This window comes from Nonomuraea sp. NPDC049655 (assembly GCF_044465465.1).
Taxonomy (GTDB): domain Bacteria; phylum Actinomycetota; class Actinomycetes; order Streptosporangiales; family Streptosporangiaceae; genus Nonomuraea.
In genome coordinates this window covers 28,847-83,055 of record NZ_JBITLS010000025.1, presented here as the reverse complement: position 1 = coordinate 83,055, position 54,209 = coordinate 28,847, and the positions used below count along the sequence as shown (strand labels likewise).

The window sequence follows — 54,209 nt, the reverse complement described above, 5'->3', positions numbered from 1 at the left end:
GCAGCGCCCGCAGCCGGACGTCCCTCAGTCGTTCCCCTTCGTCCGGCCCCAACTGCACAATGGCGATTTCCGTCATATGGGAATCATGTCAGGGACAGGTCAGGGTCCGTCCCCGATGCCTCATGGGGGCCCGCGGCGGCACCATGAGGACATGAACGAAATCAGTAGACGCGACGAGGTCTCACTGTCCGCGGCGGCCCTGCGGGGCGCCCCTTGGAAGACCGCCGCCATCGGCGGCGTCGTGGTGTCGGCCGCCAGCTTCGGGATGGGCCTGGTCACCGGCGGCGGTGACCTGGTCTGGGCCCTGGGCCTCGGCATCAGCCTGTTCGCGCTGATCGCCGCGATCGGCGCGGTCGCCAAGCCGCACGAGGGCGACCGCGTCACCCGTCAGGCCCGGCTCTGGTCGCTGCGGCACCCGTGGAAGTTCGCGCTCCTGCCCGCCGCGATCACGGCGGTGCTCGACTACCCGGTGCAGCTCGTGCTCGACGACGAGGGCGTGTTCGGCTCGGCCGTGCAGGCGATGTGGCACGGCGCGCTGGTCTACCTGATCGCCGCGATCCTGACCCTCACGATGAAGGGACGAGCACGATCTTCCCAGTGACCCGCCGCTCCAGCAGGTCGTCCATGGCCCGGCCCGCCTCCGCCAGCGGCCTGACCTCCGGCGCCGCCGGGACGATGCCCGGCATCGCCAGCAGACCTTCGAGCATGGCCCGGTTCTTCACGGCGTGGCCCATGGACCACGCGCCCCAGTCGACGCCCACCACGGCCCGGTTACGCAGCAGCACCTGGTTGGCCGGCAGCTTCGCGATTCCGCCCGAGGCGAATCCGACGACCAGGAGCCGCCCGCCCTCGCGCAACCCGCGAAGGGCCTGCTCGGACAGCTCGCCGCCGACCGGGTCGACGGCCACGTCCACGGCCCACGCCCTGGCCGCTTCCTTCAGCCCGTCGTAGCCGATCACGTCGTCGGCTCCCGCCCGCCGGGCGCGCTCCCTCTTCTCGCCGGTGGACGCCGCCGCCAGCACGACGGCGCCGAGCGCCTTGGCGACCTGGACCACGGCCAGCCCCACACCGCCGCCCGCCCCGAGCACGAGCACCCGCTCGCCGGGCAGCAGCCGGCCGCGCTCGCTGAGCGCGTACATGGCGGTGCAGTAGCTCTGCGGGAACGCCGCCGCCGCGAGCACGTCGAAACCTTCGGGCAGCGGTACGGCCTGCGCCCTGTGCACCAGCACCCGCGTGGCGAAGCCGCCCAGCCCGGTGATCGCCACGACCCTGCCGCCGTCGGGCAACCGCCCGGCCACCTCGTAGCCGGGGGTGAAGGGCAGCGGCGGCCTGATCTGGTAGCCGCCGCGCACCATCAGCCCGTCCACGAAGTTGACGCCGGCCGCCTCGACCTCGACGACCACCTGGTCGGGACCGGGGACGGGATCGGGCAGCTCGGCCAGCCGGACCGGCTTGCCGTATTCGGTGCAGACGACGGCCCTCACGCTCATGGGGCCAGCTTCACCGACAGAACATCATTCCGGCAAGGCCTTCTCCGCCTCGCTCCGGCACACGCAGAACTCGTTCCCCTCGGGGTCGAGCATGGTCACCCAGCCCGTGCCGTCGGGCCTGCGCTGGTCCTGGAAGACGGTCGCGCCGAGGCCGAGCAGCCGCTCGACCTCCTCGTCACGCGTACGGCCCTCGGTGCCGTTGACGTCGAAATGCACCCGGTTCTTGCCGGTCTTGCCCTCGGGCACGCGGATGAACAGCAGGAACGGGTCCTGCGGCGTGCGCAGCATCACCTCGTCGGCGCCCGGCTTGTCGCCCTCGGCCAGCGGCCACCCGGTGGCCTGGCTCCACCAGCTCGCGATCTCGTAGGGGTCGGTGGCGTCGACGGTGATGGCATGGATCTCAATCATCGCACTAGTGTCCACCAGCCAGATTGAGCCCCACGACGCCGGCCAGGATGAGCGCGATCGAGGTCAGGCGCAGCGGCGACACGTCGTCGCCCATGGCGACCATGCCGAGGATCGCGGTGCCGACGGCCCCGATGCCGGTCCACACGGCGTACGCGGTGCCGACCTCCAGGGTCTTGAGCGCGTAGGCGAGCAGGCCGAAGCTGAGGGCGGCCGTGGCCAGGAAGGACAGGGTCCACCACAGGTTGCCGAGGCCGTTGCTGAGCTTGAGCGACAGTGCCATGGCCACCTCGAACAGGCCGGCCAGCACGATGAGGATCCACGCCATGATCAGTACTCCTGAGGACGAGACGTACAGGTACGTGCGTCGTCTTGGCGTGTCCGGGTACGGCGCGTCTCGTCCGGGAGCGGTCAGCTCAATGCGTACAACGGCTGAGCGAAACGGATCATTCCCACCAGACGGTGACCCACCGGTCACGCGGCACCGGCCACATGCCCAGCTCGACGGCGGTCTCGGCCACCTCCTCCACCCTGGACGGGTCGAGGCACACCCGGCGGCAGGCGCTCTCGGCCAGCTCCTCGACGGTCGTGAAACGTTCCAGGGGCGCCTCCCGCTCCTCCACGCGCACGGGGAAGCCCAGCGCCGCGGCCAGGGCCACGCAGTCTTCGGCGATGGGCCGGACCGGACGGTCGACGCCGTGGAAGTGCTGCCAGAGCGGCGTCATCCAGCTCATGGGATGGCGGTGGGGCAGTTCGAGCACCACCCGGCCGCGGGTGCGGCGGTCGAGCGCCTGGAGGAACTCCGCCAGGTCGGGCACGTTGTAGACCACGTGCGCGGCGACGGACACGTCGGCCACCGGCACCTGGTCGGCCACGTCCGGCCAGCGCCCCTCGACGGTGGTGGCGGGCACGCCGAGGTCCATCGCGCGGACCTTCAGGCCCTCCAGCATGGGCGCGGACGTGTCGACCGCGTAGAGGTGGCCGATGCGCTCGCGCAGCGGCAGCGACGCGGCGCCGGGGCCCGAGCCGACGTCGAGCAGCGTGCCCTTGTCAGGCAGCGCCTCGGCCAGCCGGGTCATGGTCGGGCCGTCGTCGGGCTCGGCCAGCGCCCGGTCGGTCCGCGTGGCGAACCGGGCCGGCGAGTGGCTCCACGGATCGGCCGGAGCCTTGGCCAGGATCTCCTCGGGGATGGCCCAGGATTCCAGTCGCTCCCGCCATCTTGTGGCGAGTTCTTCGGCGTCCATGGAGTCGAGCATGCCACGCATGGGCGGGGTTACCCGCGGGTAGCATTGCAGGTAAGGTTACTGGCCAGTACATGAAGACCTCGGTTCAAGGAGATCTGCACCCATGGGCCACTACAAGAGCAACGTGCGTGACCTGGAATTCAACCTCTTCGAGGTGTTCGGTCGACGCGAGATCCTCGGCACCGGGCCCTTCGGCGAAGTGGACGAGGACGTCGCGCGGAGCATCCTGGACGAGGTCAACAGGCTGGCGACCGGCGTGCTCGCCGACTCCTTCGAGGAGGGCGACCGCACCCCGCCGGTGTTCGACCCCGCGACGAGCACGGTGACCGTCCCGGCCGGCGTCAAGAAGTCGTACAAGGCGCTGGTGGACGGCGGCTGGGCGCACCTCGACCTGCCCGCCGAGCTGGGCGGCCCCGGCATCCCGCGCAGCCTCGCCTGGGCGACGGCCGAGATGGTGCTCGGCTCCAACCCGGCCCTGTACATGTACGCCGCCGGCCCCAACTTCGCCTACACCCTGTGGAAGCTGGGCACGCCGGAGCAGAAGCGCTTCGCCGAGCTGGCCATCGAGAAGAACTGGGGCGCCACCATGGTGCTCACCGAGCCGGACGCGGGCTCGGACGTCGGCGCCGGCCGGGCCAGGGCGGTCCAGCAGCCCGACGGCACCTGGCACATCGAGGGCGTCAAGCGCTTCATCACCAGCGCCGAGCACGACATGGCCGACAACATCTTCCACCTGGTCCTGGCCCGTCCCGAGGGCCACGGTCCGGGTACCAAGGGCCTGTCGATGTTCCTGGTGCCCAAGTTCCACGTGGACCTGGAGACCGGCGAGCTGGGCGAGCGCAACGGCGCCTACGTCACCAACGTCGAGAAGAAGATGGGCCTGAAGGTCTCCACGACCTGCGAGCTCACCTTCGGCGACAAGCACCCGGCGATCGGCTGGCTGGTCGGCGACGTGCACGAGGGCATCAAGCAGATGTTCATGGTGATCGAGCACGCCCGCATGATGGTCGGCACCAAGGCCATCGCCACGCTCTCCACCGGCTACCTGAACGCCCTCGACTACGCCAAGTCCCGCTACCAGGGCGCCGACCTGACCAAGATGGCCGACAAGTCCGCCCCCCGGGTGACCATCACCCACCACCCGGACGTGCGCCGCGAGCTGATGCTGCAGAAGGCGTACGCCGAGGGCATGCGCGCCCTGGTCCTCTACACGGCCACCTTCCAGGACGCCCTGTTGATCGACCCGGCGGACCGGCACGCGGAGGCCATGAACGACCTGCTGCTGCCCCTGGTCAAGGGCGTCGGCTCCGAGCGCTCGTACGAGCTGCTGGCCCGCTCGCTGCAGACCCTGGGCGGCTCGGGCTACCTGCAGGACTACCCGATCGAGCAGTACATCCGCGACGCCAAGATCGACTCCCTGTACGAGGGCACCACCGCGATCCAGGGCCTCGACCTGTTCTTCCGGAAGATCCTGCGCAACCAGGGCGCCGCGGTCGGCGCGCTGCTCGCCGAGATCAACGAGTTCGCCGCCTCCGAGGCGGGCAACGGCCGGCTCAAGGAGGAGCGCAAGCTGCTCGCCGAGGCCGCCGCCGAGGTCAAGGTCATGGGCGACACCATGGCCGGCTGGGCGCTCGGCTCGCTGGAGAAGCCGGCGGAGGTCTACAAGGTCGGCCTGAACAGCACCCGGTTCCTGCTCTCGCTGGGCGACCTGGTGATCGGCTGGCTGCTGCTGCGCCAGGCCGAGGTGGCCCTGGCCCGGCTGGCGGAGTCGGAGGACCCGTTCTACCAGGGCAAGGTGGCCGCGGCGTCGTTCTTCGCCACGACCGTGCTGCCCAGGCTGACGGCCGAGCGGCGCGTCCTCGCCGCCACCGGCCAGGACCTCATGGAGCTTCCCGAAGAGGCCTTCTGAGCCACCGCTTGTGACGCCCGCCTCCCGTCCGGGGGGCGGGCGTCGCTGTTAGGTTCCGGGCATGAGCTCTTCACCTCATGACCACCCCCTGCCCCCGCCGCGCGTCGAAGAGGTCTCCGAGGGCGTCTACGCCTACGTCCAGCCCGACGGGAGCTGGTGGATCAACAACACCGGCTTCCTGGCCGGGCGGCGCGGCGTGATCTGCGTGGACGCCTGCTCGACCGAGCGCCGCACCCGCGACCTGCGGGCGGCCGTCGGCAAGGTCAGCGGCGGGCCGATCACCACGCTGGTCAACACCCACCACCACGGCGACCACACCTTCGGCAACTGGCTGTTCCCCGAGGCCACGATCGTCGGGCACGAGGGCGTACGCGCCCAGATCCTGGCCGACGGGGTCCCGGCGTACCGGGGGGCCTGGTCGCCGGAGGTGGTGTGGGGGGCGATGGAGGTCGCGCCGCCGTTCCTGACGTACTCAGAGGGGGTCACCCTCTGGTCCGACGACCTGCGCTGCGAGGTGCGGCACGTCGGGCCGGCCGCGCACACGACCAACGACTCGATCGTCTGGATCCCGGAGCGGCGGGTGCTGTTCTCCGGCGACCTGGTCTTCAACGGCGGCACGCCGTTCGTCCTGATGGGCTCGGTGGCCGGGACGATCGCCGCCCTGGACACGCTCAGGGCCCTGGGCGCGGAGACGATCGTCCCCGGGCACGGCGAGGTGTGCGGGCCCGAGGTCTACGACCGGGTCGAGGGCTACCTGCGGTTCGTCCAGGAGACCGCCCGGCGGGGCCACGCGGCGGGCCGGACGCCCCTGGAGGCGGCGCGGGAGACCGACCTCGGCGAGTGGGGCGCGCTGCTCGACCCCGAACGGATCGTGGGCAACCTCCACCGCGCCTACGCCGAGCTGGACGGCCGCCCGCCGGGCGCGCCGATCGACGTCGGCGCGGCCGTCCAGGACATGATCGCCTACAACGGCGGGCGGCCACTGTCCTGTCTCGCCTGACGCGGCGGGGGTGTGATCACCGATACCCGGGTATGACCGTGGGCACATCTCGCCTTTGCCTGGAGGTCGTCATGGGTGTCGGGGTCAGCATCTTCTTCCTCACGCTCGGCGCCATCCTGCGGTTCGCCATCGAACCCGACGTGTTCGGCCAGAGCGTGCACATGGACATCGTCGGCGTCATCTTCATGATCGTCGGAGGCGTGGGCGTCGTGCTCAGCATCGTGCTCGCGCCCCGGCGCGGGCGCACCTCCGAGGACCGGCTGATGCACCGCGAGAACCACCCGCCCGAGCTCTAGAGGCTGAGCTGCACGGCGGCGCGCGTCGCCAGGATCGGCTTGATGTACTCCGCGATCACGGCCTGGTGCCGGGGATGGTCGCGGTAGATCACGAAGTCGTCCACGCTGTCGAGGTCGGCGACCACGGCGAACTCGTGGTTGCCGGGGGTGATGCCGGCGTCGGGCCCCACCGTGTACGCCCGTAGCTGCGGGATCTCGCCCGGCAGCTTGCGCAGCTCGGTCGCGACCGCGGCCTTCTGCTCGTCGGTGGCGTCGTCGGCCCAGGTGAACAGCACAATGTGACGGATCATGCGCCAACCCTATCGACACACACCCATCAGCGGAGTTATTCTCAAGTCGAGATTGACTCGAACTGAGAAGGACTTGGGGATGGAAGAGTTCCTAGCCGGCTACAACCCCCGGCTCTACGCGCCGGTCGCGGTCACCGTCGACGTGGTGGCGCTGACCATCCGCGACCGGCGGCTGCACGTCCTGATCGTCGAGCGCGGCGTGGAGCCGTACGCGGGCCGCTGGGCCCTGCCCGGCGGTTTCATCAAGCCGGACGAGGACCTGGCCGAGGCGGCGGTGCGCGAGCTGGCCGAGGAGACCGGCGTGGCCACCCGCCCGGCGCACATCGAGCAGCTGGCCAGCTACGGCGGCCCCGGCCGCGACCCCCGCATGCGGGTGGTGTCGATCTCCTACCTCGCCTTCGCCCCCGACCTGCCCGACCCCAGGCCCGGCACGGACGCCGCCGCGGCCGTCTGGCACCCGGTCGACGACGTGCCGCCGCTCGCCTTCGACCACGCCCGCATCCTGGCCGACGGCGTCGAACGGGCCCGGTCGAAGCTGGAGTACACGCCGCTGGCCACGGCCTTCGCCGGCGCCGAGTTCACCGTCTCCGAGCTGCGGCTGATCTACGAGACCGTGTGGGGCACGCCGCTGCACGCGGGCAACTTCCACCGCAAGGTCCTGTCCGTCCCCGGGTTCGTCGAGAGCACCGGACAGACGACCGAGACCGGCGGCCCCAGAGGCGGCCCGCGGGCCAAGCTCTACCGCGCGGGCGACGCCCGGCTGCTCCACCCCGCGCTGCTGCGGCCCGCCCGGGAGGAGGAGGTGCGATGAACACCGAGCGGGCGGCGGCGATCGTCATGGGTGCGCGATCGGCCCAGGAGCTCTTCGCCGGCGGGTCCGCGGCCCGCGTCTACCGGCGGCTGGCCAGGGCGCTGCATCCCGACCTCGCGCCGGGCGGCGAGGAGGCGTTCAAGCGGCTGGTCGCGCTCTGGGAGACCTACCACCGGGGCCAGCGGGTCGGCGACTTCCTGGTCGGGCCGCCGCTGCACAAGGGCGGCACCGCCGTGCTCTACCCGGCCGGGCGCGGCGCAGAGCGCGACTCGCTGCTCAAGGTGGCCCGTAACCCGGCCGCCGACCGGCTGCTGGTCCGCGAGGCCGCCGCGCTGCGGAAGATCGCGGCCGACGGCGACCCACGCTTCCTGCCGTACGTCCCCCGCCTCGTCGCGAGCTTCCGCTACCGCGCCGGCGAGGTGGTCCGGCAGGCGAACGTGGTCAGCCGGGCGCCCGCCGGGTTCGTCACCCTCGAACGCGCCGGCACCGGCCTCGACCCGCGCGACGTGGCCTGGATCTGGCGGCGGCTGCTCGTGGCCGCCGGGCTCGCCCACCGGGCGGGCGTCGCGCACGGCGCCGTGCTCCCCCGCCACGTCCTCATCCATCCGCTCGACCACGGGCTCGTGCTGGTCGACTGGTGCCACGGCGACCGGCTCGACGAGCGCGCCGACATCGCCGCGCTGACCCGGTGCGTCGACCACCTGATGGGCGAGTGCCCGCGCCGGATGCGCGCCTTCGTCCGCGGCTGCCTGCTGCGCCCGCCGTCCGACGCGTGGGAGCTGCTGCGCGAGCTGGACGACCTGCTCGACGACCTCTACGGACCCCGTACGTACCGTCCGCTCCACCTTTGAGGGAGGCTGCCATGGGCAGCGGAATCTGGTCCACGAACGTCTACGACTCCGCCGCGCGCTACCGCGCGGCCACCGGCTCCAGCGCCTTCGCCTACAGCGACGGCGGAGCCCGGCGCGTCCACCCCGACCTCGACCCCTTCGGCGTGACGCGGGAGAGCCGCGACTCGGCCGAGCACCCCGACTCGCTGGCCATCGCCGTGCTCTTCGACGTGACCGGCTCGATGCGCGCGGTCCCCCGCACGCTGCAGACGCGCCTGCCCGACCTGCTCGGGCTGCTGCTGCGCAAGGGGTACGCCACCGACCCGCAGATCATGTTCGGCGCGATCGGCGACGCCACCTGCGACCGGGCGCCGCTGCAGGTCGGCCAGTTCGAGTCCGACAACCGCATGGACGACCAGCTCGGCCTGATCCTGCTGGAGGGCGGCGGCGGCGGGCAGAAGCGCGAGTCCTACGAGCTGGCCATGTACTTCATGGCCAGGCACACCTCCATCGACTGCCACGAGAAGCGCGGCAAGCGCGGCTACCTGTTCGTCATCGGCGACGAGATGCCCTACCAGCGGGTGTCCAGGAACCACGTCAAGGACCTCGTCGGCGACCGGCTGACCGCGCCCCTCGGGGTGGACGACGTCGTGGCCGAGCTGACCCGCAAGTACGACGTCTACTTCATCCTCCCGCAGGGGGCCAGCTACGCCGGCGACCCCGAGGTGCTGGACTCCTGGCGCCGTCTGCTCGGCCAGAACGTGCTGGAGCTGGACGACCTCGACGCCGTGTGCGAGACGATCGCGCTCACCGTCGGGCTCGGCGAGGACGCGATCGGCCTGGACGAGGGCCTTGAGGACCTGGCCGAGCTGGGCTCGACGGCCGGCGCGTCGGTGTCGCGGGCCCTGGCCAGGCTCGACCGCGGCACGGTGGTCACCGCCGAGCCGCTCGACGGGCTCGACAGCGGACTCGGGGGCGGGCTGGGCGGGCTCCTGCCGTGAACGAGCACCTGGTCGTCGTCGACCTCGGGTACGGCGACGCCGGCAAGGGCACGGTCGTGGACTGGGCGTGCGCCACGCTGCCCGTCCACGCCGTGGTCCGGTTCAACGGGGGCGCCCAGGCGGGGCACAACGTCGTCCTGGACGACGGGCGGCACCACACGTTCGCGCAGTTCGGCGCCGGGACGTTCCGGGGGGTTCGCACGCATCTCTCGCGGTTCGTGGTGGTCGATCCGCTGGCGTTGTCGGCCGAGGCGGAGCACCTGGCCCGGCTCGGCGTGCCCGACCCCTTCGGGCTGCTCACGGTGGACCGGGACTGCCTGCTGGCGACGCCGTACCACGTCGAGGCCGGGCGCAGGCGGGAGCTGGCGCGCGGGGAGGCGCGGCACGGGTCCTGCGGGATGGGCGTCGGGGAGACGATGGCGTACCACCTGGAGCACGGCGCGCTCGCGCCCCGGGCGGGCGACCCGCCGCGCGAGCTGACGCGCAAGCTGACCGTGCTGCGGGAGGCGCTGGGGGTCGAGGGCCCGCCGGTGGCCGACTGCGTGGCCGTCTACCGGGCGTTCGCCGAGCGGGTGCGGCTGGTGGACTCGTCGTACACCGCCGGGCTGGTCAGGCGGGGGCCGGTGGTGTTCGAGGGCGCGCAGGGCGTGCTGCTGGACGAGCGGCAGGGGTTCGACCCGTACACGACGTGGAGCACGACGACCTTCGCCAACGCGCTGGAACTGCTGGACGGGTCCGGGGCGGCGCGGCTCGGCGTGCTGCGGACCTACACCACCCGGCACGGCCCCGGCCCGCTGGTGACCGAGGACCCCGGCCTGGAGCTGCCCGAGCCGCACAACGTGACCGGGCCGTGGCAGGGGGCCTTCCGCCGCGGGCACTTCGACGCGGTCGCCCACCGGTACGCGGCCGAGGCGGCCGGCGGCGTGGACGGTCTCGCGCTCACCCATCTCGACGCGGACGTCACCCGCATGTGCGTGCGCTACGACCGGCCCGTCACGTTCGCCGAGCCGGACCGCACGGCCCGGCTGCTGCGGGCGACGCCGGTCTACGAGGAGGGTGTATCAGACTGGCCCGCGGCGGTCTCTCATGTCGTGGGCGCGCCCGTGTGGCTGGAGTCGTACGGCCCCCGCGCGCGGGACAAGAAGGCGCCCTGGCCGAGCCTGCGGTGACCGCCGGGGAGAGGGGTCCTCCCGGCGGTCGCCGCCCGGCGGTCGCCGCCCGGCTTCGGCCCAGCTTCGGCCCGGCTTCAGCCCCAGGCGAGCATGCGGAGCGGGTCCTCCAGCATCGCGCCGACGTCGCGCAGGAACATCGAGCCCAGCTCGCCGTCGACGATCCGGTGGTCGAAGCTGAGCGCGAGGGTGGTCACCTTGCGCACCGCCAGCTCGCCGTCCACCACCCACGGCATGTCCCTGACCTGGCCGAAGGCCAGGATGGCAGACTCGCCCGGGTTGAGGATGGGGGTGCCGGCGTCGACGCCGAACACGCCCACGTTGGTGATGGTGATCGTCCCGCCCGCCATCTCGGCCGGCTGGGTGCGGCCCGCCCTGGCCGTCTCCGCCAGCGCGCCCAGTTGCCTGGCCAGCTCGGGGAGCGGGAGGGCGTGGGCGTCCTTGATGTTGGGCACGACGAGGCCGCGCGGGGTGGCGGCGGCGATGCCCAGGTTCACGTAGTGCTTGACCACGATCTCCTGGGCCGCCTCGTCCCAGGACGAGTTGATCATCGGGTAGCGCCTGACCCCGGTGAGCAGGGCCCGGCAGACCAGCAGCAGCGGGGAGACCTTGACCTCGGCGAAGTCGGGCAGGGCCCGCAGCCGCCGGACCGCCTCCATGGTCTCCGTCACGTCCACCTGGAGGAACTCGGTGACGTGCGGGGCCGTGAAGGCGCTGGCCACCATCGCCTGGGCGGTCATCTTGCGCACGCCCTTGACGGGGACGCGCTCCTCCCGCCGCTGGGGCTCGGCCTGCCGGACGGGCTCGGGCGCCGCCTGAAGACCACCCTGGAGACCGCCCTGCGCGGCGGCGTGCACGTCGTCGCGGGTGATGGAGCCCTGGGGGCCGGTGCCGGTGAGCGTGGCGAGGTCGACGCCCAGGTCCTTGGCCAGCTTGCGGACCGGCGGCTTGGCCAGCACGGCCACGCGGCCGGAACCGGCGACCACTCCGGCGGCCGGCGCGGCAGCGGGGACGGGCTCGGCCGGACGGGCCGTCGGGGCCGGGCCGGACGCCTCCACGCGGGCCGGGTTGGCCACGGGCGCGGCCGGGATCGGCTCCGGCGGCTGCTTGCGGGGACGGCGCTTGGAGGCGCCGGTCTTGACCCCGTAACCCACCAGGACGGCCTGCCGCTCCTCCTTGGGCGCGGGGCTGCCGTGGGCGCCGGGCTCGACCGCGCCCTCCTCCGGCGGCTTGGGGACCATGTCGTCGGCCAGCGCCTTGAGGCCCTGGTCAACGGGGCCCTGGTCAGCGAGGCCCTGGTCGGCACGGTGCTGGCCGGCGGGGCCCTGGTCGGCGCCGCCCGCCTCGCCGCCGGTGTCCACGGCGACGATCGGCGTGCCGACGTCGACCGTGCGGCCCTCCTCGACCAGCACGCCCGCGACCACGCCGTCCCAGGGGATCGGCAGCTCGACGATGGACTTGGCGGTCTCGATCTCCACCACGATCTGGTTGACCTTGACCTCGTCGCCCGGCCGCACGTGCCAGCGGACGATCTCGGCCTCGGTCAGCCCCTCCCCGACGTCGGGAAGCTTGAACTCGCGTCGCATGGAAGCGCGTCCCCCTTTCAGAACCCGAAGGCGCGGTCGACGGCGTGCAGCACCCGGTCCAGGTCGGGCAGGTAGTGCTCTTCGAGCTTCGACGGCGGGTAGGGGGTGGAGAAGCCGCCGACCCGCAGGACGGGCGACTCCAGGTGGTAGAAGCACTGCTCGGTGATCCGGGCCGCCAGCTCGGCGCCGAAGCCGCTGTAGACGGGCGCCTCGTGGACCACGACCACCCGGCCGGTGCGGCGGACGGACTCCATGACCAGCGGCTCGTCCAGCGGATTGAGCGAGCGCAGGTCGATCACCTCCAGCGAGCGGCCGTCGTCCTCGGCGGCCGTGGCGGCCTCCAGGCAGGTCTTGACCATCGGGCCGTAGGCCAGCAGCGTGACGTCGGAGCCGGGCCGTACGACCGTGGCCTTGTCGAACGGCGTCCACCAGTCGGTCGAGACCGTGTCGATGTCGGCCTTCTCCCAGTAGCGGCGCTTGGGCTCGAAGAAGATGACCGGGTCGTCGCTCCGGATGGCCTGCTGGATCATGGTGTAGGCGTCGGCCGGGTTGGAGCAGGCGACCACGCGCAGGCCGGCCGTGTGCGCGAAGTACGCCTCGGGCGACTCGCTGTGGTGCTCGACCGCGCCGATGCCGCCGCCGCACGGGATGCGCACGACGACGGGCAGCTTGATCGCGCCGAGCGAGCGCATCGGCATCTTGGCGAGCTGCGTGATGATCTGGTCGGCCGCCGGGAAGACGAACCCGTCGAACTGGATCTCGCACACCGGCCGGTAGCCGCGCAGCGCCAGGCCGATCGCGGTGCCGATGATGCCGGACTCGGCGAGCGGCGTGTCGATGACCCGGTCTTCGCCGAAGTCCTTCTGCAGGCCGTCGGTGACGCGGAACACGCCGCCGAGCTTGCCGACGTCCTCGCCCATGATGAGGACCTTGGGGTCGTCCTCCATGGCGCGGCGCATGCCCTCGTTAAGCGCCTTGGACAGGCTCAACACCGTCATTTCTCGAAGCCCTCCAAGTAGGCGGCGAACTGAGCGCGCTCTCCGTCGATGAGCGCGTGGGGCTCGCGATAGACGTGGTCGAAGATATCGAGCGGCTCGGGGTCGGGCATCGCCAGGCACCGCCTGCGCAGGTCGGCGCCGAGCTGGTCGGCCTCGGCGGTCACGGCGTCGAAGAAGCCCTGGTCGGCCAGTTCGTTGCGGAACAGGTACGACTTGACCCGCTCGATCGGGTCCTTCAGCTTCCACGCCTCCAGCTCGCTGGCCACCCGGTAGCGGGTCGGGTCGTCGGTCGTGGTGTGGGCGCCCATCCGGTACGTGAACGCCTCGATCAGCGTCGGCCCCTGGCCCGTACGGGCGGCTTCGAGCGCCTTCCTGGTCACTGCGAGGCAGGCGAACACGTCGTTGCCGTCGACCCTGATGCCCGGGAAGCCGAAGCCCGAGGCCCGGCGGTAGAGGGGGATGCGGCTCTGCTTCTCCAGCGGCTCGGAGATGGCCCACTGGTTGTTCTGGCAGAAGAAGACGACGGGCGCGTTGAACACGCTGGCCCAGATGAACGACTCGTTGACGTCGCCCTGGCTGGTGGCGCCGTCGCCGAAGTAGACGATCGTGGCGGCGGAGGCGTCGTCGCGCTGGATGCCCATGGCATAGCCGACCGCGTGCAGGGTCTGGCTGCCGATCACGATCGTGTACAGGTGGAAGTTGTGCTCCTTGGGGTCCCAGCCCCCGTGGTTGACGCCCCTGAACAGGCCGAGCAGCTTCACCGGGTCGACGTCGCGGCACCAGGCGACGCCGTGCTCGCGGTAGGTGGGGAAGGCCATGTCGGAGTCGGTGAGCGCGCGGCCCGAGCCGATCTGGGCGGCCTCCTGGCCGAGCAGCGAGGCCCAGATGCCCAGCTCGCCCTGACGTTGCAGCGCCACGGCCTCCAGGTCGATGCGCCGGACGAGCACCAGGTCGCGGTAGAGCGACCTGACCTCTTCGGGCGTCAGGTCTATGTCGTAGTCGGGATGCTCGACCCTCACTCCCTCGGGGGTGAGCAACTGCACGAGCTCAGGGGGTGCTTCGGCACCACGAGAGGCGTCGACTGTCACGTGCCGCTCCTGTGCGATCGGGGCCGGTGTCGATGGGGTCGCCACCTGAGGCCAGCCGTGTGTGCGTGCGAACCATGTGGTGGTGGTTCATACGCGTTTGGGGACATCGTGGCAGACGTCACAGCCCTCCGCGCAAGCCCCATGTCCTCCCCGTTCCCGTTGTGTTGACGGCCATGCGCGCCGGTAGGCTTGCTTTCCCAAGCACCCACTCCACCCAGGAGGAACGTAGTGGCGCGCGTCATCGTCGACGTCATGCTCAAGCCCGAGATCCTCGACCCGCAGGGCCAGGCCATCGCCAGGGCGCTGCCCAGGCTCGGTTTCTCCGGCGTCTCGGCGGTCCGTCAGGGCAAGCGGTTCGAGGTCGAGCTGGAGGGCCCGGCCGACGAGGCGGCCCTCGACGAGGTACGGAAGATGGCCGAGACACTCCTGGCCAACACCGTGATCGAGGACTACAGCGTCCGGGTTGAGGGGTAGAAGGCACATTTGATGCCTGGTTTTACCCCTGGTGAGTTAAAGTCGCGTTCGGGCATGCCACAATGCCACGGGCGTGCCAACACTAAATAACAACAACGTGATTTTGCGGTTAGCCCCGATTTCACAGGGAAACCTACTCCAGGTGACATTCCGGAGCCCGGAGGAGTCCGGTGGATATTGAGTTCTCGTTGGCGCTGCCTCGGGATGCGATCGGCATACCGATGGTCAGGCGAGTGCTTGGCGACGCGATGCGGTCACTCAACGTGAGTGAGACCTGCATCGCCGACATGCTGCTCGCCGTCTCCGAGGCGTGCTCCAACGCGGTGCGACACGGCGGCCCCGCCAACCGTTACGAGGTCTCGGCGTCGATCGGCTACGGCCGCTGCGACGTGCGCGTCGCCGACAACGGCGACGGCCTCCCGTCGATGCCGCTGCACTTCCCTCCGCCCGACACCGAGAACGGCCGCGGCCTGCTCATCATGCGGTCCGTGGTGGACGAGATCTCCTTCGGCACCACGCCCGGCCGCGGCACGACGGTCCACCTGCGCAAGACGCTCGCCTGGGACGACGAGGCCGAGGGCGCCCGTCACCGCGAGCTGGCCGCCGTCTGACCGCCGTCCGACCCGCTGCCCGGAACACAGCCGCGCACCCGATAATCTGAGTACACCGCCGTAGACCGCCGTCCGCCCCCAAAGAGACGGTGGCACGCGCGTGCGCATTCCTCGGAGGGGACGACTGTCATGAGCGCTGCCCGTGTGGGCGTAGTCACGTTTCCAGGAACTCTCGACGACCAGGACGCCGCCAGAGCCGTGCGCCTCGTGGGCGCGCAGGCGGTCCCGCTGTGGCACGCCGACCACGACCTGAAGGGAGTCGACGCCGTCTTCCTGCCCGGCGGCTTCTCCTACGGCGACTACCTGCGGTGCGGCGCGATCTCCAAGTTCGCCCCGCTGATGGACGAGCTCGTCCCGGCCGCCAAGGCCGGTCTGCCGGTCATCGGCACCTGCAACGGCTTCCAGATCCTCTGCGAGGCCCACCTGCTGCCCGGCGCGCTCACCCGCAACGCCTCGCTCCACTACGTCTGCCGCGACCAGCGGCTCACGGTGGAGCAGACCGCCACCGCCTGGACCGGCTCCTTCGAGCGCGGCCAGGAGATCGTGCTGCCGGTCAAGCACGGCGAGGGCCGTTACGTCGCCTCCGCGGAGACGCTGGCCGAGCTGGAGTCCGGCGGCCACGTCGTCGTGCGTTACGCCGGGGGCAACCCCAACGGCTCGCTCAACGACATCGCCGGCATCCGCAACGAGGCGGGCAACGTGGTCGGCCTCATGCCGCACCCCGAGCACGCCGTGGAGGAGCTGGTCGGAGCGCCGAGCACCGACGGGCTCGGCTTCTTCACGTCCATCCTGAAGAATCTGGTGAACGCATGAGCACCGACAACGTCAAGCGGGCCGCCGAGACCCCCGACGAGCCGATGCCCTTCGCCGAGCTGGGGATGAAGCAGGACGAGTACGACCGGGTCAAGCAGATCCTGGGTCGCCGTCCCACCGGCTCCGAGCTGGCCATCTACAGCGTCATGTGGTCCGAGCACTGCTCGTACAAGTCGTCCAAGGTGCATCTGCGGCAGTTCGCCACCAAGGCGCCCAAGTCCGAGGCGCTGCTCGTGGGCATGGGCGAGAACGCGGGCGTCGTCGACATCGGCGACGGCTGGGCGGCCACGTTCAAGATCGAGTCGCACAACCACCCGTCCTACGTCGAGCCGCACCAGGGCGCGGCCACCGGCGTCGGCGGGATCGTGCGCGACATCATGTCGATGGGCGCCCGCCCGATCGCCGTCATGGACGCGCTGCGCTTCGGCGGCGCCGACGCCGTGGACACCCGGCGGGTGCTGCCCGGCGTGGTCGAGGGCATCAGCCACTACGGCAACTGCCTGGGCCTGCCCAACATCGGCGGCGAGGTCGTCTTCGACCCCTGCTACATCGGCAACCCGCTGGTCAACGCGCTGTGCGTCGGCCTGCTGCGCAAGGACCAGATCAAGCTGGCCACCGCGCCGGGGCCGGGCAACCAGGTCGTGCTGTTCGGCGCGTCCACGGGTCCCGACGGCATCGGCGGCGCGTCCGTGCTGGCCTCGGCGACGTTCGAGGACGAGTCGCAGGCCAAGCGGCCCGCCGTGCAGGTGGGCGACCCGTTCATGGAGAAGCTGCTCATCGAGTGCTGCCTGGAGCTCTACGCGGCCGACGTGGTCGTCGGCATCCAGGACCTCGGCGCGGCCGGCGTCTCCTGCGCCACGACCGAGCTGGCCGCCAAGGGCACCGGCGGCATGAAGGTCGACCTCAACCTGGTCCCGCTCCGCGACTCCTCGCTCAAGCCCGAGGAGATCCTGATGAGCGAGTCCCAGGAGCGGATGATGGCCGTGGTCCGGCCCGACGACATCCCCGCGTTCATGGCGATCTGCGCCAAGTGGGACGTCCCGGCCACCGTCATCGGCGAGGTCACCGACACCGGCCGCCTGGTCATGACCTGGGACGGCGAGGTCATCGTGGACATCCCGCCGGGCACCGCCGCCGACGAGGGCCCGGTCTACGAGCGTCCCTACCACGAGCCGGCCGGGCAGGCCGCGCTCAACGCCGACACCACCGACCGGCTGGCGCGCCCCGACGACCTGCGGGCCACCCTGCTGCAGCTCCTCGGCTCGCCCAACCTGGCCTCCAAGGAGTGGGTGACCTCCCAGTACGACCGCTACGTCCGCTCCAACACCGTGCTGGCCCAGCCCGCCGACGCCGGGATGCTGCGCATCTCCGAGGTCATCGCTGGAGCCGAGCCGACGACGCGGGGCATCGCGCTGTCCACCGACGGCAACGGCCGTTACGCCAAGCTCGACCCCTACGCGGGGGCGCAGCTGGCGCTGGCCGAGGCGTACCGGAACGTGGCCGTGACCGGCGCCAAGCCGCTGGCCGTCACCAACTGCCTCAACTTCGGCTCGCCGGAGGACCCCGAGGTGATGTGGCAGTTCGCCGAGGCCGTACGCGGGCTCGCCGACGCCTGCCGCACCCTCGGCGTGCCGGTGACCGGCGGGAACGTCTCCTTCTACAACCAGACGGGCTCGACGGCCATCAATCCCACCCCGGTCGTGGGCGTGCTCGGCGTCATCGACGACGTGGCCAAGCGGGTGCCGTCCGGGTTCACCGCCGAGGGGCTGCGGGTGGTGCTGCTCGGCGACACCGCCGAGGAGTTCGGCGGCTCGGAGTGGGCGCACGTGGCCCACCGCCACCTGGGCGGCCTGCCGCCGCACGCCGACCTGGAGGCCGAGCAGGCGCTGGCGACCGTGCTGGTCGAGGCCGCTGCCCGCGGGCTGCTGGAGGGTTCGCACGACCTGTCCGACGGCGGCCTGGCCGTGGCGCTGGCCGAGTCGTGCCTGGCCCGCGGCATCGGGGCCACGGTGGCGCTGAGCGGCGAGCCGTTCACCGACCTGTTCAGCGAGTCGGCGGCGCGGGCCCTGGTCGCGGTGCGGCCGGAGGCGTTCGAGGAGTTCGCGGCGCTGTGCGGGCGGCACGAGGTGCCGTGCTACGGGCTCGGCGTCACCGGCGGGGCGTCGCTGGTGGTCGAGGGCGTGTTCGAGGTGGGGGTCGAGGAGATCCGCGAGACCCACTCGGCGACGCTGCCGGCGCTGTTCGGCTGACGTTCAACGGAAAGGGCCGGTGCGGGGTGATCCCCCGCACCGGCCCATTCCGCTTTGTCAGACCTTCTTGATGCAGATGACGTACACCTTGCCGGAGACGCTGGTGCCGTTGTTGCCGCCACCGTGGGTCTGGGTGGTCTGCGTGTCGGCGGTGAGGTTGTTGCCGCCGCCGTTGTCGTCCTTGGCGACGGTGACCGTCCAGCCGCCGGCGCCGGGGTAGCTGCCCAGGACTTCGGCGTTCTTCAGGGTGCCGAAGGAGAAGCCGCCGCCGGTGGGGGTGCCGCCGTTGTTGCAGGTGGCGGTCTCCGAGCCGAGGCCGCTGATGGACACGCTGTTGGTGTAGGTGGTGTAGGCGGCGCCGGCGCCGTCCTTGCCGGGCTCACCCTTGGGGCCCTGCGGGCCTTGGGGACCCGCCGGGCCGCGCTCGCCGTCCTTGCCGTCCTTGCCCGGAAGGCCGTTCTTGCCGTCCTGGCCGTTCTTGCCGGGGAGGCCGTCCTTACCGGGGAGGCCGTCCTTGCCGTCCTGGCCGTTCTTGCCGGGGAGGCCCTGCTTGCCGTCGTCGCCCTTGGGGCCCTGGGGGCCCGCCGGGCCGCGCTCGCCGTCCTTGCCGTCCTGGCCGTTCTTGCCAGGCAGGCCGTCCTTGCCGTCCTTGCCGGGGAGGCCGGGCTTGCCCTGGGGGCCCACCGGACCCGTCTCGCCCTGCGGACCCTGCTTGCCCTGGGGGCCCTGGTCGCCCTTGGGGCCGGACGTGCCGCCGTTCAGCTGCGTCGTGCTGCCGCCGATCACGATCCGCTCTTCGGTCTTGCGGCACGGCGTGGTCGGGTTGACGATGCGGACGTACCGCGTCTTCTTGTGCACGCAGGCGTACACCTCGCTCGCCGCCGACGAGGCGGTGGCCACGCCACCGACGGCGAGGAGCGAGGCGGCGAGCGCTCCGACAGTGGCGAGGGTGAGCGTACGCCCACCGCGAACGTTGATAGCCACGGCTTTCCTTCCAGGAAACAAGTGATGCTCATGTGGTGCATGAGATTCACGTTTCGACCGTTCCAAAGGTTGGCAGTAACTACATAACGTATTTGTCACGAAACGGAGGGTTACTGACCGGATTGACCGACTGTCGCTGTCGTAGTGGGTAAAAGGACGCATTGGCGGCGGCGATCCCACGTGCATAATCGGGTCTGTGCCCAGCACCTACCTGCCGCCGGCCACGCAGCCCGTCCGAGGCGTGGTCTGGGTCATCCACCTCGCCCTTCCTCTGCTGGGGCTCTGGTTGCTGCTCGCCCAGCCCCACCTCAACGTCGTCTGGCAGCACAACGCGAGCCACTTCTGGATGATCGTCGCGGTGGCCGGGATCAACGTGGCGCTCGGCGGGCTGATCACCGAGGCCGCGCGCCGCCGTCAGGACGCCCGGCTGTTCCTGGTCTCCATGGTGTTCCTCAGCAGCGCGGGCTTCTTCCTCCTGCACGGCCTGGCCACCCCGGGGATCATCCTGCCGACCGGCTCGCTGGGCTTCGACCTCGGGCAGCAGGTGGGGCTCACGATCGCGTCGATGTTCGCGTTCGCCTCGGCCCTGCCGCTGGGCGAGCGGGCGGCCAGGAGCGTGCTCGCGGGGCAGCACTTCGTCCGGGCGGTGTTGTTCGGGTTCATGCTGCTGTGGGCGCTGGTCTCGCTGGTGCCCGAGCTGACCGAGCTCAGTCAGCCGCCGCCGGTCGCGCCGGTGAGCTGGCTGGGCGCGGCCTCGATCCCCGGCGTCCTGCTGTACGGCGCGGCCGGCGTGCTGATGTTCCTGCTCCACCGCCGCGGCCCCTCGGCCATGCTGGTCAGCCTGATCACCGCGTACGCGCTGCTGGCCGAGGCGATGGTCGCCGGGATGTCGCAGCTCAACTGGCACCTGACGTGGTGGGAGTGGCACGCGCTGCTCACCCTCGCCTTCGTGTTCGTGGCCTACAGCGCCTACCTGCAGTTCCGGCGCGAGGGGTCGAGCGCGGGGCTGTTCGACTCGGTGACGCTGGCGGCGACCGTCGCCCGCCTCCGGCAGGACTACGACCAGGCCCTGGAGGAGCTGGTCGAGCACGTACGCCGGGGCGAGCCGCTGGCCGCGGCCCGGCTGTCGGGCAAGTTCCGGCTGAACGAGAGCCAGGCCGCCGTGCTCGACCGGGCCGGGACGGCGCTGGCCCACGAGCGGGAGCTGTCGGAGCGGCTGGCCGCGCTGGTGGCGGTGAGCGCGCAGACCCGCGTGGGCCTGCCGGAGGGCGAGCTGCTGACCACCGCGCTCGACCGGGTCAGGCAGGCGTACGGAGACGTCAAGATCGCACTGGTGTCGGAGGGGAAGACCCAGATCGGCTCACGCGCGTACGAGTTCGAGGGCGACGGCCCGATCCGCCGCGACCACCGGCTGGCCTACCCGCTCACGGTCAGGGGCCACCTCGCCGGCGTGCTGGAGGTGCCGGTGGGCCGCGGCGGCCACGACGAGGCGCTGGCCGCCACGCTCGCCGGCCAGTTGTCCATCTCGCTGGAGAACGCCCGCCTCTACCAGGAGCTGGACACCCTCTTCCGCCAGTACATGTCGCCCGACGTGGCCAACGCCCTGCTCGCCGACCCGGCGCGCGCGGCGCTCGGCGGCGAGCTGCGGGAGCTGACCGCGCTCTTCGCCGACCTCAAGGGGTTCACCACCTTCTCCGAGCAGGTCGCGCCCGGCGAGATCGTCGAGATGCTCAACCGCTACCACACGGCCGCCGTCCCCTGCGTGCTGAACAACGGCGGCACGATCGTGCAGTTCGTCGGCGACGCGATGCTGGCCCTGTTCAACGCGCCCGCACCGCAGGCCGGTCACGCCAGGGCGGCCTGCCGGGCCGCGCTGGAGATGCAGCGGGCCGCCGCCGAGGTGGCCGAGGAGATGGCCTGGAAACGCGTCGGCGAGGTGGAGTGGCCGACCTTCCGGGTCGGCGTCAACACCGGCCCCGCGCTGGTCGGCAACATCGGCAGCCCCGAGTTACGCGGCTTCAACGCGATGGGCGACTGCGTCAACGTGGCCGCCAGGCTCCAGGCCCTGGCCGAGCCGGGGACCGTGGTGATCGGCGAGACGACACTCAGGCAGCTCGGCCGCGACGCCTCGGTCAACGCCCTCGGACGGCTCAGCCTGAAGGGCAAGGAAGAGCTCGTGGCCGCGTACGTTCTGACTGGAATGCCATAGAACGGCAATAGCCGTGCGTACATAATCGGCGCATGGATCCAGAGCCCGGCGAGTTCCTTTCCCTGCTCACCGCCGAGGAGGTCGAGGCGCTGCGAGCCGCCGGGCGCCCGCGTCGATGGGACCGCGGCACGACGGTGATCACCGAGGGCGACGCGGCCGACTGGGTGCTCGTGCTGACGCAGGGCCGGGTCAAGGTGTCCTCGCACACGAGCAGCGGCACCGAGGTGGTCCTCGCGGTACGCGGCCCAGGGGCGCTGCTGGGCGACATGTCAGCCGTGGACGGCTCGCCGCGCTCGGCCACCGTGACCGCGCTGGAGCCGATCCAGGGCATCGTGGTCCGCGACTTCAGCGGTTTCCTGGCCGCGCACGGCCGCATCGCCGTCCTGCTCCTGCAGCTCCTCGTCGGCCGGCTGCGCGACGCCGACCGCAAGCGGGTCGAGTACGGCGCGTTCGACACCACCGGCCGGGTGGCGACCCGGCTGCTCGAACTGGCCGACCGGTACGGCGAGCACACCAGCACCGGCGTGCGCGTGGCCCTGCCGCTCAGCCAGGACGAGCTGGCCGGCTGGACGGGCTCCTCGCGGGAGGCGGTCAGCAAGGCGCTGCGGACCCTGCGCGACCGCGGGCTCATCGAGACCGGCCGGCGACGGGTGGTCATCCACGACGTCGAGGGGTTACGCAGGCGAGCCAGGTGACCCCTGGTACAAAACGGACGTACGACGTACGTCATAGTGGGAGGCATGGTCGCGGTCACCCCCGAAGCCGGCACCCGCATGCGCTACGCCTGGCGCGTGTGCTCGGTCACCAGCCTGGGCCTCGTCCTCATCGGCATCGCCGGCAGCACGCTCAATGTCGCGCTGCCGGCCGTCGTGCGGCACTTCCACGCCGACGCGACGCAGTCGGGATGGATCCTGCTGGCGTTCCTGCTGGTCAACACCGCGAGCCTGGTGTTCTTCGGGCGGGTCGCCGACCTGCTCGGCCGGCGCGAGGTGTACCTGGCGGGCTTCGCCCTGTTCACGGTGGCCTCGCTGCTGGCCGGGCTGTCACCGGACGTCTGGTTCCTGGTCGGCATGCGCGTGCTCCAGGCGATCGGCTCGGCCATGATCCTGGCCAACGGCACGGTGATCATCACCGACGCGTTCCCGCCCGAGCGGCTCAGCCAGGGCATGGGCGTCTACATCGGCACGCTGTCGGTGGCCCAGCTCGCCGGCCCGACGCTCGGCGGCCTGATCGCCGAGACCGCCGGCTGGCAGTGGATCTTCTGGGTGAACGTGCCCGCCGGGCTGATCGCGCTCGGCTGGGGCGCGGTGATCTTACGCAAGATGCCGAAGAGGCCCAGACAGCCGGTGGACGCCCTCGGCAACGTGCTGGTGTTCGCCGCGCTGTCGGCCGTGCTGCTGGCCGTCAACGAGGCCGGGTCGGGCGGCCTGACAAGCCCGGTCGTCCTGACGGGGGCGGCGCTGTTCGTGCTGCTGGTGCCGCTGATCGTGCTGGCCGAGCGGCGCTCGGCCAACCCGGTGCTGGACCTGCGGCTGTTCGGCGGGCGGCTGCTGGCCTACGCGAACCTGGCCTCCTTCTGCAACGCGCTCGCGCGTTCCGCGCTGATCCTGGTGGTCGCGCTCTACTTCCAGGCGGCGCGCGGGCTCGACGCGTTCTCGGCCGGGCTGAGCGTGCTGCCGGTGCCGGTGGGCATCGGGCTGGCCTCGCCGATCGCGGGCCTGCTCGGGCCGCGGGTCTCGCCGTACGGGCTGTCGATCGGCGGCGCGGCGATGAGCGCGCTGGGGCTGGGCGCGCTCATGCTGACGGCCGACCCGGCGACGCCGTACTGGGTGACGGGGATCGCCCTGTTCGTGGCCGGCTGCGGCAGCGGGACGTTCCTGACCGGCAACACCACCCAGGTCATGGCCGCCCTGCCGAGCGGCAGCCTGGGCGTGGTCAACGGCTTCCGAGTCATGATCATGAACGTCGGCATCGTGATCAGCGTGGGCCTGTCGCTCAGCGTCGTGACCAGCTCCGTGGGCCCGGAGCTGCGCGCCCAGGTGTACGCGGGCACGCTGTCCACGCTCTCCCCGGTGGCCGTCGGGCAGCTCATGGACGGCTTCCAGCGGGCGTACGCGGTGCTGTTCGCCGTGGCGCTGGCCGGCGCGGTGCTGGCCGCGCTCGCCCGGTCTCAGAGGGCTCCGGCGAGCCTCGACTCCACGTCGCGGTAGCGCGAGACCGGGATGAGGTGCACGCCGTCGAACGCGCCCGAGTCGCGCAGCGCGAACACCTGCTCGCAGGCCGCCTCGACGCCCGCCATGCGGTCGGCGGCCACCCGCTCGACCAGCTCGCCGGGCAGGGCGATGTCGGGGATGGCGGCGGCCAGCGTACGGGCGTGGCGCTCGCTGGCCAGCACCATGACGCCCGCGTAGACCGGCACGTCGACCTGGTTGGCCTCGCGCCACCGGACCTGCGCCTCGACCGAGAAGCTGACCTGGGCGAACAGGAAGTCGGCCGCGCGCTTCCAGGCGGGCAGCGGGCGCAGCCCGGCCGCCGCGCCGACGCGGAAGGCCGGCGAGAAGCCCCTGGCCTCCTCGATCATCGAGCGGACCGTCAGGTCGCTGGTCCGGCTGCCGCTGGCGGGCTTGTCGCCGTGGACGAACAGGAACTGGTCGACGCCGTACGCCGCGGCCGTCAGCAGGTCGCGGTGGAAGCCGAGCAGGTTACGGTCGCGGGAGTTGAGACAGGCGATGCTGCGCCCGCCCATCGCCTCGACCTCGTGGGCCACCGCCACGCTGGACACGGTGGCCCGGCCGATGTGGTTGTCGGGGATCAGGAAGGAATGGGCGACCTGGCTGAGCGTGCCGATCTGGTGGCGTACCCGCTTCAGATCGGGCTTGGTGGGCGGTTCGATCTCGCAGACCAGCTCGAAAGGCATGATCCCGACCCTAACGCTCGGCGGCCAGCGCCTCGATGCCGCGCAGCACGAGATCGACGCCGAAGGAGTCGTAGAAGGCCGGGTCGGCGCCCGCGACCAGCGGCGAGGCCATCTCGACCAGGTACGGGTACCTCTCGGGCGGCAGCGACTGGAGGCCGGCCCGCTTGACCCTGACCATCTCGGCGATCTCCTCGCCGGTCCGGCCGGCCTTGAGGTGCACGGGCGCGTCGGCGATCGACAGGGCGCTCTGCAGCAGGTACTTGGTGATCAGGCAGCTCTCCTCCACGTCGAACCCGGCCGTACGGGCCAGGCCCAGCGCCTTGTCCCAGACGACCAGGAAGTTCGGGACGGAGATCGGGTCGATCTGCTCGATGACGTTCTTCGCGCAGGGATGGGTGCGCAGGGTCCTGATGAGCCCGTGGGTCAGGTCGCGGAGCTGCTCCTGCCAGGGCCGCTCGTCGGCCGGCTCCGGCACGAAGCCGCCGACCAGGTGGTCGGCCATGCCGACCAGGAGCTGGTCCTTGTTCTTGAAGTGCCAGTAGAGGGCCATCGGCGTCACGCCCAGGTCGGTCGCCAGGCGGCGGATCGTCACGGCGTCGAGCCCTTCGGTGTCGCCGATCTCCAGCGCCCGCTCGGCGATGGTCCGCGCGTCCAGTTTTCCCATCACGGTTGACAACTATACGCCGTACAAGTTGAACTGTACGACGTACAAGTACGGCGTATAGGAGGTTGGCGACATGCGATGGTGGGCGCTGGGTGCCGTGACATTGGGCACTTTCATGACCTATCTCGACAACAACGTGGGGAACGTCGCATTGCCGACGATCCAGCGGGAGCTCGGGCTGACGATCTCCGGGCTGGAGTGGATCGTGAGCTCGTACATCCTGGTCTTCGCCGGGCTCATGCTGGTCGGCGGCCGGCTCGCGGACCTGTTCGGGGCCCGCGTGGTGTTCCTGGCCGGGCTCTCCGTCTTCACCGCGGCCTCGCTGGGCGCGGGGCTGGCCACCTCGGGCGGCGCGCTGATCGCGGCGCGGGCCGTCCAGGGCGTGGGGGCGGCGCTGCTCACGCCCACGTCGCTCACCCTGATCAGCCAGATCTTCCCCGAGCCCGGCGAGCGCGGCAGGGCCGTGGGCATCTGGAGCGCGTCCGGGGCGCTGTCCATGGCGCTCGGCCCGGCGGCCGGCGGTTTCATCAGCGAGCACCTGCACTGGGGCTGGATCTACCTGATCAACGTGCCGATCGGGATCGCCACCCTCGGCCTGGCCCTGTGGGCGGTCCGGCCCGACTTCACCCGCCGCCGGCACCGGCTCGACCTGCCCGGCCTGGCCACCTCGGCGCTCGCGCTGGTCTCCCTGACCTACGCGCTCATCGAGGGCGACCGCGCCGGATGGACGTCGGCCGAGATCCTGGCCGCGTTCGGGCTCGCGGCGGCGGCCGCCGTGGCGTTCGCGCTGGTCGAGACGCGCTCCGAGCGCCCGATGATCGACCTGTCGCTCTTCCGCTCGCGGGTGTTCACCGGCGGCGCGCTGACCATGGGCATCTGGTCGTTCGGCGTGTTCGGCATCTACTTCTTCAGCGCCCTGTGGCTGCAGAACGTGCTCGGCTTCTCCCCCACGCAGGCCGGCCTGGCGTTCGTGCCGATGGCCCTGGTCATGGCGGTCGTCGCCATCACCTCGCAGCGGATCTCCGCGCGGCTCGGCACCGGCCGCACGGTGGCGCTCGGCATGGCGCTCATGGGCGCGGCGATCTACCTGATCTCCGGCGTCGGGGCCGACGGCGACTACGCCGACGTCGCCCCCTGGTTCCTGCTCTACGGCCTCGGCGGGGGCCTGCTGGTGCCGCTGACCTCGGCGATCCTCGGCGGCCTGCCCAAGGACAGGGCGGGCGTGGCCTCAGGCGTGCTGAACGTCTCGCGCGAGGTGTTCGGCCTGCTCGGCATCACCGTGCTGGGCGCGATCCTCAGCTCCCGCCAGAGCGGGAGCGACCGGCCCCCGCTGGCCGCCTTCCTCGACGCCTACCAGTTCACGCTGGTCATCGCGGCGGTGATCGTGCTGGCCGCCGTCCCGCTCGGCCTGTACGCGCTGCGCCCGTCCCGCCGCCCGCCGGTGACGGACGAGCCTCAGGCCACCGCCCCGGCGACCGTCGGCTCGTCGAACTGAGTGCGGTACAGCTCCTCGTAGCGGCCGCCCATGGCCAGCAGTTCGGCGTGCGTGCCCCGCTCGGCCACGCGGCCGTCCTCGATCACCAGGATCTGGTCGGCCGCCCGCACGGTCGACAGCCGGTGCGCGATCACCACGGCGGTCCGGCCCGCCAGCGCCTCCCCCAGGGCCTCCTGCACGGCCGCCTCGGAGGTGGAGTCGAGCGCGGCGGTGGCCTCGTCCAGGATCACCACGCGCGGCCTGGCCAGCAGGAGCCGGGCGATCGTCAGCCGCTGGCGCTCGCCGCCGGACAGCCGGTAGCCGCGCTCGCCGACCACGGTGTCCAGGCCGTCGGGCAGCGACTCGATCAGCGTCCGCAGCCGGGCCCTGGACAGGGCGTCCCAGATCTCCTCCTCGCTCGCCGCCGGCCTGGCCAGCAGCAGGTTCTCCCTGATCGTGTCGTGGAAGAGGTGGCCGTCCTGGGTGACCATGCCGAGGGTGTCGCGGATGGCGTCGAAGGTCAGGTCCCGTACGTCCACGCCGCCGAGGCGGACCGCGCCGGAGTCGACGTCGTACAGCCTGGGCAGCAGCTGGGCGATCGTGGACTTGCCGGCCCCCGACGAGCCCACCAGCGCCACCATCTGGCCCGGCAGGGCCGTGAACGAGATGCCGTGCAGCACCTCCTCGCCGCCCCGCGAGTCCAGCGTGGCGACCTCCTCCAGCGAGGCCAGCGACACCTTGTCGGCGGCGGGGTAGGCGAAGCGCACGTCGTCGAACTCGACCGCGACCGGGCCCTCGGGGACGTCGCGGGCGTCCGCGCGCTCCTGGATCAGCGGCTTGAGGTCGAGCACCTCGAAGACGCGCTCGAAGCTGACCAGGGCGCTCATCACGTCCACCCGGGCGCTGGCCAGGGCGGTCAGGGGCGCGTAGAGGCGGGTCAGCAGCAGGGCCAGTGACACCACGGCGCCGGGTTCGAGCTGGTCGCGCAGGGCGTAGAAGCCGCCGAGGCCGTAGACGAGGGCCAGCGCGAGCGCCGAGACCAGGGTCAGGGCCGTGACGAACACCGACTGGTTCATGGCCGAGCGCACGCCGATGTCGCGCACCCGCCGCGCCCGCGCGGCGAACTCGGCGGACTCGCGCGCCGGACGGCCGAACAGCTTCACCAGCGTCGCGCCCGGCGCGGAGAACCGCTCGGTCATCTGGGTGCCCATGGCGGCGTTGTGGTCGGCGGCCTCGCGCCGCAGCCGCGCGATCCTGACGCCCATCCGGCGCGCGGGCAGCACGAACACCGGCAGGAGCAGCAGCGCGAGCAGCGTGATCTGCCACGAGATGCCGATCATCACGGTGAGCGTCAGCACGAGCTGCACCAGGTTGCCCGCCACGCTGGACAAGGTGTCGGTGAAGGCCCGCTGCGCGCCGATCACGTCGTTGTTCAACCGGCTCACCAGCGCCCCGGTGCGCGTCCGCATGAAGAACGCGACCGGCATGCGCTGCACGTGGTCGAAGACCGCCGTGCGCAGGTCGAGGATCAGCCCTTCGCCGATGGTGGCCGACTGCCAGCGGTTCAGCAGGCCGAGCCCGGCCTCCGCGAGCGCCAGGCCCGCGATCAGCAGCGCGACCACGACCACCACGCCGAGCGGCTCACCGTTGAAGATCGCGTCGACCACCCGCCCCGCGAGCAGCGGCGACACCACGGCCAAACCCGCCAGCACCACGCTGAGCACCAGGAACAGCACGATCCTGCGGCGGTGGGGACGGGCGAACCCGCCGATACGCCGAAGCGTCGCCCTGTTCAGCGGGCGACGCTCCGGCCGGTTGTTCATCGAGTAAAGCTGATGCCAGGCGGTCACTTCCATGCTCATGCATGGGAGACTATTTCCTCAAGTTAACTTGAGGTCAACTGGTTTTACCGGGGATCAGCTGCCGATCTTCTTGCCCCCGCCGTGCCAGACCACCGCCACCGACGGGCGCGGCTGGTCGCCGTCGGGCCAGCGGCTGGCCGGGTTCTCCGGGGTCGCGCCGTCGATCTCGCCCGGGTGCTGCACGGCCACGAACACGCTCTTCTGGTCCGCGGTGACCAGCGGGCCGCAGGTCTCGGCGCCGAGCGGGACCGTGAGGAACTGGCGCAGGTGGCCGCGGTCGGAGCCGCGCACCGGCATGACGAACAGGCCGTCGTTGCTGCCGAGCTGGTTGCCGTCGGTGGAGATCCACAGGTTGCCGTCGGCGTCGAACGTCACGTTGTCCGGGCACGAGATCGGCGAGACCTTGGTCTTGTCGAAGCCGGCGAAGTAGGTCGCGGGGTCGTTCGGGTCGCCGCAGACGAGCGGGAGCGACCAGGCGAAGGTGGTCTCGCCCGCGTCGTTGCGCCGCTCGGCCACCTCCAGGATGTGACCGTGCTTGTTGGACGGGCGCGGGTTGGCCTCGTCCACCTGGGCGGCGGTGCGGTTGGAGTTGTTGGTCAGGGCCACGTAGACGCCGCCGGTGACCGGGTTGCGCTCCATGTCCTCCGGACGGTCCATCTTGGTCGCGCCGACCTTGTCGGCCGCGGTACGGGTGTAGACCAGCACCTCGGCGGCGGTCATGCCGTCCACGTACGACTTGTCGCCCGACACCAGCGGGATCCACCGGCCCGAGCCGTCGAACAGCCCGTCGGAGGGCAGCTTGCCGGAGCCGTCGATCTCGGCGGCCGGGCTGTCGCCGGTGAACTTGGCGACGTACAGGGTGCCCTCGTCCAGCAGGGTGCGGTTGTGACGGTCGAAGCCCGGGATGTACCGGTCCTTGGAGACGAACTTGTAGATGTACTCGAAGCGCGAGTCGTCACCCATGTAGACGACCAGACGACCGTCCGCGGCCAGGGTGGTGTTGGCGGCCTCGTGCTTGAACCTGCCGAGCGCGGTGCGCTTGATCGGCGTGGAGTCGGGGTCGAACGGGTCGATCTCCACGATCCACCCGAACCTGTTGGCCTCGTTCGGGTGCTTGGCCAGGTCGAAGCGCTCCTCGACCCGGTCGAAGCGGCGGCTGCTCGCCGGGGTGCCCGTCGTGATCGTGTAACGCGAGATGTACGGCCGCTGCGCCTCGGGGACCTTGTCGCCGTTGACGAAGTACTGGTCGAAGTTCTCCTCGGCGGTCAGGACCGTGCCCCACGGGGTGGAACCGCCCGAGCAGTTGTTCAGCATGCCGACCGGCGCCAGGCCCTTGGGGTCGGCGGCCGTCCTGAGCAGGGCGTGACCGGCGGCGGGGCCGGAGAAGCGCATCGGCGTCTGCGCGGTGACGCGCCGGTTGTAGCGGCGGCGGCCCTTGGTGGTGAGCCTCCACTCGCCGGTGCCGTGCGCCCGCTCGATCTCCACGACCGAGCCGCCGTGCGCGGCCAGCGCGATCTTGATCTGCTCCTCGGTCGCGGCCGCGCCGCCCGTGTACCCGCGGAACATCAGGTTCTCGTCGGTGTACTCGTGGTTCACCCACAGCAGGCCGCGGTTCTGGCCCATCGGGAAGAACGTCACGTAGTCGCAGTTGTAGCCGAACTGCTTGTTCTGGGCGTCGGCCGTCTGGTGGTCGAAGTCGAAGGCCGGCGCGTCGTGCAGCACCGGGTCGCCCCAGCGCACGACCACGGAGGAGGTGTAGCCGTCGGGGATGCGCAGCGCGTCGTCCTTGTTCGGCGGCACCGGGGTGAAGGCGATCTCACCCGGGCCGCGCCCGCCCACCCCGACCGGCGCGGCGGCGGTCTCGGCCGCCGGCTCGTCGGCGAGCGCCGGGACCGCGCCCGCCACGCCCACGCCCGCCACCAGCGCGCCGAGCGCGCCCGCGCGCAGCACGCCGCGGCGCGTCAGCGCCTCCTTCACCACGTCGCCGAAGTAGGCGTTGCCCGTCGTGTTGGCCACGTCGTGCGCGCACGCGTTCCCGCAACGGAACTGACAGGTCAGAGCGGATCGGCCACCTTTGTGCGGGGTGGAAAGCAGCGGCAGCAGCCGCCCCGCCTCAGGGTTCGCCACAGGTCCTCCAGATATGTGCGCGGTTGTACGGCGGGGACGTTACGGTCGTCAACGAAACCCGGGGTGAACGACGACCTCCGCCCCGATGAACGCTTGCCGCGAGACAATGGACCCGTGCCACCACGCAAGATGGACCCGGAGAAACTGCGCGCGGCCCTCGACGGCCAGCTCGTCGCCCTCGACGAACCGCCCTACGACGGCCCCGCCTCGGCCCTGCCCGACGCCCTGGTCGCCGCGGTGCTGACCGCCTACGACCGCGGGCTCGCCCCCGAGCGCGACGCGGCCAGGCAGGCGGTGCGCCACCTGCTGGAGAAGCTGGCCGCCGCGGCTCCCGGCCGCACGGTCGAGGTGCGCGTGCCGCCCTACGCGGCCGTCCAGGCCGTCCCCGGCCCCCGCCACACCCGCGGCACGCCGCCGAACGTGGTGGAGACCGACGCCCGCACCTGGCTGGAGCTCGCGCTCGGCCGGCTGACCTGGGACGAGGCCATGGCCAGGGGCTCGGTCGCGGCGAGCGGCTCCCGCGCCGACCTGTCAGCCCACCTGCCGCTCTAGCGGCCCTTGCCCATCCAGGGGAACCTGCTCTCGAAGCACTGGTCGGCGAGCTGGCCGGGAAGCTGGCCGCACTCCTGGACCACCTTCCAGAACCAGATCGCGACGATCGCGAACAACACCAGCGACAATGCGCTGATCACGATCCCGGCGATGGCCCGGCCCCTGCCCACGCGCTTGGCGAGCGCCACACAGCCGAAGACGATCGACAGGATCGCCGTGAGCACGCCGGTGAAGCAGACGAACACCAGGAACGGGCTCGCCACGCCCAGCACCAGCGAGGCGGTGGCCAGGCCGCTGCCCGGCGGCGCGGTCGGCTGGGCGCCGTAGGGGCCGTACTGGCCGTAGGCGGGGGCTCCCGGCGGCGGGCCGTAACCGGGCGGGCCGCCGTAGGGGCTGGAGGGGGTGGTACCGGGAACGGACGCGTCCCGGCCCCCGGCCTCGTACGCCCCCGGAGCCCCCTCATAGGACCCCCCGGCCGCCGGCCCCCCATAGGCCCCCTCGCCGCCACCAGACCCCGGCCCCCCATGGGGCCCTTCGCCACCGGATCCCGGCCCCCCATAAGCCCCCTCCCCGCCGCCGGGCGCTGAGGGGCCGCCGTAGGCTCCCTCGCCCCCGTACGGCGCCCCCGGCCCGCCGTAAGCTCCTTCGCCCCCGTAAGGGGCGCCAGGCCCTCCTGGGGGCACACCCGCGCCTCCGGGGGTCGGCGTCACGCCTCCCGCGCCGGCTGTGGCACCCGGGCCTACGGCACCGCCACGGCCTTCCGCACCTCCCGGGCCTACGGCGCCGCCACGGCCTTCAGCACCTCCTGGGCCTTCCGCACCTCCTGGGCCTACGGCGCCGCCAGGGCCTCCTGCACCTCCTGGCGCGGGGGTGCCGGCCTGGCCCGGTGCGCCCTCGCCCGGCGGGCTCCGGAAGTCCGGCGCGCCTGCGATGCCCCCGGCCCCTTCAGCCCCCTCAGCGCCCTCAGCGCCGCCCGGCTCCTCGGGGCCCCTGGCCGCGTGGGTGCCGGTGGGCGGGGGCTCGAAGGTGGGCACGTCGCCGTATTCGTACCGGGAGGGCGCGGGGCGGCTCGGCTCCTCGTCCGGTTGCGTGCCCCAGCCGGGATAGGCCGGGGTGCCGCCGGGCACCGGATAGACCTGCGTCTCCTCGGCGTCCCCGCCGGACCACCGCGTCCTGCCGGCGCCGCCCTCGGCCGGTCCCGGCGTCTCGGGCGAGGTGGGCAGGTCGGGATGGTCGGGACGGCCCCCGGGCCTGGGCTCGTGCGACGGCGGCACGTCAGGTGGCGGCGGTGGCACCACGGGCGGCACGGGCGCGATCGGCTCCTCGCCCTCCCGCTCCTCCTCGAACGGCCACTCATCCGCCCACCGCCCACCCCCGGGCTGCCCCCCAGCTCCTTCACCCTCGGACCGCCCACCCTCGTGCCGCCCGCCGCCCGACCGGCCTCCCTCTACGGGACCGGCGCCTTCGCCGGACGCCGCGCCCTGCGGAGTGTCCGCATGACCAGCGCCGTGCTCGTGACCAGAGGCGTGCTCGCGTCCAGGGGCGTGCTCGTGACCAGAGGCGTGCTCGTGAGCAGAGGCGTGCTCGTGAGCAGAGGCGTGCTCGTGAGCAGAGGCGTGCTCGTGTCCAGGAGCGTGTTCGCGTCCAGGGGCGTGCTCGTGTCCAGGGGCGTGTTCGTGGTCGGGGGCGGTCCAGCCCTCCGGGGTGCCCGCGCCGCCGGTCGGCCCGGCGCCGGGCGGGCCGCCGACGGCCCACTCGCTCGGACGCCACTCGTTGCTCGTCGGCCCGCCCTCGTACGGCCCGATCTCCGGCGGCTCCTCCTCAGGCGCAGGCCGATCCTCCTCAGGCGCCGGCCGATCCTCCTCGGCCGTCCCCTCCCGCCACCATTCGGGCGTGTGCTGCGGCGGCGCGGATTCGGGCCGGCCCTCGCGGGGGTGGCCTTCGGGGTGCTGCGGGTCCTGCCCCTCGCGGGGTTCGTTGGGGTCCCCAGGTGTGGTCACGTCTGCGTCTCCCGACGGGTCTGCATGCCGGATACTTCACCTTTTCGCGGAGGGCATCGGCTAAAGCGCACGACACGGTAAGACGGGCGCCATCCTTGGGTCACCATGCGCCAAAGCGGCAGGCGGCGGGCAAGATGAGTGCATGCTGGACGAGACCCTGACGTACGCCCTGATCATGGTCATGAAGACCCACCGCAACCGGATGGCCGCCGCCCTGGCGCCACTGGGCCTGCACACGGGCCAGGAGCTGCTGCTCAACCAGCTGTGGCGGCAGGACGGCCTCACCCAGGGCGAGCTGATCGCCCGGCTGGGCGTGGAGCCGCCGACCGTCACCAAGACCCTCCAGCGCCTGGAACGCGCGGGCTTCGTCCAGCGCTCCCCCGACCCCGACCGCCCGCGGGTGGGCCGCGTGCACCTGACGGAGGCGGGCAGGGCGCTGCGCGAGCCGGTCGAGGAGATCTGGGCCAGGACCGACGAAGAACTCCAGCACGGCCTGGACGACACCGAACGCGCCCTGCTGTCCCGCCTCGTCCGCGCCATCCCCCAGTAACCCTCTTCACCGAGAGCGAAACCCCCTTGCCTCCAGCGGCCAAAAGCGACTTAGCTGGCTAATTAGTCGGCTAATCAAGAGAGGCATCCCCATGCACGCGTTCATCACCGGCGGCTCCTCCGGCATCGGCGCCGCCACCGCGCTCGCCTACGCCAGGGCCGGCGCGCGGGTCACGATCACCTACAACACCGGCCCCGGCCGCGCCGCCGAGGTCGTCAAGCGCATCGAGGAGGCGGGCGGCCAGGCGGCGGCCGTCCACCTGGACCTGGAGGACCACGCCACCATCGCGCCCGCCGCCGCCCAGGCGGGCCCGGTGGACGCCCTCGTGCTCAACGCCGTCCGCTGGGGCACGATCATGCCCAACAGCATGAGCTTCGAGGACGTGCCCGCCGCCGAATGGACGGCCGCCCTGCACGCGAACGTCGTCGGCAACGCCCTGCTCGTCCAGGCCCTCCTGCCCGGGATGCGGCGGAACGGCTTCGGCCGGATCGTCTTCGTCTCCTCGGGCGCCGCCGAGGAGGGCCAGCCGGGCCCCGGCCCGTACGGCACCGCCAAGATGGCCCTGCACGGCATGGCCCGCGCCCTGGCCTGGGAGGCCGGCAGGGACGGCGTGCTGGTCAACGTGGCCGTGGCCGGGCTCACGATCACCGAGGCCGAGCGCCCGGTCACCCAGGAGGCCCTCGACCGCGTCGCGGCCCGCACGCCGAGCCGCCGGCTCTCGACCGCCGACGACATGGCGGCGCTGATCCATTTCCTCGGATCGGCGGCGAACCGCAACGTCACCGGAGAGTTCGTCCGCGACGGATCCAACGCCGGCAGATCGTCCCACGCCGGTTGATGGAGCACCCGGGTGTGCGAGCACGGAAGCCCGCAACCTAAACTGAGGCATGTGCTGAAGGGCGACGGCCGGCTCGGCCATGACCTGGACCCCCACGACCGCGCACCCAAAGACGCCTGTGGCGTCTTCGGCGTCTGGGCGCCAGGCGAGGAAGTTTCCAAACTCACCTACTACGGGCTGTACGCGTTGCAGCACCGCGGCCAGGAGTCCGCGGGCATCGCGGTCAGCGAGGGCAGCCGCATCCTCGTCTACAAGGACATGGGCCTGGTGGCCCAGGTCTTCGACGAGTCGGTGCTGGGCACCCTCCGCGGCCACCTGGCCATCGGCCACTGCCGTTACTCCACCACCGGTTCGAGCGTGTGGGAGAACGCGCAGCCGACCCTCAGCTCCACCGAGGTCGGCGGGCTCGCGCTCGCGCACAACGGCAACCTGATCAACACGCCGGAGCTGGCCGAGCGCCTGGCTCCCGGCTCCACCCGGGCGACCACCGACACCGAGGTCCTGGCCTCGCTGCTCGCCCAGGATCGCACGCGTTCCATCGAAGACTCGGCGGCCGAGCTGCTGCCGCAGGTCAAGGGCGCGTACTCGCTGGTGTTCATGGACGAGAAGACGCTCTACGCGGCCCGCGACCCGCAGGGCATCCGCCCGCTGGTCCTGGGCCGCCTGGAGCGCGGCTGGGTGGTGGCCTCCGAGACGGCGGCCCTCGACATCGTGGGCGCCACGTTCGTCCGCGAGGTCGAGCCCGGCGAGCTGCTCACCATCGACGAGGACGGCGTCCGGTCCCGCCGGTTCGCCCTGCCCGACCCCAAGGGCTGCCTGTTCGAGTACGTCTACCTCGCCCGTCCCGACACCACGATCGCGGGCCGCGGCGTGCAGGTCACCCGGGTCGAGGTCGGCCGCGTGCTGGCCCGCGAGCACCCGGTCGAGGCCGACCTGGTCATCCCCACGCCCGAGTCCGGCACCCCTGCCGCCGTCGGCTACGCCGAGGAGAGCGGCATCCCCTACGGCCAGGGCCTGGTGAAGAACTCCTACGTGGGCCGCACGTTCATCCAGCCCTCGCAGACCATCCGCCAGCTCGGCATCCGGCTCAAGCTCAACCCGTTGCGCGAGGTCGTCGCGGGCAAGCGCCTGGTGGTCGTCGACGACTCGATCGTGCGCGGCAACACCCAGCGCGCCATCGTGAAGATGCTGCGCGAGGCGGGGGCGCGCGAGGTGCACGTCCGCATCTCCTCGCCGCCCGTGGCCTGGCCGTGCTTCTACGGCATCGACTTCGCGACCCGCGCCGAGCTGATCGCCGGCTCGCTGTCGGTCGAGGAGATCCGGGCCTCGCTGGGCGCCGACTCGCTGGGGTACATCTCCCTGGAGGGCCTGACCAAGGCCACCACCATCCCCGCCGAGCGGCTCTGCCGGGCCTGCTTCGACGGCTCGTACCCGATCCCCATCGACCAGGACAACGTGGGCAAGTTCGTGTTGGAGAGCAAAGCGTGAGTACCTACGAGGCCGCCGGCGTCGACATCGAGGCGGGCGAGCGCGCCGTCACCCTGATGAAGGACAAGGTGGCGCGGGCCCGCCGGCCGGAGGTGGTCGACGACGCCAGCGGCTTCGCCGGGCTCTTCGACGCCTCGGCGCTGCTGCGCTACCGGCGTCCGCTGCTCGCCTCCTCCACCGACGGCGTGGGCACGAAGGTCATGATCGCCCAGCGCTACGGCAAGCACGACACGATCGGCATCGACCTGGTCGGCATGGTCCTCGACGACCTGGTGGTCTGCGGGGCCGAGCCGCTGTTCATGACCGACTACATCGCCGTCGGCAAGGTCGTGCCCGAGCGCGTCGCCGAGATCGTCGGCGGCGTGGCCGAGGGCTGCCGGCTGGCCGGCGCGGCGCTGGTCGGCGGCGAGACCGCCGAGCACCCGGGCGCCATGGGCCCCGACGAGTACGACCTGGCCGGAGCCGGCACCGGCGTGGTCGAGGCCGACGCCATGCTGGGCCCCGACCGGATCCGCGAGGGCGACGTGGTCCTCGGGCTGGCCTCCTCCGGCATCCACTCCAACGGCTACTCGCTGGTTCGGCACGTGCTGCGCGAGGCGTCGCTGTCGCTCGACGCGGTGCTGCCCGAGCTGGGCCGTCCGCTGGGCGAGGAGCTGCTGGAGCCGACCCGCGTCTACTCGCTCGACTGCCTCCACCTGGCCCGCACGACCGAGGTGCACGCCTACGCGCACATCACGGGCGGCGGCCTGGAGGCCAACCTGTCGCGGTCGCTGCCCGGCCACCTCGACGCGCTGCTCGACCGGTCGTCCTGGACCCCGCCGGCGATCTTCGGCGTCCTCGCCGGGCACGGGCGGATCGCTCAGAAGGACATGGACCGTACGTTCAACCTCGGCGTGGGCATGGCGGCCGTGGTGGCGCCCGGCTCGGCCGACGAGGCGATCCGGCTGCTCGCCGAGCGCGGTCTGCACGCGTGGGTGCTGGGCGAGATCGTCCAGGGGTCGGGCCAGGCCCGCTACCGCTGACCCGACGGGGGCCGGCTCGACCCGGCCCCCGTTCAGCCAGTCTTGTGCCGCTGGTAGTGGCGGGCGACGCGCACGCGGTTGCCGCACAGCTCCGGTGAGCACCAGCGCCGCCGCGGATGGGCGGGCAGGAAGATCATGCGGCACCGGGGCCCCTCGCAGGCCCGGATCCGGCTCGCCGCCGGATCGGTGAGCAGGTCGGCCGCGGCCTCGGCGAGCTGCGCGAGCAGGCGGGCGAGCCGGTCGCCGTCCCTGCGCGCGCCCTTGGTGAGCCCGCCGTCCGTGACGTCCAGCTGCCCGTACGCGGGCGCGGCGCGCATCGCGTCGTTGATCGCCCCGACCGCCTCGCCGGGCGGTCTCTCGCCCCGGCGCACGGCGTCGACCGCCGCCGCCACATGCGCCCGCAACTCCCGGACCACGCCCAGGTCGTCCGCCGTGTACGGCCCCCCGACGGAGGTCAGCCGGCCCGCCTGACGATCGAGCCAGTTCCCGAACACCTCGGGCGTGTCGAGGACGTCGAAGTCCTGGGCCCGGGTGTTCACCAGGTCCAGCGCGAGCGGCTCACCGATCAGGAACTCCATGGGTTCTAATGCTACATCCCCCACTTGACGCGTTAGAAGCCTGCTCGCTATAACTAACGCATCATTGCGCGAGAAAGGCATTAGGCATGGAGATCCCGGAGATCCGCCACGGTTTCGTGGACGTGGAAGGCGTGCAGGTGTTCTACCGGGAGGCGGGCCCGCGCGACGGCATCCCCGTGCTCCTGCTGCACGGCTTTCCCTCGGCCTCCCACCAGTACAGACGCCTGATGGACGCCCTGGGCGCGCGCCACCGCCTGATCGCGCCGGACTATCCCGGCTTCGGCCACACCGAGGCCCCCGGCGACTTCGTCTACTCCTTCGACCGCCTGGCCGACGTGGTCGAGGGTTTCGTGCAGAAGATCGGGCTCGACCGCTTCGTCTGGTACGCCTTCGACTTCGGCGGCCCCGTCGGCTTCCGCCTGGCCACCCGGCACCCCGAATGGATCGCCGGCCTGATCGTCCAGAACGCCAACGCCTACGACGAGGGCCTGTCGGACCTGGCGCGCACCACCATCCACGCGCCCGCGGAGAGCCTGGGCGACCTGTTCACCCTGCCCGTCACGCGCGGCCAGTACGAGGGCGGCGCGTCGGACGTCTCAGCGGTCGCACCCGACGGATGGACCCTCGACCAGCACTTCCTGGACCTGCCCGGACGCCGGGAAGCCCAGCTCGCGCTCGCGCTCGACTACCGCTCCAACCTCGCGCTCTACGCCGACTGGCAGGCATGGCTGCGCCGCCACCGGCCGCCCACGCTGATCGTGTGGGGCCGCAACGACGCCTTCTTCCCGGAGCCGGGCGCGCACGCCTACCTGCGGGACCTGCCGGACGCCGAGCTGCACGTGCTCGACACCGGGCACTTCGCGCTGGAGGACAGGCTCCCTGAGATCGCGCCGCTGGTCGCGGGCTTTCTCGACCGCACGCAAGCGTGACGAAAGCCCCACGGTTGCCCGTGGGGCCCGACGCTCATGAACGAGGATCCGGCACATGCCGGATCCTCGGCCACGTCACTCTGAAGAACGGCTATCGGCGACCGGGACGGCCGTCTTCGTCGTCCCCGGAGCCGTAGTCATCGGCGTAATCGGCATAGCGATCCGCCAGCTCATCGTTGAGGTCGTCGGCGTCGTCATTGCTGGAGTCTCCGACCCCGAGTTCGTCGCGCAGACGGTCAAGATCCGTGCCACCGCTGTTGTACTTCAGCTGGCGAGCAACCTTGACCTGCTTGGCCTTTGCTCGGCCGCGCCCCATTGGCTCGACCCCCTCGTGTGGGGTCGTCCCCGACCCCTCGTCGCTAACGCACCACACACTGACGCCGCCTGACTTTGGACGTCAGCCTATCGTTCGCCTATTACCGTACCTGTTTTGTGCCCAGCTCGGTACGTCGTATGGGCGTGGGGCGTCAGTGGCCCAGCCAAATGGCCCTAATACGCCCGACTTCCGACATTCTGCGCTCAGCTAGCCTATCCGCTGCCACAGCCGGCGGAACGCCCTCGTCCGCCGCGATCCCGAAGATCTTCAGAGTCGTGTCGTAGATCTGGGCCGCCTTCGCCCTGGCCCGGTCCATGCTGAAGCCCTCGATCTCGTCGGCGACCTGGATGACGCCGCCGGAGTTGACCACGTAGTCGGGCGCGTACAGGATCCCGCGGTCGGCCAGCTGCTTCTCGACGCCGGGATGCGCGAGCTGGTTGTTGGCCGCGCCGCAGACGATCTTCGCCCGCAGACCGGCCACCGTGGCGTCGTCGAGCGCGCCGCCCAGCGCACAGGGCGCGAAGACGTCGATGTCGGACGTGGTGAGCGCCTGGGCGTCGGCGACCACCTCGACCTCCGGATGCCGCTGGCGCACCCGCTCGACGGCCCGTGGGTCGACGTCGCAGATCACGACCTCGGCGCCGTCCTCGCGCAGGAGGTCGACCAGGCGGTGGCCCACCTTCCCGACCCCCTCGACACCGACCCGCCTGCCGTGCAGCGACGGCGTGCCGAAGACCCGTTCGGCCGAGGCGCGCATGCCCTGGAAGACGCCGAACGAGGTCAGCACCGAGGAGTCGCCGGCGCCGCCGTGGGCCAGGGTGCGGCCGGTGACGTGGCGGGACTCGCGGGCGACGACGTCCATGTCCTCGCTGAAGGTGCCGACGTCGCAGGCGGTGATGTAGCGCCCGCCGAGCGACTCGACGAACCTGCCGTAGGCGCGCAGCAGCGCCTCGCTCTTGACCTTGGCCGGGTCGCCGATGATGACGGCCTTGCCGCCGCCGAGGTCGAGGCCGGCCAGGGCGTTCTTGTAGGACATGCCCTTGGCCAGGTTGAGCACGTCGGCCAGGGCCGCCTGCTCGTTCTCGTACGGATAGAACCTGGTGCCGCCGAGCGCGGGCCCGAGGGCCGTGCTGTGGACGGCGATGATCGCACGCAGGCCGCTCTGCTCGTCGGCGCAGAAGACGACCTGCTCGTGGACGTCCTTGTGGGACGTGCCGAAGACGTCGGTCACGGTAGTGACTCCCTGTCCGGTCCACCGCTCCTTCGCGGCGGAGGTCACTCTCAGACTAGTGAGCCCGACGGTGCGCGCAGGTGCTCTTCGTGACACGATGCCTCCGTGCTGCCCTATGCCGCCTACCTCCGCGTCTATGAGCCACTGACCGCGTTCGCCGAGTCCGAGCGCAAGCTGTGGACCGACTACGCCGACTCACGCGACCGTCCGCGCCGGGCGAACGCGCTCAACGCGGAGCACAGCGAGTCGGTCATGCGCCTGCTCGGCATGCCCCCTCAGCCCGTTCCCGCCCAGGAGAGCCCCAATGCCTATCTGCGGCGCGTTGAGGACCGTTTGTACGTATGTCCCTGGCAGACCCGTCTGCGGTCGTGGCTGGCCTTCTCAAGGCTTCGTGGCGCCACTCCCGTGAAGCTGATGGACCGGCTCGTGCCCAAGGCCATCGCCGAGCAGACGGCCGACGACTTCGACCGGTTCAAGCGCCGGGCCGGTTCGTCCGCCTTGCGTACGCACATTCGCACCACGGCGTGGCATGTGCCGCCATCGTGGTTCGTGCCGTTTGATGGGAACGAGCGCTGGCTGGTGCTCGGCTCCTCCACCCCGGGACAGGACGTGACGACCACTACGGGCCGTAACCTCATCTACGTCACCTCCATGGCGCAGGCCAGGAGGCGAGCGGCCCGCGCCCTCAACGTGATGCGCCGGCACCTCGGCGACGCGTCGTCCAACTTCGACGTGGAGGACATCGCGCGCTGGCTGGAGGAGTTCCACCCGCACTCGCTGGTCGAGCTCGACTACGGCGGCCTGGTCCACCTGATGAACGACGACGCCCTCCAGGCCGACCAGTCGGTTGCTGAGCTTTCGGCCGCTTTGACCGGTCTGGACACGGGTCAAGAAGAACTTGCCTATGCCATGTACCAGCGCGTCATCCTTCGGTGGAAGTCAATGCAACAGCTGGAATCCGCCAACTGATTCCCAAAACAACCGTCTGACCTGCATGAGTAGGTCACGTCTCGCGGCTGCTCTCTTCTGCGAACTGAGTAGTTTGCCGTTTTCACTGCGATACCACGAACCGTGTCGCTAGAATCACCGAGCGTGACATCGCCATGGGGGCGGGCAGTTGGGTCAAAGAAGGGCTCGCCAATCGCTCTGCGTGGCGGTATGGTCACATCGGGTGATGCCGCATATGGCTCAGAAAAGCCGCACGCTCTGCGCCATAGGGGGACATCCGTGACACGCGCAAAGGCAGTCACAGGATCGCTAAGCCGGTCCACACGGAGGAGAGGCCGCACAAATGTCAGCTCGTACACCCGAGGCCGAGCCACTGCTCACGCCCGCTGAGGTCGCGACCATGTTCAGGGTCGACCCCAAGACCGTTACGCGGTGGGCCAAGGCGGGCAAGTTGACGTCGATTCGTACCCTCGGCGGTCATCGGCGTTACCGGGAGACCGAGGTTCGCGCACTGCTCGCGGGCATTCCGCAGCAGCGTTCCGAGTAGTCGCAAGGGTCGTCACGAACCTCAGGGGGGTTGAGGGTGGACCAGGTACGCTTGCCCGGTCCACCGACGTGACGTCGCACGGGGAAGTTGGCGTCGCCCGCCCGGCGCCACTCTTCCCCCGCTACCGCAGTTGCTCGCCGGTGAGCACGTCGAGCAGCTCCCCGACCTCGCCGTCGTAGGCGGCGGCCACGCCGAGCAGGGCCACCATGTGGTCGACGAGCATCTTCTCCAGGATCGGCCGCTCGACGTCGCGGTGCTCCAGCCAGTCGAGGCCGGCCGTCTCCACGGAGGCGATCCACGAGCGCAGCGTGGTGCGCAGCACCGGGCTCGGCTCCTCGACGCGCATCTGCTTCTGGATGAGGCGGAACAGCCTCCGGCGCACGCCGTCGACGATCTCCCCGACCTCGCCCGCCCGGTTGGCGGGCCCCCCGCGCAGCAGCGCGGCGAAGCCGGCGGCGTGCTCCTCGACGAAGTCGAAGTAACGCCCGAGGCCCGCGGCCAGCTCGTCGAGCGGCCTGCCGCCCTCGGCCGGGCGCAACCGCGACTCCAGCTGCTCGGCCGCGCTCCTCAGCGCGGCCACGTAGAGCTCCTGCTTGCCGCCGAAGTAGTGGTAGACCAGCGCCCGCGAGGCGCCTGCCGCGGAGGCGACGTCGTCGATCGAGACGTCCTCGGCGTCACGGGTGCTGAACAGCTCCAGCGCGGCCGCCATGAGCTCCTCGCGACGGCGGTCCACGCTCAGCCTTCGGCGTGCGGGGCGTGCCGTCTCGGCTGACTTCCCGGGTGTCACACCTGCACAGTATCCGACGGCATGCCCAATAGCGGACGTGTGGCGAATGGGTCAATATCAGGCTTCCCTAACCCGAAGCCGTACCCTGCGGCTTACTCGATCGTTTGGTGAGACAGGTGCCCATATCCGCATCGCGGGGGAGACACATGTCAGGACCGCCCGTCAACACTTCAACCATCGCCGAGCTCCGCGAGGTAGAGCCATTGCCTCGGCCACGACCCACCATCCGCAACGTCGCCGAGCGAGCCGGCGTCTCGAAGTCGCTGGTCTCACTCGTGCTGCGCGGATCCCCGCACGTGAGCGAGCATCGGCGGCAGGCAGTGCTCCAGGCGGCGCGCGAGCTCGGCTACCGGCCGAACGCCGTCGCGCGCAGCCTGGTGGAAGGACGTACACATCTGGTCGGGGCGCTCGTCGCCGACCTGCACAACCCGTTCTACGCCGAGTTCCTCGACGGCCTGCAGGAGAGCCTGCACGGCGACGGGCTGCGCATGCTGATCGGGAACAGCCAGTGGGACCCGGCGTTCGAGGACGAGGCCGTCGAGGCCTTCCTGGAGCTCCGGGTCGACGGGCTGGTGCTCTTAGGCATCGCGCCGACCAGCGAGACGCTGATCGAGGCCACCGCCTACACCCCGACCGTCGTCGTAGGGGAACGTGACATCGAGCTGGACGGCGTCGACATCGTGGTCGACGACGACCGGCTCGGCGCCCGGCTGGCCATCGACCACCTGGTGAACCTGGGGCACAAGCGGATCGCGCACATCGAGGGCCCCCGGTCCTCGCGCTGCGAGGGTTACCTCGTGGCGATGCGCAGGCATTCGCTGGCCCCGTACATCATGGTCGAGGCGGCGGACGCGACCGAGGAGGGCGGCCGCGAGGCGGCGATCGCCCTGCTGACCCGCGACCCGCGGCCGACGGCCGTGTTCGCGGCCAACGACGTGGTGGCGCTGGGCGTGCTGGCCGCCGCGGCCGAGCTGGGGCTGCGGGTGCCGGACGACCTGTCCGTGGTCGGCTACGACAACACCCACCTGTCGGCCTCACGGCACATCTCGCTCACCTCGGTCGACCAGCCGCGCCGTGCCATGGGCAGGTCGGCGGCCGCGCTGCTGAGCGACAGGATAGGCGAGCCGGCCAAGGGCGCCCGGCTGCGCGAGATCCAACCCGAGCTGATCGTGCGCCGCAGCACGGGACCCGCCTGAGGGGATATCTGCCGGTTGCGCTGCCGTTGCGGGCCTTTACCGGCGCCGCAATGGCACGGCGGGCCAATGCGCAGGTCTCTCGTCAGCAAGCCCGCCCAAAGCCTGGGTCAAGCCGTACGGCAGCGTCGCCGGACGGCGGTTTACTCGTCAGGGTCATGCTAATTGTGGCCGAATCTGGTTCGGTCACGATCTGATCCGGGGGACAGTCATGCGTGATCCAGAACTGGTGTCCTGCGCCCAGCGCGCGGCGGCCGAGCTCGAACGCGCCTGGGGGCACTGGCGGGCGGGCAGGGGGCGGGGCACCGACGTCGGCGCCGAGTCCGTCGCCAGCTACGTGGCGCATTCCCTCGACCATCCGTGGGGCCGCCCCCGCGTCGTCCTCGGCCTCGACGCCGAGGACGCGCGGGAGCTGGCCGCCCTGCTCGAACGGCAGGAGGTTGGCGAGCACGTGTGGTGAAGCGGACGGCGAAACCGCCAGGCGGACCGTCGCAGCGGTCCCGGTCCGGCACTTCGGCGGGGTCGCGGACCGACTCGCAGGATTGCTGTTGATACGGGCCTGAACGCGTGGCTTCACGTAAGTTGGAGCTCATGCGTGCTCTACCAGCCACCGTCCTCGCCGTCTGCGGCCTGATCGCCTCCGCGTGCGGCGGCACCGAGCCTGGTGGCGCCGCGGCAGGTCAGGCCCCCTCCACCGTCCAGGAGACCGGCAAGGCGTCCGTCCAGGACGGGCCGACGGAGACGGCAACGGCGAAGCAGGCACCGCCCGGCGCCAAACCGCTCGCCGGCAAGGTCATCGTCATCGACCCCGGGCACAACGGCGCCAATTACCGCCATCCGGCCGAGATCAACCGCAAGGTCAACGTGCTGACCAAGATGAAGGAATGCGACACGACCGGCACGGCCACGAAGAGCGGTTACAGCGAGGCCGCCTTCACCTGGGACGTCTCCAACCGCATGGCGAAGATCCTTGAGCAGCGCGGCGCGACCGTCAAGCTGACCAGGTCGAGCAACGACGGCGTCGGCCCGTGCATCGACAAGCGGGCCGCGATCGGCAACAAGGCCCGTGCCGACGCCGCGATCTCGGTCCACGGCGACGGCTCGGACAACCCCTCGCACCGGGGATTCCACGTGATCCTCCCGAAGAAGATCAACGGGCCGGTCGACAAGGTCGTGGGCGCCTCGACCAAGCTGGGGATCGACGTACGCGACGCCTACCTCAAGGGCACCGGCATCCCCTACTCCAACTACGTCGGCGCCAAGGCGCTGAACTTCCGCAACGACATCGGCGGGCTCAACCTCTCGACCGTGCCGAAGGTCCTCGTCGAGTGCGGCAACATGCGCAACGCCGTCGACGCGGCCAAGTTCCAGGACCCGAAGTTCAGGCAGCGGATCGCCTTGGCACTCGCGAACGGGATGCAGCACTATCTCGAAGCATGATTCCTCGCCCCAAGCTGCTCAGTGATCTTTCCGGCTCCTTCGAGCTGACCTCGGGCGCGACCGTCGCCGGTCCGTACGCGGACGCGGTACGTCGCGCGCTGCCCCTCCTCGACCTGCGCCCGGGAGACTCGGGCGAGATCGAGGTACGCCAGGATCCCGCGCTCGGCGCGGAGGCCTACCGGCTGACCACCGGGTCGCGGGGGATCGAGATCGTCGCCGGCGGGGCGGCGGGCGCGTTCTACGCCGCGCAGTCGTTGCACCAGTTGCTGCCGGACGCCTCCTACCGGTTCGCCGAGGGCGCGTCGTGGCCGGTGCCCGGGGTGCGGATCGAGGACGCGCCGCGGTTCGCCTGGCGGGGGCTGCACCTCGACGTGGCCCGGCATTTCTCCCCCAAGCGGGAGGTGCTCCGGCTGATCGACCTGATGGCCGTGCACAAGCTGAACCGGCTGCACCTCCACCTGGTCGACGACCAGGGCTGGCGGGTGGAGAGCCGGGCGTACCCGCTGCTCCACGAGGTCTCCTCGCACCGGCCGCGCACGGCCGTCAACTACTACCGGGAGCCGGAGGCGTACGACGACATCCCGCACGGCGGCTACTACACGCTGGAGGACCTGGCCGAGATCGGCGCGTACGCGCGATCCAGGTTCGTCACGGTGGTGCCCGAGATCGACGTGCCGGGGCACGCCTCGGCGATCCTGGCCGCCTACCCGGCGCTCGGCGCCACCGGCGAGCCCTACGACGTGCTCGACCGGTGGGGCATCTCGCCGGCGATCCTGTCGCCGCTGCCGCCCACCGTCGAGTTCCTGATCACGATCTTCGACGAGATCATCGGCGCGCTGGGCGAGGTGCCCTTCTTCCACATCGGCGGGGACGAGGTCGTGCTCGACCACTGGGCGCAGTCGGCGCAGATCACGGCCTACCGCGAGTCGCTGGGGCTGTCCACGGTGCCCGACCTGCAGGCGTGGTTCCTGCGCGCGCTGGCCGACGCCCTGGCCGAGCGCGGCGCGCGGGCCGTGGTGTGGGACGAGGCGTTCGTCAGCGGCGGGCTGCGCCAGGACACCGTCGTCATGCCGTGGCGCGGCATGGGCGTCGGGCGGCGGGCCGCCGCGGCGGGCCACGACGTGGTCGCCACCCCGGTGTTCCCGCTCTACTTCGACTACGCCGAGGCGGCCTCCGCCGACGAGCCGATGGCCATCGGCGACACCACCACGGTGGCCGACGTGGCCGCGTTCGACCCGGCCCCCGCCGACTGGACGGACGAGGAGCGGGCGCGCGTCATGGGCGTGCAGGCCCAGCTCTGGACCGAGCGGGTGCCCGACCCCCGGACCGTCGACTACCGGCTCTGGCCGCGGTCGTGCGCGCTGGCGGAGGTGGCCTGGGCCGGCTCGGACGGCGACGGGTTCGCCGGACGGCTGGAGAGTCACCTGCGGCGGCTCGACGCCATCGGCGTGGAGTACCGGCCGGCGGCGGGCCCGCACCCGTGGCAGCGGCGGCGTCCGCACCGGCCGAGCGGCGTGAAGGTGAACGAGGTGATGGAGCGCATCGACGCCATGACGCACGACGCGGAGTCGACCCGGCCGAGCGTCTGACCGTCGGTCACATGGGCGCGGGGCGGTCGTTGAGTATGCGCTGGAACAGCACGTGGTCCTGCCACGCGCCGTCGATGCTGACGGCGCGTGGGGCCATGCCGTACTCCTCGAAGCCCGCCTTGCGCAGGACCGCCTGCGAGGCCTTGTTGTGCAGCAGCGTGCCGGCCTCCACCCGGTGCAGGCTCAGGTCCTCGTCGGCGGCCCGGCACGCCTCCAGCACCGCCTTGGTGGCCAGCCCCCGCCCGTTGTAGGCGGCGTCCACCCAGTAGCCCAGCGACGCGCTCTGGGCGGCGCCGCGGATGATGCTGTTCAGGTTCATCCTGCCCACGACGCGGTCGCCGTCCGTGAGCACCCACGGCATCACGAAGCCGGCCGCACGGTCCTCGGCCAGTCGTTCGAGGCGTGCGGCCTGGCCCGCGGGGGTGAAGAAGTCGGCCGGCCTGCGGGGCTCCCAGGGGCGCAGGAAGTCGCGGTTGCGGCGGTAGGCGTCGGCCAGCGCCCGCGCGTCGGACCTGGCGACGGGGCGCATGACGACGTCGTCGGTGAGCTTCACCTCGGCATTGATCACGATTCCACGATAGGGGCCCTAGGCGGTGCGGCCGATCGCCTCGGTGACGGAGGACAGGCCGTGGCGGCGGACCCGGCGGGCGAGCTGCCGGTGGATGCGGGCGGCCCACAGCGGGCCGCCGTAGATCCAGCCGGTGTACCCCTGGACCAGGGTGGCCCCGGCCAGCAGGCGCTCCCAGACGTCGTCGACGTCCTCGACGCCGCCCACGGAGACCAGCGTGAGACGGTCGCCGACCTTGGCGCGCAGCCGGCGCAGCACCTCCAGCGAGCGCCCCTTGAGCGGACGCCCGGACAGGCCGCCGGTCTCGCCGCCGTGCCTGATGGTGGTGTTGGTCGCGATGATGCCGTCCAGGCCCAGCTCCACGGCCAGGTCGGCGACCGCGTCTACGTCTTCGTCGGCCAGGTCGGGGGCGATCTTCACCAGCAGCGGCGTACGGCGCGGCGTCGCGTCGGCGACCTCCTTGACCGCGACCAGCAGCGGGCGCAGCAGCTCGACGGCCTGGAGGTTGCGCAGGCCGGGCGTGTTGGGCGAGCTGACGTTGACCACCAGGTAGTCGGCCAGCGGGGCCAGCTCCCTGGCGCCGGTCACGTAGTCGGCCACCGCCTCGGACTCCGGCACCACCTTGGTCTTGCCGATGTTCACCCCGACCACGACCGGCACCCCGCGCGTACGGCGCAGCCGCCGGGCGGCGGCCCGGGCGCCGGAGTTGTTGAAGCCCATCCGGTTGATCACCGCTCGCTCCCCCACCAGCCGGAACAGGCGCGGTTGCGGGTTGCCGGGCTGGGCGTGCGCGGTGATGGTGCCGACCTCGACGTGGCCGAAGCCGAGCGCGGCGATCGCCTCGGCGCAGGCCGCGTCCTTGTCGAACCCGGCGGCCAGGCCGAACGGGCCGGGGAAGTGCACGCCGAACGCGGTCACCCGCAGGACCGGGTCGTGCGGGGCGAACGCTCGGTGGAGCAGCCGCTTGAGCAGGGGCAGCCGGGCGAGCACGGCCAGGCCCTTGACGGTGAGACGGTGCACGGCCTCGGCGTCGAAACGCCGCAAGACCTGCGTGAACACGAGGCGATACATCACGGGTCAGGCTACCAATCCCGCCTCGTGGGCGATGATCGCGGCCTGGACGCGGTTGCGCACGTCGAGCCGGGTCAGGATCGTGCTCACGTACGCCTTCACGGTGCCCTCCACGATGTGCAGCCGCTTGGCGATCTCCGCGTTCGACAGGCCCGCGCCGAGCAGCGCGAGGACCTCCCGCTCGCGGTCGGTGAGCACGCCGACGCGGTCGCGGGCCTCGGCCTCGCGGACCATCCGGCCGCCGGCGAGCTGGGCGATCACGCGCTGGGCCACCTTGGGCGACAGGTACGCCGCGCCGTCGGCGACCGCGTGGATGCCGGCGATCAGCTCGCGCGGGTCGCCGGACTTGAGCAGGAACCCGGCGGCCCCCACCTCCAGCGCCCTGGCGATGTAGTCGTCCTCGCCGAACGTGGTCAACATCACCACGGCCGTGGCGGGCGCGACGCGGCGCAGCTCGGCCGCGGCGGCCAGGCCGTCGAGGCGCGGCATGCGGATGTCGAGCAGCGCGACGTCGGGACGGTGGCCGATGGCCAGGTCGACGGCCTGTCTGCCGTCGCCTGCCTCGGCGACCACCTCCAGGGACGGGTCGGAGTCGAGGATCGCCTTGACCCCGGCCCGGATCATGGCCTCGTCGTCGGCGAGGAGTACGCGGATCACGCCCTCTATATTGCCGACATGGCACAGGTGAAGGTTTACGGGCGTCGTGACGTGTGGGCCGGACGGCAGCGGGAGATCTCCGACTTGCTGCAGTCGTGCCTGGTCAGCGCGTGGGGCGTGCCCGAGGAGAAGCGGTTCCACCGGTTCCTGCTGCTGGAGGCCGACGACTTCGTATGCCCGGGGCGCAGCGCGAACTACCTGATCATCGAGGTCGTGTGCTTCACGGGACGCAGCGACGACGCGAAGCGCGCGCTGATCCGGTCGATCTACGAAAAGTCGGGATACGACCCTGAGGATGTGGAGATCACGATCATTGAGATGCCCAAGGTGAACTGGGGAATTCGGGGCGTTCCGGCCGACGAGCTGACGCTGCCGTACAAGGTGGAGGTCTAGCGTCAAGGGTGGCCTGGGGTGGGCGGTATGGTCCGAGTCATGAGCACTCACTATGACGTCGTCGTTCTCGGCGCGGGTCCGGGAGGATACACGGCCGCCGTCCGCGCCGCCCAGCTCGGGCTGCGTACCGCGGTCGTCGAGGAGAAGTACTGGGGTGGCGTCTGCCTGAACGTGGGCTGCATCCCGTCCAAGGCGCTGCTGCGCAACGCCGAGCTGGCCCACATCTTCCACAACGAGGCCAAGACGTTCGGCATCAGCGGCGAGGTGAGCTTCGACTACGGCGCTGCCTTCCAGCGCAGCCGCAAGGTGGCCGACGGCCGGGTCAAGGGCGTTCACTACCTGATGAAGAAGAACGCCATCACCGAGTACGACGGGCGCGGCACCTTCCTCGACGCCAACACCCTGCAGGTCAACGATGAGACGATCACGTTCGACCACTGCATCATCGCGGCCGGGGCCACCACCAGACTGATCCCGGGCACGCAGTTGTCGGAGCGGGTGGTGACGTACGAGGAGCAGATCCTCACCGAGAACCTGCCGCGCAGCATCATCATCGCGGGCGCGGGCGCGATCGGCGTGGAGTTCGCGTACGTGCTGCACAACTACGGCGTCAAGGTCACGATCGTGGAGTTCCTCGACCGGGTCGTGCCGCTGGAGGACGAAGAGGTCTCGGCCGAGCTGGCCAAGCGCTACAAGCGGCTCGGCATCGAGGTGCTGACCTCGACCCGCGTCGACGGCATCGAGGACACCGGCGGCTCGGTCAAGGTCACCGTCACCCGCGACGGCCAGACCCAGGTGCTCGAGGCCGACAAGGTCATGCAGGCCATCGGCTTCCAGCCGCGCGTCGACGGCTACGGCCTGGAGAAGACCGGCGTGCAGCTCACCGAGCGCGGCGCGATCGCCGTCGACGGCCGCTGCCGCACGAACGTGCCCCACATCTTCGCCATCGGCGACGTCACCGCCAAGCTCATGCTGGCCCACGCCGCCGAGTCGATGGGCATCATCGCCGCCGAGACCATCGGCGACGCCGAGACCATGGAGCTCGACTACGTGATGATCCCGCGGGCCACGTACTGCCAGCCGCAGGTGGCCAGCTTCGGCTACACCGAGGCGCAGGCCCGCGACCTGGGCTACGACGTCAAGGTGGCCAAGTTCCCCTTCACGGCCAACGGCAAGGCCCACGGCCTGGGCGACACCGCCGGGTTCGTCAAGATCATCAGTGACAACACCCACGGCGAGCTGCTCGGCGCCCACCTGATCGGCCCCGAGGTCACCGAGCTGCTGCCCGAGCTCACGCTGGCCCAGCAGTGGGACCTGACCGTGCACGAGGTCGCGCGCAACGTGCACGCGCACCCGACGCTCGGCGAAGCGGTCAAGGAGGCGATCCACGGCCTCGCGGGCCACATGATCAACATGTGATCCCGTCGCGCGGATGCGCATCCCGGTGCTCGTCCATCGGGATGCATCCGGCCGGGTCAGCCCCAGACAGACGTACGCCGGGTCAGACCCAGACGTACAGGGCGACGCCCAGCAGCGCCACGGCCAGCGCCGAGGCCCAGCCGCGCAGCGTGTTCCACCGGGTCCAGCGCGGCGCGTACGCCTGCCAGGCCAGGTCACCCGCCTCCAGGGCGTTGTTCATCGGCACGTTGATCGCGGCCGTGACGGCGATCGAGCCCAGGAAGTAGACGACGGCCGCCGCGAACGCCAGCATCGCCGGCCCGCCGTCCCCGCCGATCAGCAGGAACACGCCGGCCAGCAGCGAGGCCACGGGCGCCAGCGTGAACGTCGACAGGAACCCCGGGTTCAGGATCTTCCTGTTCATGCTGCGCATGGCGGCCGCCGCGCCCTCCTTCCCCACGGACTCCCCCACGGCGTCCAGGCCGGGCATGACGGAGGTGGAGAAGGCGAAGAACACGCCCGCCATCAGCCCGTTCAGGACGAGGGCGAGCACCGAGGAGACGACCGCGAGTACGCTCACGCCCCTATGATCCCTTAAGTCACGCTTGTCCAGAAACGGCGGAAGATCCGCGATTCTCATTGAACGTTCATGTATTCCTGAGATCTCTCTGAGACCGGGAGCACACCGTGGTGCCCGTGCCTCCAACGAACGCGCAAACACAGATCGGACGGCTCGGGGCCGTCACGGTACGCCTGGGGCTCTTCGGGCTGGTCGCGCTGGGCATCCTGGGCGCCGGCCTGGAGCTGGCCTTCGAACGCCACTGGCAGTCCTGGCAGCAGTTCGTCCCCTGGGTGGCGCTGCTGGCGCTCGGGGCCGCGCTCGTGCTGCTGGCCCTGGACGCCTCGCCCCTCACGCTCAAGGTCGTCCGCGGGATCGCACTGGTGGTGCTGCTCGCCTCCGCCTACGGCGTGTACGCGCACATCTCGGCCAACCATGACATGGGCGCCTTCGACCCGCGCCACGCCGACACCTGGCAGACCCTCTCGCCCCTCACCCAATGGTGGTACGCGCTGACCAAGTCCGTCGGCCCGGCCCCGCCGCTCGCGCCCGGCATGCTCGCCCAGAGTGCGCTCCTGCTGCTGCTGACCACGCTGGCCCCCGCCAGGGCCAGGGAGAACGCCTGATCACACCCCGCAGGCGGCCCGCACGTCGGCGATGAGCCGTTCGGCGGCGGCCACCGTACGGGTGATCTCCTCCGGCGTGCCGCCGACGGAGGCGAGCAGCGCCTGGGCCCGCTCGCCGAAGCCGGCGGGCGCCGAGGGCAGCCGGTCGGCGGCGGCGACCATGCCCTTCTCGTTGATCAGCCAGGCGCCGTCGGCCGCGTGCAGGGCGTGGCAGGCGACGCCGATCGCGCGGAACAGCGCCCCGGCGGCGTACACCGGGTCGCGCCCGGCGGCGCCGTATCCGGCGATCGTCAGCGAGAAACCGGCCTCCCACAACCCCTGGACCAGCGCCTCGCGCAGCGCGGGCGGGTACGCGGCCGTCTCGGCGCGCAGGGCCGCAAGCTCGCCGGACGGGTCGGCCAGCACCTTGCACAGCGCCACCTCGCCCGCGTAGGCGTGGGAGTAGAAGCCCAGCGGGTGGCCAGGCTGGACGCCGATCTCGTACCGTCCGGCGCGGCAGTCCTGCCAGACGCGGCGCACCCGGTCGAGGTCGCGGTAGATCCAGTCCACCCGCCACCCCTCGACGGTGAGCCAGCCGCCGCCGTCCACCCACGGGCCCCAGCCGCCGGGCTCGGTCACCTCGGTCGGCTCGCCGGTCATCTCCCGGGCGAGGGCGCGCAGGTCGCCGACGGCGAGCGGCCCCCGGTAGTACAGGCCCAGATCGACGTCGGAGTCCGGCCGGTGCGTGCCGCGCGCCCGGCTGCCGCCGAGCGCGACCGCCACCACGCCGGGCACCTCGGCCAGCTTCGCCGCGATCTCCCGCAGCCGTTCGTCACGCATGCCGGTCCGCCATCCGTCCAACCTACCGAAGGCCCAAATCGCATATTTCAGAACCACTCCGGCATTTTCCGCGTCACACTCAAGCACAGCCCGGTGTGTGATCCATGAGACTGGAGAGACCGAAGTGGCGTCAGGTCGCAAACTCGTAGCCATGGCCGTGATGACGGCCGCCGCGCTCACCACGGGAGGGGCCGTGGCCCGGGGCGAGGCCCGCCCGGCCGCCGCCGCCGTTCAGGAACCGGCCCCCGTGACCACCACGGCTCTGACCACCACCCCCGCCGCCGTCGCCGAGCCCGCCTGCATGCGGGTCAAGGGCGCCGAGGTGTGCGTGGGCCCGGACGGCAGCGACCGGCCCGGCATCTGGGTCGAGGACACCCGCAACGACAAGCTGCACGCCGCCGTCGAGTACCACCTGAACGAGTACCTGGGCACCAAGTACGTCATCCACAACCTGGCCGGCAAGGGCGAGATCCGGGGCAACCGCGAGATCGGCAGGACCGTGACGTTCCGGGCCGCCGTGTACGAGGGCAACCACCGCGTCCGGGTGGGCCGTTGGAAGACCGTCCGCAACCTCACCAAATACCCGGTCAAGCGCGACACCGGCGTCACCCCGGCCGCCGCGCGGGGCCGGGCGAAGCTGTGCTCGTACACCAAGGGCGGGGCCAGCGTGTGCTTCCACGAGCGCGACACGTACGTCTTCGCCTGCGACACCAGGGCCGACGAGTACCAGGCACGCGCCGAGTACTTCGTGGCCGGCGACCCGACCGCCCGCTACGAGATCCACCAGCTCGCCGGCCTCAACACCTGCGGCAAGGCCGAGCACGGCGACCAGTCGATCAGCATGTACCGCGCGTCGGTCTACAACGGCTCCCACCGGGTCGCGACGCGGCAGTACAAATACAACTAGCTTGCAAGCGGCCCCGCAAGCCGGTTGAAATCGGGCCAATGCACTGTGTGGTCATCCCAGAGAGGAAGGAACCCCTCGATGACCGCCTCCCGTACCGCCGCCGTCCTGACCGGTGTCGCCGCCGCAGCCCTGGTCGCGCTCGCCTCCTCCCCCGCCCAGGCCGCCTCGGCCGCACCCTGGGGTCCCTACTACGCCCCCGGGCACGCCGCCAAGGCGACCGGCACGCTGAGCGCGACCGGCGAGGACCACGCCGACCTGCCGACCGCCGACGTGGTGCGGATCTCCGGCAAGCTGACCGACTCGACCCGCAAGGACTCCGCCTGCGGCTGGGCGGTGTTCCGCATCACCTACCGCGACGGGAGCAACCTGCCCAACAAGGAGCGCGGCATCCGTAACTGCTCCTCCAGCTCCGCCAAGCGGTTCTCCTTCGAGTACCACGACGTCTACCAGGTCGAGCTGAAGGTCTGCGCCGAGGGCAAGGGCTCCAAGCCGTCCCTGAACTGCCTGTACGCCGGCACCTGGAAGACCCTCTACCTGTCGAAGTGACCACCCCCGGCGGGGGGGGGGGGGGGGGGGGGGGGGCGGGGGGGGGGGGGGGGGGGGGGGGGCCGCCCCCCCCCCCCCCCCCCGGGCCGGCGACGCTCACGCGGCGCCCGCGTTGTAGGTCCACTTCTGGTTGCTGCCGCCCCAGCAGGTGTACAG

The 54,209-nt window shown here is 71.4% G+C and carries 57 protein-coding genes and 1 riboswitch (1 of these 58 cut by a window edge); of the genes, 33 read left to right on the top strand and 24 right to left on the bottom strand.

Annotation, left to right across the window (positions count from 1 at the left end; genetic code table 11):
* Positions 1–76: the beginning of a GNAT family N-acetyltransferase gene (locus ACIBQ6_RS49110; protein ID WP_397219416.1), read on the bottom strand. Its footprint begins 851 nt before the window's first position; the window shows 76 of its 927 coding nt (coding positions 1–76); its start codon is at positions 74–76; the stop codon falls past the left edge of the window.
* A gap of 75 nt (positions 77–151) precedes the next feature.
* Here ACIBQ6_RS49110 and ACIBQ6_RS49105 point away from each other — a divergent pair, with 75 nt between their 5' ends.
* Positions 152–601 carry a hypothetical protein gene (locus ACIBQ6_RS49105; RefSeq protein ID WP_358302049.1) on the top strand — a complete coding sequence of 150 codons (450 nt, stop codon included), beginning with the start codon at positions 152–154 and terminating at the stop codon, positions 599–601.
* Here ACIBQ6_RS49105 and ACIBQ6_RS49100 read toward each other — a convergent pair.
* From ACIBQ6_RS49100 to ACIBQ6_RS49085, 4 genes are all read right to left on the bottom strand, one after another.
* Complete coding sequence (locus ACIBQ6_RS49100; protein WP_397219415.1) at positions 567–1,490, bottom strand: zinc-binding dehydrogenase; 924 nt, start codon at positions 1,488–1,490, stop codon at positions 567–569. The genes ACIBQ6_RS49105 and ACIBQ6_RS49100 overlap by 35 nt on opposite strands.
* Before the next feature lie 24 nt (positions 1,491–1,514).
* On the bottom strand, positions 1,515–1,898 hold the full coding sequence (locus tag ACIBQ6_RS49095; protein ID WP_358302046.1) for a VOC family protein: 384 nt from the start codon (positions 1,896–1,898) through the stop codon (positions 1,515–1,517).
* A 4-nt stretch (positions 1,899–1,902) separates the two neighbouring features.
* A complete protein-coding gene (locus ACIBQ6_RS49090) occupies positions 1,903–2,223 on the bottom strand; it encodes a multidrug efflux SMR transporter (RefSeq protein WP_358302043.1) in 321 nt (106 codons plus the stop codon).
* A 33-nt stretch (positions 2,224–2,256) separates the two neighbouring features.
* Positions 2,257–2,318: riboswitch (guanidine-III (ykkC-III) riboswitch) on the bottom strand.
* A gap of 23 nt (positions 2,319–2,341) precedes the next feature.
* Positions 2,342–3,139 (bottom strand): methyltransferase domain-containing protein, encoded by a 798-nt coding sequence (locus ACIBQ6_RS49085; protein ID WP_352361077.1) that lies wholly within the window; start codon positions 3,137–3,139, stop codon positions 2,342–2,344.
* Between the two features lie 103 nt (positions 3,140–3,242).
* Here ACIBQ6_RS49085 and ACIBQ6_RS49080 point away from each other — a divergent pair, with 103 nt between their 5' ends.
* From ACIBQ6_RS49080 to ACIBQ6_RS49070, 3 genes are all read left to right on the top strand, one after another.
* Positions 3,243–5,048, top strand: a complete 1,806-nt coding sequence (locus ACIBQ6_RS49080; protein WP_358302040.1) for an acyl-CoA dehydrogenase — start codon at positions 3,243–3,245, stop codon at positions 5,046–5,048.
* 61 nt (positions 5,049–5,109) lie between these two features.
* Entirely contained in the window at positions 5,110–6,048 is a 939-nt protein-coding gene (locus ACIBQ6_RS49075; protein WP_358302036.1) for an MBL fold metallo-hydrolase, read from the top strand.
* Between the two features lie 71 nt (positions 6,049–6,119).
* Complete coding sequence (locus ACIBQ6_RS49070; protein ID WP_358302033.1) at positions 6,120–6,344, top strand: hypothetical protein; 225 nt, start codon at positions 6,120–6,122, stop codon at positions 6,342–6,344.
* On the opposite strand, the gene ACIBQ6_RS49065 is transcribed toward ACIBQ6_RS49070, so the two are convergent.
* Positions 6,341–6,634: a Dabb family protein gene (locus ACIBQ6_RS49065; protein WP_358302030.1), complete on the bottom strand. Its 294-nt coding sequence runs from the start codon at positions 6,632–6,634 to the stop codon at positions 6,341–6,343. The genes ACIBQ6_RS49070 and ACIBQ6_RS49065 overlap by 4 nt on opposite strands.
* Before the next feature lie 79 nt (positions 6,635–6,713).
* Here ACIBQ6_RS49065 and ACIBQ6_RS49060 point away from each other — a divergent pair, with 79 nt between their 5' ends.
* The 4 genes from ACIBQ6_RS49060 to ACIBQ6_RS49045 are packed head-to-tail and all read left to right on the top strand — an operon-like array spanning position 6,714 to position 10,445.
* On the top strand, positions 6,714–7,445 hold the full coding sequence (locus ACIBQ6_RS49060) for an NUDIX hydrolase (RefSeq protein ID WP_358302027.1): 732 nt from the start codon (positions 6,714–6,716) through the stop codon (positions 7,443–7,445).
* Positions 7,442–8,296, top strand: coding sequence for a molecular chaperone DnaJ (locus tag ACIBQ6_RS49055; protein ID WP_397219412.1), 855 nt, complete (start codon positions 7,442–7,444; stop codon positions 8,294–8,296). Before ACIBQ6_RS49060 ends, ACIBQ6_RS49055 begins: the two co-directional genes overlap by 4 nt.
* An 11-nt stretch (positions 8,297–8,307) precedes the next feature.
* Positions 8,308–9,276 carry a hypothetical protein gene (locus tag ACIBQ6_RS49050; protein WP_397219411.1) on the top strand — a complete coding sequence of 323 codons (969 nt, stop codon included), beginning with the start codon at positions 8,308–8,310 and terminating at the stop codon, positions 9,274–9,276.
* A complete protein-coding gene (locus ACIBQ6_RS49045; RefSeq protein WP_397219409.1) occupies positions 9,273–10,445 on the top strand; it encodes an adenylosuccinate synthetase in 1,173 nt (390 codons plus the stop codon). Before ACIBQ6_RS49050 ends, ACIBQ6_RS49045 begins: the two co-directional genes overlap by 4 nt.
* A gap of 77 nt (positions 10,446–10,522) precedes the next feature.
* On the opposite strand, the gene ACIBQ6_RS49040 is transcribed toward ACIBQ6_RS49045, so the two are convergent.
* The 3 genes from ACIBQ6_RS49040 to pdhA are packed head-to-tail and all read right to left on the bottom strand — an operon-like array spanning position 10,523 to position 14,117.
* Positions 10,523–12,031 carry a dihydrolipoamide acetyltransferase family protein gene (locus ACIBQ6_RS49040; RefSeq protein WP_397219407.1) on the bottom strand — a complete coding sequence of 503 codons (1,509 nt, stop codon included), beginning with the start codon at positions 12,029–12,031 and terminating at the stop codon, positions 10,523–10,525.
* A 17-nt stretch (positions 12,032–12,048) separates the two neighbouring features.
* Entirely contained in the window at positions 12,049–13,029 is a 981-nt protein-coding gene (locus ACIBQ6_RS49035; RefSeq protein WP_397219405.1) for an alpha-ketoacid dehydrogenase subunit beta, read from the bottom strand.
* Complete coding sequence (pdhA, locus tag ACIBQ6_RS49030; RefSeq protein ID WP_358302009.1) at positions 13,026–14,117, bottom strand: pyruvate dehydrogenase (acetyl-transferring) E1 component subunit alpha; 1,092 nt, start codon at positions 14,115–14,117, stop codon at positions 13,026–13,028. Before pdhA ends, ACIBQ6_RS49035 begins: the two co-directional genes overlap by 4 nt.
* Positions 14,118–14,345: 228 nt before the next feature.
* Between pdhA and purS the strand changes: the two genes are divergently transcribed.
* From purS to purL, 4 genes are all read left to right on the top strand, one after another.
* Positions 14,346–14,591 carry a phosphoribosylformylglycinamidine synthase subunit PurS gene (gene purS, locus ACIBQ6_RS49025; RefSeq protein ID WP_352320496.1) on the top strand — a complete coding sequence of 82 codons (246 nt, stop codon included), beginning with the start codon at positions 14,346–14,348 and terminating at the stop codon, positions 14,589–14,591.
* Between the two features lie 221 nt (positions 14,592–14,812).
* On the top strand, positions 14,813–15,202 hold the full coding sequence (locus ACIBQ6_RS49020; protein ID WP_352361053.1) for an ATP-binding protein: 390 nt from the start codon (positions 14,813–14,815) through the stop codon (positions 15,200–15,202).
* 129 nt (positions 15,203–15,331) lie between these two features.
* Complete coding sequence (gene purQ / locus ACIBQ6_RS49015) at positions 15,332–16,015, top strand: phosphoribosylformylglycinamidine synthase subunit PurQ (protein ID WP_358302006.1); 684 nt, start codon at positions 15,332–15,334, stop codon at positions 16,013–16,015.
* Positions 16,012–18,264, top strand: coding sequence for a phosphoribosylformylglycinamidine synthase subunit PurL (purL, locus tag ACIBQ6_RS49010; protein ID WP_358302003.1), 2,253 nt, complete (start codon positions 16,012–16,014; stop codon positions 18,262–18,264). Before purQ ends, purL begins: the two co-directional genes overlap by 4 nt.
* A gap of 57 nt (positions 18,265–18,321) precedes the next feature.
* Here the strand turns inward: purL and ACIBQ6_RS49005 are convergent, their stop codons facing one another.
* A complete protein-coding gene (locus tag ACIBQ6_RS49005) occupies positions 18,322–19,248 on the bottom strand; it encodes a hypothetical protein (RefSeq protein WP_397219403.1) in 927 nt (308 codons plus the stop codon).
* 196 nt (positions 19,249–19,444) lie between these two features.
* Between ACIBQ6_RS49005 and ACIBQ6_RS49000 the strand changes: the two genes are divergently transcribed.
* Genes ACIBQ6_RS49000 through ACIBQ6_RS48990 form a run of 3 tightly spaced genes read left to right on the top strand, consistent with a single transcriptional unit; the run spans position 19,445 to position 23,667 of the window.
* Positions 19,445–21,457 (top strand): adenylate/guanylate cyclase domain-containing protein, encoded by a 2,013-nt coding sequence (locus ACIBQ6_RS49000; protein WP_397219401.1) that lies wholly within the window; start codon positions 19,445–19,447, stop codon positions 21,455–21,457.
* 32 nt (positions 21,458–21,489) lie between these two features.
* Positions 21,490–22,152 (top strand): Crp/Fnr family transcriptional regulator, encoded by a 663-nt coding sequence (locus ACIBQ6_RS48995; protein ID WP_397219400.1) that lies wholly within the window; start codon positions 21,490–21,492, stop codon positions 22,150–22,152.
* Between the two features lie 45 nt (positions 22,153–22,197).
* Positions 22,198–23,667: an MFS transporter gene (locus tag ACIBQ6_RS48990; RefSeq protein ID WP_397219398.1), complete on the top strand. Its 1,470-nt coding sequence runs from the start codon at positions 22,198–22,200 to the stop codon at positions 23,665–23,667.
* Here ACIBQ6_RS48990 and ACIBQ6_RS48985 read toward each other — a convergent pair.
* Positions 23,628–24,374 carry a methylenetetrahydrofolate reductase gene (locus ACIBQ6_RS48985; RefSeq protein ID WP_352320480.1) on the bottom strand — a complete coding sequence of 249 codons (747 nt, stop codon included), beginning with the start codon at positions 24,372–24,374 and terminating at the stop codon, positions 23,628–23,630. The genes ACIBQ6_RS48990 and ACIBQ6_RS48985 overlap by 40 nt on opposite strands.
* 10 nt (positions 24,375–24,384) lie before the next feature.
* Positions 24,385–25,038, bottom strand: a complete 654-nt coding sequence (locus ACIBQ6_RS48980; RefSeq protein ID WP_397219422.1) for a TetR/AcrR family transcriptional regulator — start codon at positions 25,036–25,038, stop codon at positions 24,385–24,387.
* Between the two features lie 73 nt (positions 25,039–25,111).
* Between ACIBQ6_RS48980 and ACIBQ6_RS48975 the strand changes: the two genes are divergently transcribed.
* Positions 25,112–26,533 (top strand): MFS transporter, encoded by a 1,422-nt coding sequence (locus tag ACIBQ6_RS48975; protein WP_358301989.1) that lies wholly within the window; start codon positions 25,112–25,114, stop codon positions 26,531–26,533.
* Here the strand turns inward: ACIBQ6_RS48975 and ACIBQ6_RS48970 are convergent.
* Positions 26,494–28,374 carry an ABC transporter ATP-binding protein gene (locus ACIBQ6_RS48970; RefSeq protein ID WP_397166643.1) on the bottom strand — a complete coding sequence of 627 codons (1,881 nt, stop codon included), beginning with the start codon at positions 28,372–28,374 and terminating at the stop codon, positions 26,494–26,496. The genes ACIBQ6_RS48975 and ACIBQ6_RS48970 overlap by 40 nt on opposite strands.
* Before the next feature lie 54 nt (positions 28,375–28,428).
* Positions 28,429–30,501, bottom strand: a complete 2,073-nt coding sequence (locus ACIBQ6_RS48965) for a PhoX family protein (RefSeq protein WP_397219397.1) — start codon at positions 30,499–30,501, stop codon at positions 28,429–28,431.
* 129 nt (positions 30,502–30,630) lie between these two features.
* On the opposite strand from ACIBQ6_RS48965, the gene ACIBQ6_RS48960 reads away from it, so the two are divergent.
* Positions 30,631–31,053, top strand: coding sequence for a sterol carrier family protein (locus ACIBQ6_RS48960; protein WP_352361113.1), 423 nt, complete (start codon positions 30,631–30,633; stop codon positions 31,051–31,053).
* Here the strand turns inward: ACIBQ6_RS48960 and ACIBQ6_RS48955 are convergent.
* Complete coding sequence (locus ACIBQ6_RS48955) at positions 31,050–31,316, bottom strand: DUF4190 domain-containing protein (RefSeq protein ID WP_358301980.1); 267 nt, start codon at positions 31,314–31,316, stop codon at positions 31,050–31,052. The genes ACIBQ6_RS48960 and ACIBQ6_RS48955 overlap by 4 nt on opposite strands.
* A 1,879-nt stretch (positions 31,317–33,195) precedes the next feature.
* Between ACIBQ6_RS48955 and ACIBQ6_RS48950 the strand changes: the two genes are divergently transcribed.
* The 4 genes from ACIBQ6_RS48950 to purM all read left to right on the top strand — a co-directional run bounded on the left by ACIBQ6_RS48950 (position 33,196) and on the right by purM (position 36,951).
* Positions 33,196–33,603 carry a MarR family transcriptional regulator gene (locus tag ACIBQ6_RS48950; protein WP_358301977.1) on the top strand — a complete coding sequence of 136 codons (408 nt, stop codon included), beginning with the start codon at positions 33,196–33,198 and terminating at the stop codon, positions 33,601–33,603.
* 91 nt (positions 33,604–33,694) lie between these two features.
* Positions 33,695–34,441, top strand: coding sequence for an SDR family NAD(P)-dependent oxidoreductase (locus tag ACIBQ6_RS48945; protein WP_358301974.1), 747 nt, complete (start codon positions 33,695–33,697; stop codon positions 34,439–34,441).
* 51 nt (positions 34,442–34,492) lie between these two features.
* The gene (purF, locus tag ACIBQ6_RS48940) at positions 34,493–35,929 is read left to right on the top strand and encodes an amidophosphoribosyltransferase (RefSeq protein ID WP_358301971.1); all 1,437 of its coding nucleotides are present in this window, start codon (positions 34,493–34,495) and stop codon (positions 35,927–35,929) included.
* The gene (gene purM, locus ACIBQ6_RS48935) at positions 35,926–36,951 is read left to right on the top strand and encodes a phosphoribosylformylglycinamidine cyclo-ligase (RefSeq protein WP_397219395.1); all 1,026 of its coding nucleotides are present in this window, start codon (positions 35,926–35,928) and stop codon (positions 36,949–36,951) included. Before purF ends, purM begins: the two co-directional genes overlap by 4 nt.
* A 32-nt stretch (positions 36,952–36,983) precedes the next feature.
* Here the strand turns inward: purM and ACIBQ6_RS48930 are convergent, their stop codons facing one another.
* Complete coding sequence (locus tag ACIBQ6_RS48930) at positions 36,984–37,529, bottom strand: CGNR zinc finger domain-containing protein (protein WP_397219394.1); 546 nt, start codon at positions 37,527–37,529, stop codon at positions 36,984–36,986.
* Between the two features lie 86 nt (positions 37,530–37,615).
* On the opposite strand from ACIBQ6_RS48930, the gene ACIBQ6_RS48925 reads away from it, so the two are divergent.
* Complete coding sequence (locus ACIBQ6_RS48925; RefSeq protein ID WP_397219392.1) at positions 37,616–38,458, top strand: alpha/beta fold hydrolase; 843 nt, start codon at positions 37,616–37,618, stop codon at positions 38,456–38,458.
* Positions 38,459–38,549: 91 nt separating this feature from the next.
* On the opposite strand, the gene ACIBQ6_RS48920 is transcribed toward ACIBQ6_RS48925, so the two are convergent.
* Both ACIBQ6_RS48920 and ACIBQ6_RS48915 read right to left on the bottom strand, forming a co-directional pair.
* Positions 38,550–38,774 carry a DUF3073 domain-containing protein gene (locus ACIBQ6_RS48920; protein ID WP_358301959.1) on the bottom strand — a complete coding sequence of 75 codons (225 nt, stop codon included), beginning with the start codon at positions 38,772–38,774 and terminating at the stop codon, positions 38,550–38,552.
* A 151-nt stretch (positions 38,775–38,925) separates the two neighbouring features.
* A complete protein-coding gene (locus ACIBQ6_RS48915; RefSeq protein WP_352320458.1) occupies positions 38,926–40,005 on the bottom strand; it encodes a Glu/Leu/Phe/Val dehydrogenase dimerization domain-containing protein in 1,080 nt (359 codons plus the stop codon).
* Positions 40,006–40,110: 105 nt separating this feature from the next.
* Here ACIBQ6_RS48915 and ACIBQ6_RS48910 point away from each other — a divergent pair, with 105 nt between their 5' ends.
* Both ACIBQ6_RS48910 and bldC read left to right on the top strand, forming a co-directional pair.
* The gene (locus ACIBQ6_RS48910; RefSeq protein ID WP_358301957.1) at positions 40,111–40,974 is read left to right on the top strand and encodes a hypothetical protein; all 864 of its coding nucleotides are present in this window, start codon (positions 40,111–40,113) and stop codon (positions 40,972–40,974) included.
* A gap of 322 nt (positions 40,975–41,296) precedes the next feature.
* The gene (bldC, locus tag ACIBQ6_RS48905) at positions 41,297–41,500 is read left to right on the top strand and encodes a developmental transcriptional regulator BldC (RefSeq protein WP_013133571.1); all 204 of its coding nucleotides are present in this window, start codon (positions 41,297–41,299) and stop codon (positions 41,498–41,500) included.
* A 121-nt stretch (positions 41,501–41,621) separates the two neighbouring features.
* On the opposite strand, the gene ACIBQ6_RS48900 is transcribed toward bldC, so the two are convergent.
* Positions 41,622–42,233, bottom strand: coding sequence for a TetR/AcrR family transcriptional regulator (locus ACIBQ6_RS48900; protein WP_397219391.1), 612 nt, complete (start codon positions 42,231–42,233; stop codon positions 41,622–41,624).
* Positions 42,234–42,490: 257 nt separating this feature from the next.
* On the opposite strand from ACIBQ6_RS48900, the gene ACIBQ6_RS48895 reads away from it, so the two are divergent.
* From ACIBQ6_RS48895 to ACIBQ6_RS48880, 4 genes are all read left to right on the top strand, one after another.
* Complete coding sequence (locus tag ACIBQ6_RS48895; RefSeq protein ID WP_358301952.1) at positions 42,491–43,483, top strand: LacI family DNA-binding transcriptional regulator; 993 nt, start codon at positions 42,491–42,493, stop codon at positions 43,481–43,483.
* A gap of 208 nt (positions 43,484–43,691) precedes the next feature.
* Positions 43,692–43,940, top strand: a complete 249-nt coding sequence (locus ACIBQ6_RS48890; protein WP_125645653.1) for a hypothetical protein — start codon at positions 43,692–43,694, stop codon at positions 43,938–43,940.
* Between the two features lie 131 nt (positions 43,941–44,071).
* Positions 44,072–44,920 carry an N-acetylmuramoyl-L-alanine amidase gene (locus ACIBQ6_RS48885; protein ID WP_397166630.1) on the top strand — a complete coding sequence of 283 codons (849 nt, stop codon included), beginning with the start codon at positions 44,072–44,074 and terminating at the stop codon, positions 44,918–44,920.
* Positions 44,917–46,509: a beta-N-acetylhexosaminidase gene (locus ACIBQ6_RS48880; RefSeq protein ID WP_358301946.1), complete on the top strand. Its 1,593-nt coding sequence runs from the start codon at positions 44,917–44,919 to the stop codon at positions 46,507–46,509. Before ACIBQ6_RS48885 ends, ACIBQ6_RS48880 begins: the two co-directional genes overlap by 4 nt.
* 7 nt (positions 46,510–46,516) lie before the next feature.
* Here ACIBQ6_RS48880 and ACIBQ6_RS48875 read toward each other — a convergent pair whose 3' ends face one another.
* The 3 genes from ACIBQ6_RS48875 to ACIBQ6_RS48865 are packed head-to-tail and all read right to left on the bottom strand — an operon-like array spanning position 46,517 to position 48,805.
* Entirely contained in the window at positions 46,517–47,077 is a 561-nt protein-coding gene (locus tag ACIBQ6_RS48875) for a GNAT family N-acetyltransferase (RefSeq protein WP_358301943.1), read from the bottom strand.
* Positions 47,078–47,095: 18 nt separating this feature from the next.
* A complete protein-coding gene (locus tag ACIBQ6_RS48870; protein WP_358301940.1) occupies positions 47,096–48,148 on the bottom strand; it encodes a quinone-dependent dihydroorotate dehydrogenase in 1,053 nt (350 codons plus the stop codon).
* Positions 48,149–48,154: 6 nt separating this feature from the next.
* Positions 48,155–48,805: a response regulator transcription factor gene (locus ACIBQ6_RS48865; protein ID WP_358301937.1), complete on the bottom strand. Its 651-nt coding sequence runs from the start codon at positions 48,803–48,805 to the stop codon at positions 48,155–48,157.
* An 18-nt stretch (positions 48,806–48,823) separates the two neighbouring features.
* On the opposite strand from ACIBQ6_RS48865, the gene ACIBQ6_RS48860 reads away from it, so the two are divergent.
* Positions 48,824–49,198: a tautomerase family protein gene (locus tag ACIBQ6_RS48860; protein ID WP_397219388.1), complete on the top strand. Its 375-nt coding sequence runs from the start codon at positions 48,824–48,826 to the stop codon at positions 49,196–49,198.
* A 39-nt stretch (positions 49,199–49,237) separates the two neighbouring features.
* Positions 49,238–50,617: a dihydrolipoyl dehydrogenase gene (gene lpdA / locus ACIBQ6_RS48855; protein ID WP_357708034.1), complete on the top strand. Its 1,380-nt coding sequence runs from the start codon at positions 49,238–49,240 to the stop codon at positions 50,615–50,617.
* An 82-nt stretch (positions 50,618–50,699) separates the two neighbouring features.
* Here the strand turns inward: lpdA and ACIBQ6_RS48850 are convergent, their stop codons facing one another.
* Positions 50,700–51,176, bottom strand: coding sequence for an anthrone oxygenase family protein (locus tag ACIBQ6_RS48850; RefSeq protein ID WP_358301931.1), 477 nt, complete (start codon positions 51,174–51,176; stop codon positions 50,700–50,702).
* A 116-nt stretch (positions 51,177–51,292) separates the two neighbouring features.
* Here ACIBQ6_RS48850 and ACIBQ6_RS48845 point away from each other — a divergent pair, with 116 nt between their 5' ends.
* Positions 51,293–51,781: a hypothetical protein gene (locus ACIBQ6_RS48845; RefSeq protein WP_397166622.1), complete on the top strand. Its 489-nt coding sequence runs from the start codon at positions 51,293–51,295 to the stop codon at positions 51,779–51,781.
* On the opposite strand, the gene ACIBQ6_RS48840 is transcribed toward ACIBQ6_RS48845, so the two are convergent.
* Positions 51,782–52,600, bottom strand: coding sequence for a nucleotidyltransferase family protein (locus ACIBQ6_RS48840; protein ID WP_397219387.1), 819 nt, complete (start codon positions 52,598–52,600; stop codon positions 51,782–51,784). It lies immediately after the preceding gene.
* 151 nt (positions 52,601–52,751) lie between these two features.
* On the opposite strand from ACIBQ6_RS48840, the gene ACIBQ6_RS48835 reads away from it, so the two are divergent.
* Entirely contained in the window at positions 52,752–53,507 is a 756-nt protein-coding gene (locus ACIBQ6_RS48835; RefSeq protein ID WP_397219385.1) for a hypothetical protein, read from the top strand.
* Between the two features lie 78 nt (positions 53,508–53,585).
* The gene (locus tag ACIBQ6_RS48830; RefSeq protein ID WP_397219384.1) at positions 53,586–54,053 is read left to right on the top strand and encodes a hypothetical protein; all 468 of its coding nucleotides are present in this window, start codon (positions 53,586–53,588) and stop codon (positions 54,051–54,053) included.
* The last annotated feature ends 156 nt before the right edge of the window (positions 54,054–54,209 follow it).

Excerpts from the sequence above, each read along its gene's own strand:
- ACIBQ6_RS48890 (WP_125645653.1), top strand. The coding sequence starts at position 43,692 with ATGCGTGATCCAGAACTGGTGTCCTGCGCCCAGCGCGCGGCGGCCGAG.
- ACIBQ6_RS48830 (WP_397219384.1), top strand. The coding sequence starts at position 53,586 with ATGACCGCCTCCCGTACCGCCGCCGTCCTGACCGGTGTCGCCGCCGCA.
- ACIBQ6_RS48990 (WP_397219398.1), top strand. The coding sequence starts at position 22,198 with ATGGTCGCGGTCACCCCCGAAGCCGGCACCCGCATGCGCTACGCCTGG.
- ACIBQ6_RS48920 (WP_358301959.1), bottom strand. The coding sequence starts at position 38,774 with ATGGGGCGCGGCCGAGCAAAGGCCAAGCAGGTCAAGGTTGCTCGCCAG.
- ACIBQ6_RS49105 (WP_358302049.1), top strand. The coding sequence starts at position 152 with ATGAACGAAATCAGTAGACGCGACGAGGTCTCACTGTCCGCGGCGGCC.
- ACIBQ6_RS48840 (WP_397219387.1), bottom strand. The coding sequence starts at position 52,600 with ATGCGTGACGAACGGCTGCGGGAGATCGCGGCGAAGCTGGCCGAGGTG.
- purQ (WP_358302006.1), top strand. The coding sequence starts at position 15,332 with ATGAGCGCTGCCCGTGTGGGCGTAGTCACGTTTCCAGGAACTCTCGAC.
- ACIBQ6_RS49035 (WP_397219405.1), bottom strand. The coding sequence starts at position 13,029 with ATGACGGTGTTGAGCCTGTCCAAGGCGCTTAACGAGGGCATGCGCCGC.
- ACIBQ6_RS49085 (WP_352361077.1), bottom strand. The coding sequence starts at position 3,139 with ATGGACGCCGAAGAACTCGCCACAAGATGGCGGGAGCGACTGGAATCC.
- ACIBQ6_RS49100 (WP_397219415.1), bottom strand. The coding sequence starts at position 1,490 with ATGAGCGTGAGGGCCGTCGTCTGCACCGAATACGGCAAGCCGGTCCGG.
- ACIBQ6_RS48985 (WP_352320480.1), bottom strand. The coding sequence starts at position 24,374 with ATGCCTTTCGAGCTGGTCTGCGAGATCGAACCGCCCACCAAGCCCGAT.
- ACIBQ6_RS49090 (WP_358302043.1), bottom strand. The coding sequence starts at position 2,223 with ATGGCGTGGATCCTCATCGTGCTGGCCGGCCTGTTCGAGGTGGCCATG.
- ACIBQ6_RS48995 (WP_397219400.1), top strand. The coding sequence starts at position 21,490 with ATGGATCCAGAGCCCGGCGAGTTCCTTTCCCTGCTCACCGCCGAGGAG.
- bldC (WP_013133571.1), top strand. The coding sequence starts at position 41,297 with ATGTCAGCTCGTACACCCGAGGCCGAGCCACTGCTCACGCCCGCTGAG.
- ACIBQ6_RS48980 (WP_397219422.1), bottom strand. The coding sequence starts at position 25,038 with ATGGGAAAACTGGACGCGCGGACCATCGCCGAGCGGGCGCTGGAGATC.
- ACIBQ6_RS49020 (WP_352361053.1), top strand. The coding sequence starts at position 14,813 with ATGGTCAGGCGAGTGCTTGGCGACGCGATGCGGTCACTCAACGTGAGT.
- ACIBQ6_RS48960 (WP_352361113.1), top strand. The coding sequence starts at position 30,631 with ATGGACCCGGAGAAACTGCGCGCGGCCCTCGACGGCCAGCTCGTCGCC.
- ACIBQ6_RS48950 (WP_358301977.1), top strand. The coding sequence starts at position 33,196 with ATGCTGGACGAGACCCTGACGTACGCCCTGATCATGGTCATGAAGACC.
- ACIBQ6_RS48835 (WP_397219385.1), top strand. The coding sequence starts at position 52,752 with ATGGCCGTGATGACGGCCGCCGCGCTCACCACGGGAGGGGCCGTGGCC.
- ACIBQ6_RS48945 (WP_358301974.1), top strand. The coding sequence starts at position 33,695 with ATGCACGCGTTCATCACCGGCGGCTCCTCCGGCATCGGCGCCGCCACC.
- ACIBQ6_RS48930 (WP_397219394.1), bottom strand. The coding sequence starts at position 37,529 with ATGGAGTTCCTGATCGGTGAGCCGCTCGCGCTGGACCTGGTGAACACC.
- purL (WP_358302003.1), top strand. The coding sequence starts at position 16,012 with ATGAGCACCGACAACGTCAAGCGGGCCGCCGAGACCCCCGACGAGCCG.
- ACIBQ6_RS49055 (WP_397219412.1), top strand. The coding sequence starts at position 7,442 with ATGAACACCGAGCGGGCGGCGGCGATCGTCATGGGTGCGCGATCGGCC.
- ACIBQ6_RS48870 (WP_358301940.1), bottom strand. The coding sequence starts at position 48,148 with ATGTATCGCCTCGTGTTCACGCAGGTCTTGCGGCGTTTCGACGCCGAG.
- ACIBQ6_RS49060 (WP_358302027.1), top strand. The coding sequence starts at position 6,714 with ATGGAAGAGTTCCTAGCCGGCTACAACCCCCGGCTCTACGCGCCGGTC.
- ACIBQ6_RS48975 (WP_358301989.1), top strand. The coding sequence starts at position 25,112 with ATGCGATGGTGGGCGCTGGGTGCCGTGACATTGGGCACTTTCATGACC.
- ACIBQ6_RS48860 (WP_397219388.1), top strand. The coding sequence starts at position 48,824 with ATGGCACAGGTGAAGGTTTACGGGCGTCGTGACGTGTGGGCCGGACGG.
- ACIBQ6_RS48925 (WP_397219392.1), top strand. The coding sequence starts at position 37,616 with ATGGAGATCCCGGAGATCCGCCACGGTTTCGTGGACGTGGAAGGCGTG.
- ACIBQ6_RS49050 (WP_397219411.1), top strand. The coding sequence starts at position 8,308 with ATGGGCAGCGGAATCTGGTCCACGAACGTCTACGACTCCGCCGCGCGC.
- ACIBQ6_RS49065 (WP_358302030.1), bottom strand. The coding sequence starts at position 6,634 with ATGATCCGTCACATTGTGCTGTTCACCTGGGCCGACGACGCCACCGAC.
- lpdA (WP_357708034.1), top strand. The coding sequence starts at position 49,238 with ATGAGCACTCACTATGACGTCGTCGTTCTCGGCGCGGGTCCGGGAGGA.
- ACIBQ6_RS48970 (WP_397166643.1), bottom strand. The coding sequence starts at position 28,374 with ATGAGCATGGAAGTGACCGCCTGGCATCAGCTTTACTCGATGAACAAC.
- ACIBQ6_RS49080 (WP_358302040.1), top strand. The coding sequence starts at position 3,243 with ATGGGCCACTACAAGAGCAACGTGCGTGACCTGGAATTCAACCTCTTC.
- ACIBQ6_RS48880 (WP_358301946.1), top strand. The coding sequence starts at position 44,917 with ATGATTCCTCGCCCCAAGCTGCTCAGTGATCTTTCCGGCTCCTTCGAG.
- ACIBQ6_RS48885 (WP_397166630.1), top strand. The coding sequence starts at position 44,072 with ATGCGTGCTCTACCAGCCACCGTCCTCGCCGTCTGCGGCCTGATCGCC.
- ACIBQ6_RS49095 (WP_358302046.1), bottom strand. The coding sequence starts at position 1,898 with ATGATTGAGATCCATGCCATCACCGTCGACGCCACCGACCCCTACGAG.
- ACIBQ6_RS49070 (WP_358302033.1), top strand. The coding sequence starts at position 6,120 with ATGGGTGTCGGGGTCAGCATCTTCTTCCTCACGCTCGGCGCCATCCTG.
- ACIBQ6_RS49040 (WP_397219407.1), bottom strand. The coding sequence starts at position 12,031 with ATGCGACGCGAGTTCAAGCTTCCCGACGTCGGGGAGGGGCTGACCGAG.
- ACIBQ6_RS49075 (WP_358302036.1), top strand. The coding sequence starts at position 5,110 with ATGAGCTCTTCACCTCATGACCACCCCCTGCCCCCGCCGCGCGTCGAA.